This is a genomic window from Bernardetia sp. MNP-M8 (genome assembly GCF_037126285.1).
GTDB lineage: Bacteria > Bacteroidota > Bacteroidia > Cytophagales > Bernardetiaceae > Bernardetia.
Genome location: NZ_CP147012.1, coordinates 2,245,343 through 2,303,013 on the forward strand (window position 1 = coordinate 2,245,343; position 57,671 = coordinate 2,303,013).

The 57,671-nt window shown below is 31.4% G+C and carries 46 protein-coding genes and 8 tRNA genes (1 of these 54 cut by a window edge); 14 read left to right on the forward strand and 40 right to left on the reverse strand.

Features of this window, described 5'->3' with window-relative positions; genetic code table 11:
- Positions 1-223 precede the first annotated feature (223 nt).
- The 3 genes from V9L04_RS09300 to V9L04_RS09310 all read right to left on the reverse strand — a co-directional run bounded on the left by V9L04_RS09300 (position 224) and on the right by V9L04_RS09310 (position 4,651).
- Positions 224-1,138: a mechanosensitive ion channel family protein gene (locus tag V9L04_RS09300; protein ID WP_338793818.1), complete on the reverse strand. Its 915-nt coding sequence runs from the start codon at positions 1,136-1,138 to the stop codon at positions 224-226.
- A gap of 116 nt (positions 1,139-1,254) precedes the next feature.
- Positions 1,255-3,435 (reverse strand): TonB-dependent receptor, encoded by a 2,181-nt coding sequence (locus V9L04_RS09305; protein WP_338793819.1) that lies wholly within the window; start codon positions 3,433-3,435, stop codon positions 1,255-1,257.
- 271 nt (positions 3,436-3,706) lie between these two features.
- A complete protein-coding gene (locus tag V9L04_RS09310; protein ID WP_338793820.1) occupies positions 3,707-4,651 on the reverse strand; it encodes a glutamate--tRNA ligase family protein in 945 nt (314 codons plus the stop codon).
- Between the two features lie 156 nt (positions 4,652-4,807).
- Here V9L04_RS09310 and tsaD point away from each other — a divergent pair, with 156 nt between their 5' ends.
- A complete protein-coding gene (tsaD, locus tag V9L04_RS09315; protein WP_338793821.1) occupies positions 4,808-5,809 on the forward strand; it encodes a tRNA (adenosine(37)-N6)-threonylcarbamoyltransferase complex transferase subunit TsaD in 1,002 nt (333 codons plus the stop codon).
- A gap of 56 nt (positions 5,810-5,865) precedes the next feature.
- Here tsaD and V9L04_RS09320 read toward each other — a convergent pair.
- From V9L04_RS09320 to V9L04_RS09385, 14 genes are all read right to left on the reverse strand, one after another.
- A tRNA-Leu gene (locus V9L04_RS09320) sits at positions 5,866-5,939 on the reverse strand.
- Positions 5,940-6,025: 86 nt separating this feature from the next.
- Positions 6,026-6,097: transfer RNA gene (locus V9L04_RS09325), tRNA-Pro, on the reverse strand.
- A gap of 6 nt (positions 6,098-6,103) precedes the next feature.
- Positions 6,104-6,198 (reverse strand) — tRNA-Phe (locus tag V9L04_RS09330).
- An 8-nt stretch (positions 6,199-6,206) separates the two neighbouring features.
- Positions 6,207-6,277, reverse strand: a tRNA-Trp gene (locus tag V9L04_RS09335).
- A 6-nt stretch (positions 6,278-6,283) separates the two neighbouring features.
- A tRNA-Gln gene (locus V9L04_RS09340) sits at positions 6,284-6,355 on the reverse strand.
- A gap of 14 nt (positions 6,356-6,369) precedes the next feature.
- Positions 6,370-6,441: transfer RNA gene (locus V9L04_RS09345), tRNA-Asn, on the reverse strand.
- 121 nt (positions 6,442-6,562) lie between these two features.
- A tRNA-Glu gene (locus V9L04_RS09350) sits at positions 6,563-6,635 on the reverse strand.
- A gap of 6 nt (positions 6,636-6,641) precedes the next feature.
- Positions 6,642-6,715: transfer RNA gene (locus tag V9L04_RS09355), tRNA-Ile, on the reverse strand.
- Positions 6,716-6,862: 147 nt separating this feature from the next.
- Positions 6,863-7,651, reverse strand: coding sequence for a heavy metal-associated domain-containing protein (locus V9L04_RS09360; RefSeq protein ID WP_338793822.1), 789 nt, complete (start codon positions 7,649-7,651; stop codon positions 6,863-6,865).
- Positions 7,652-7,692: 41 nt separating this feature from the next.
- A complete protein-coding gene (locus tag V9L04_RS09365; protein WP_338793823.1) occupies positions 7,693-10,254 on the reverse strand; it encodes a multicopper oxidase domain-containing protein in 2,562 nt (853 codons plus the stop codon).
- Between the two features lie 77 nt (positions 10,255-10,331).
- The gene (locus tag V9L04_RS09370) at positions 10,332-10,652 is read right to left on the reverse strand and encodes a four-helix bundle copper-binding protein (protein ID WP_338793824.1); all 321 of its coding nucleotides are present in this window, start codon (positions 10,650-10,652) and stop codon (positions 10,332-10,334) included.
- Positions 10,653-10,724: 72 nt separating this feature from the next.
- A complete protein-coding gene (locus V9L04_RS09375; RefSeq protein WP_338793825.1) occupies positions 10,725-11,189 on the reverse strand; it encodes a DUF305 domain-containing protein in 465 nt (154 codons plus the stop codon).
- 107 nt (positions 11,190-11,296) lie between these two features.
- Entirely contained in the window at positions 11,297-11,875 is a 579-nt protein-coding gene (locus V9L04_RS09380) for an AraC family transcriptional regulator (protein WP_338793826.1), read from the reverse strand.
- A gap of 150 nt (positions 11,876-12,025) precedes the next feature.
- Entirely contained in the window at positions 12,026-12,652 is a 627-nt protein-coding gene (locus V9L04_RS09385) for a hypothetical protein (protein WP_338793827.1), read from the reverse strand.
- A 261-nt stretch (positions 12,653-12,913) separates the two neighbouring features.
- Between V9L04_RS09385 and V9L04_RS09390 the strand changes: the two genes are divergently transcribed.
- On the forward strand, positions 12,914-14,443 hold the full coding sequence (locus V9L04_RS09390; protein WP_338793828.1) for a TIGR00341 family protein: 1,530 nt from the start codon (positions 12,914-12,916) through the stop codon (positions 14,441-14,443).
- Between the two features lie 86 nt (positions 14,444-14,529).
- Here V9L04_RS09390 and V9L04_RS09395 read toward each other — a convergent pair whose 3' ends face one another.
- Positions 14,530-14,985 (reverse strand): hypothetical protein, encoded by a 456-nt coding sequence (locus V9L04_RS09395; RefSeq protein WP_338793829.1) that lies wholly within the window; start codon positions 14,983-14,985, stop codon positions 14,530-14,532.
- Positions 14,986-15,215: 230 nt separating this feature from the next.
- On the opposite strand from V9L04_RS09395, the gene V9L04_RS09400 reads away from it, so the two are divergent.
- Together V9L04_RS09400 and V9L04_RS09405 are read left to right on the forward strand one after the other, a co-directional pair.
- Positions 15,216-15,707, forward strand: coding sequence for a sigma-70 family RNA polymerase sigma factor (locus tag V9L04_RS09400; RefSeq protein WP_338793830.1), 492 nt, complete (start codon positions 15,216-15,218; stop codon positions 15,705-15,707).
- Between the two features lie 55 nt (positions 15,708-15,762).
- Positions 15,763-16,353, forward strand: coding sequence for a hypothetical protein (locus V9L04_RS09405; protein ID WP_338793831.1), 591 nt, complete (start codon positions 15,763-15,765; stop codon positions 16,351-16,353).
- A 67-nt stretch (positions 16,354-16,420) separates the two neighbouring features.
- Here V9L04_RS09405 and V9L04_RS09410 read toward each other — a convergent pair whose 3' ends face one another.
- The 3 genes from V9L04_RS09410 to V9L04_RS09420 all read right to left on the reverse strand — a co-directional run bounded on the left by V9L04_RS09410 (position 16,421) and on the right by V9L04_RS09420 (position 18,834).
- Entirely contained in the window at positions 16,421-17,242 is an 822-nt protein-coding gene (locus V9L04_RS09410) for a C4-type zinc ribbon domain-containing protein (protein ID WP_338794192.1), read from the reverse strand.
- A 252-nt stretch (positions 17,243-17,494) separates the two neighbouring features.
- Positions 17,495-18,310, reverse strand: a complete 816-nt coding sequence (locus tag V9L04_RS09415) for an SDR family oxidoreductase (RefSeq protein ID WP_338793832.1) — start codon at positions 18,308-18,310, stop codon at positions 17,495-17,497.
- Between the two features lie 44 nt (positions 18,311-18,354).
- On the reverse strand, positions 18,355-18,834 hold the full coding sequence (locus V9L04_RS09420) for a MarR family transcriptional regulator (protein WP_338793833.1): 480 nt from the start codon (positions 18,832-18,834) through the stop codon (positions 18,355-18,357).
- A gap of 385 nt (positions 18,835-19,219) precedes the next feature.
- Here V9L04_RS09420 and V9L04_RS09425 point away from each other — a divergent pair, with 385 nt between their 5' ends.
- Positions 19,220-22,264 carry a bifunctional acetate--CoA ligase family protein/GNAT family N-acetyltransferase gene (locus V9L04_RS09425; protein ID WP_338793834.1) on the forward strand — a complete coding sequence of 1,015 codons (3,045 nt, stop codon included), beginning with the start codon at positions 19,220-19,222 and terminating at the stop codon, positions 22,262-22,264.
- Positions 22,265-22,549: 285 nt separating this feature from the next.
- Here the strand turns inward: V9L04_RS09425 and V9L04_RS09430 are convergent, their stop codons facing one another.
- The gene (locus tag V9L04_RS09430; RefSeq protein WP_338793835.1) at positions 22,550-23,065 is read right to left on the reverse strand and encodes a hypothetical protein; all 516 of its coding nucleotides are present in this window, start codon (positions 23,063-23,065) and stop codon (positions 22,550-22,552) included.
- A 99-nt stretch (positions 23,066-23,164) separates the two neighbouring features.
- Positions 23,165-24,133, reverse strand: coding sequence for an acetyl-CoA carboxylase carboxyltransferase subunit alpha (locus tag V9L04_RS09435; protein WP_338793836.1), 969 nt, complete (start codon positions 24,131-24,133; stop codon positions 23,165-23,167).
- A gap of 881 nt (positions 24,134-25,014) precedes the next feature.
- On the opposite strand from V9L04_RS09435, the gene V9L04_RS09440 reads away from it, so the two are divergent.
- Both V9L04_RS09440 and V9L04_RS09445 read left to right on the forward strand, forming a co-directional pair.
- Positions 25,015-27,504 (forward strand): GEVED domain-containing protein, encoded by a 2,490-nt coding sequence (locus tag V9L04_RS09440; RefSeq protein ID WP_338793837.1) that lies wholly within the window; start codon positions 25,015-25,017, stop codon positions 27,502-27,504.
- Positions 27,505-27,690: 186 nt separating this feature from the next.
- A complete protein-coding gene (locus V9L04_RS09445) occupies positions 27,691-28,170 on the forward strand; it encodes a hypothetical protein (protein WP_338793838.1) in 480 nt (159 codons plus the stop codon).
- Positions 28,171-28,263: 93 nt separating this feature from the next.
- Here the strand turns inward: V9L04_RS09445 and V9L04_RS09450 are convergent, their stop codons facing one another.
- The 4 genes from V9L04_RS09450 to V9L04_RS09465 form a co-directional block, all read right to left on the reverse strand.
- Positions 28,264-28,563, reverse strand: a complete 300-nt coding sequence (locus V9L04_RS09450) for a type B 50S ribosomal protein L31 (protein WP_338793839.1) — start codon at positions 28,561-28,563, stop codon at positions 28,264-28,266.
- A gap of 189 nt (positions 28,564-28,752) precedes the next feature.
- A complete protein-coding gene (locus V9L04_RS09455) occupies positions 28,753-29,388 on the reverse strand; it encodes a hypothetical protein (RefSeq protein WP_338793840.1) in 636 nt (211 codons plus the stop codon).
- 481 nt (positions 29,389-29,869) lie between these two features.
- Positions 29,870-31,207, reverse strand: a complete 1,338-nt coding sequence (locus V9L04_RS09460) for a tetratricopeptide repeat protein (protein WP_338793841.1) — start codon at positions 31,205-31,207, stop codon at positions 29,870-29,872.
- Between the two features lie 407 nt (positions 31,208-31,614).
- On the reverse strand, positions 31,615-32,274 hold the full coding sequence (locus V9L04_RS09465; protein WP_338793842.1) for a hypothetical protein: 660 nt from the start codon (positions 32,272-32,274) through the stop codon (positions 31,615-31,617).
- Between the two features lie 167 nt (positions 32,275-32,441).
- On the opposite strand from V9L04_RS09465, the gene V9L04_RS09470 reads away from it, so the two are divergent.
- Complete coding sequence (locus V9L04_RS09470; RefSeq protein WP_338793843.1) at positions 32,442-33,614, forward strand: DUF1573 domain-containing protein; 1,173 nt, start codon at positions 32,442-32,444, stop codon at positions 33,612-33,614.
- A gap of 6 nt (positions 33,615-33,620) precedes the next feature.
- Here the strand turns inward: V9L04_RS09470 and V9L04_RS09475 are convergent, their stop codons facing one another.
- The 3 genes from V9L04_RS09475 to V9L04_RS09485 form a co-directional block, all read right to left on the reverse strand.
- Complete coding sequence (locus V9L04_RS09475) at positions 33,621-34,181, reverse strand: NUDIX hydrolase (protein WP_338793844.1); 561 nt, start codon at positions 34,179-34,181, stop codon at positions 33,621-33,623.
- 81 nt (positions 34,182-34,262) lie between these two features.
- Positions 34,263-34,724: an SsrA-binding protein SmpB gene (gene smpB, locus V9L04_RS09480; RefSeq protein WP_338793845.1), complete on the reverse strand. Its 462-nt coding sequence runs from the start codon at positions 34,722-34,724 to the stop codon at positions 34,263-34,265.
- Between the two features lie 117 nt (positions 34,725-34,841).
- The gene (locus tag V9L04_RS09485; RefSeq protein WP_338793846.1) at positions 34,842-34,982 is read right to left on the reverse strand and encodes a DUF2256 domain-containing protein; all 141 of its coding nucleotides are present in this window, start codon (positions 34,980-34,982) and stop codon (positions 34,842-34,844) included.
- A gap of 143 nt (positions 34,983-35,125) precedes the next feature.
- Between V9L04_RS09485 and V9L04_RS09490 the strand changes: the two genes are divergently transcribed.
- A complete protein-coding gene (locus V9L04_RS09490) occupies positions 35,126-36,019 on the forward strand; it encodes a dienelactone hydrolase family protein (protein ID WP_338793847.1) in 894 nt (297 codons plus the stop codon).
- A 47-nt stretch (positions 36,020-36,066) separates the two neighbouring features.
- Here V9L04_RS09490 and V9L04_RS09495 read toward each other — a convergent pair whose 3' ends face one another.
- From V9L04_RS09495 to V9L04_RS09505, 3 genes are all read right to left on the reverse strand, one after another.
- On the reverse strand, positions 36,067-37,530 hold the full coding sequence (locus V9L04_RS09495) for an outer membrane beta-barrel protein (RefSeq protein WP_338793848.1): 1,464 nt from the start codon (positions 37,528-37,530) through the stop codon (positions 36,067-36,069).
- Positions 37,511-38,176, reverse strand: coding sequence for an RNA polymerase sigma factor (locus V9L04_RS09500; protein WP_338793849.1), 666 nt, complete (start codon positions 38,174-38,176; stop codon positions 37,511-37,513). The genes V9L04_RS09495 and V9L04_RS09500 overlap by 20 nt, the downstream gene beginning before the upstream one ends.
- 530 nt (positions 38,177-38,706) lie before the next feature.
- Complete coding sequence (locus V9L04_RS09505) at positions 38,707-39,456, reverse strand: hypothetical protein (RefSeq protein ID WP_338793850.1); 750 nt, start codon at positions 39,454-39,456, stop codon at positions 38,707-38,709.
- A gap of 203 nt (positions 39,457-39,659) precedes the next feature.
- Here V9L04_RS09505 and V9L04_RS09510 point away from each other — a divergent pair, with 203 nt between their 5' ends.
- Complete coding sequence (locus V9L04_RS09510) at positions 39,660-42,764, forward strand: PD-(D/E)XK nuclease family protein (protein ID WP_338793851.1); 3,105 nt, start codon at positions 39,660-39,662, stop codon at positions 42,762-42,764.
- A gap of 107 nt (positions 42,765-42,871) precedes the next feature.
- Here the strand turns inward: V9L04_RS09510 and V9L04_RS09515 are convergent, their stop codons facing one another.
- Positions 42,872-43,096, reverse strand: coding sequence for a hypothetical protein (locus V9L04_RS09515; RefSeq protein ID WP_338793852.1), 225 nt, complete (start codon positions 43,094-43,096; stop codon positions 42,872-42,874).
- A 383-nt stretch (positions 43,097-43,479) separates the two neighbouring features.
- Between V9L04_RS09515 and V9L04_RS09520 the strand changes: the two genes are divergently transcribed.
- The gene (locus V9L04_RS09520) at positions 43,480-43,737 is read left to right on the forward strand and encodes a hypothetical protein (RefSeq protein WP_338793853.1); all 258 of its coding nucleotides are present in this window, start codon (positions 43,480-43,482) and stop codon (positions 43,735-43,737) included.
- Positions 43,738-43,848: 111 nt separating this feature from the next.
- Here the strand turns inward: V9L04_RS09520 and V9L04_RS09525 are convergent, their stop codons facing one another.
- The 3 genes from V9L04_RS09525 to V9L04_RS09535 all read right to left on the reverse strand — a co-directional run bounded on the left by V9L04_RS09525 (position 43,849) and on the right by V9L04_RS09535 (position 48,990).
- Positions 43,849-44,772 carry a hypothetical protein gene (locus tag V9L04_RS09525; protein ID WP_338793854.1) on the reverse strand — a complete coding sequence of 308 codons (924 nt, stop codon included), beginning with the start codon at positions 44,770-44,772 and terminating at the stop codon, positions 43,849-43,851.
- 122 nt (positions 44,773-44,894) lie between these two features.
- The gene (locus V9L04_RS09530) at positions 44,895-46,739 is read right to left on the reverse strand and encodes an AAA family ATPase (protein WP_338793855.1); all 1,845 of its coding nucleotides are present in this window, start codon (positions 46,737-46,739) and stop codon (positions 44,895-44,897) included.
- Positions 46,740-46,938: 199 nt separating this feature from the next.
- Positions 46,939-48,990, reverse strand: coding sequence for a DUF3857 domain-containing protein (locus V9L04_RS09535; RefSeq protein WP_338793856.1), 2,052 nt, complete (start codon positions 48,988-48,990; stop codon positions 46,939-46,941).
- A gap of 774 nt (positions 48,991-49,764) precedes the next feature.
- Between V9L04_RS09535 and V9L04_RS09540 the strand changes: the two genes are divergently transcribed.
- On the forward strand, positions 49,765-51,855 hold the full coding sequence (locus tag V9L04_RS09540) for a hypothetical protein (RefSeq protein ID WP_338793857.1): 2,091 nt from the start codon (positions 49,765-49,767) through the stop codon (positions 51,853-51,855).
- Positions 51,856-52,020: 165 nt separating this feature from the next.
- On the opposite strand, the gene V9L04_RS09545 is transcribed toward V9L04_RS09540, so the two are convergent.
- The gene (locus V9L04_RS09545; protein WP_338793858.1) at positions 52,021-52,773 is read right to left on the reverse strand and encodes a hypothetical protein; all 753 of its coding nucleotides are present in this window, start codon (positions 52,771-52,773) and stop codon (positions 52,021-52,023) included.
- 237 nt (positions 52,774-53,010) lie between these two features.
- Between V9L04_RS09545 and V9L04_RS09550 the strand changes: the two genes are divergently transcribed.
- Together V9L04_RS09550 and V9L04_RS09555 are read left to right on the forward strand one after the other, a co-directional pair.
- Positions 53,011-54,501: a UvrD-helicase domain-containing protein gene (locus tag V9L04_RS09550; RefSeq protein ID WP_338793859.1), complete on the forward strand. Its 1,491-nt coding sequence runs from the start codon at positions 53,011-53,013 to the stop codon at positions 54,499-54,501.
- A gap of 231 nt (positions 54,502-54,732) precedes the next feature.
- Positions 54,733-56,202, forward strand: a complete 1,470-nt coding sequence (locus V9L04_RS09555; protein WP_338793861.1) for a hypothetical protein — start codon at positions 54,733-54,735, stop codon at positions 56,200-56,202.
- A 53-nt stretch (positions 56,203-56,255) separates the two neighbouring features.
- Here the strand turns inward: V9L04_RS09555 and V9L04_RS09560 are convergent, their stop codons facing one another.
- Positions 56,256-57,125, reverse strand: a complete 870-nt coding sequence (locus tag V9L04_RS09560) for a lytic transglycosylase domain-containing protein (RefSeq protein ID WP_338793863.1) — start codon at positions 57,123-57,125, stop codon at positions 56,256-56,258.
- A 333-nt stretch (positions 57,126-57,458) separates the two neighbouring features.
- Positions 57,459-57,671, reverse strand: partial view of a peptidoglycan-binding protein LysM gene (gene lysM, locus V9L04_RS09565; RefSeq protein WP_338793864.1) — the end only. Its footprint extends 279 nt past the window's final position; the window shows 213 of its 492 coding nt (coding positions 280-492); its start codon lies beyond the right edge, outside the window — the gene reads right to left on this strand; the stop codon is at positions 57,459-57,461.

The following is a 57,671-nucleotide window of genomic DNA, read 5'->3' on the forward strand; positions in this document are numbered from 1 at the left end:
CAAAATGCTTTTAAGCTATTTTGTAATAAAAAAATGACAAATTGACATTTTTGATTGTTTTATCTGTGAAAAGTAGATTTTTAATATGTCAAAATGACTGTGTCTATTACGCAATCAATATGATATATGAAAATTTAATGCCAAAAAATCGATGTTACTTTTTTTAACTTCTCTTTTAGCTGTTTTCTAGACTATTAACAAGCTCTACTTCAAATTGTTTGATTTACTGCTTTTCTGAACTTTCTGACCCGTTTTGTTGAGATTTAGAAGGTTCTACTTCTGAATTGAAACTTTGGCTTAAATGACGATGAGGAACGCCTATTTTTATTCCTTCTTCATCAAAACGGTATTTTATATCTCTAATCAAGTCGCAATACATATCAAAAGAAGTTGAAAGATCTTTTGCCCAAACGCTTGCTCTTATTTTTATTCCTCTCTCATCCATTCCAGTAGTTCTTACCAAAACAACAGGTTCTCCCTTTATTTTTTCTTCTAATGTTCTTCCATCTATCATATCAGGGTGTTTCATAGATTCTTCTTCCATTATAGATATTGCTTTTCTCAAATCAGTATCATAGGTAATCCAAATTTCTACGAAACGTTGAATGGTGGGGTCTTCTATAGTAGAGTTAACAATTACATCACTACTAATATTGGAATTAGGAATAATAATACGTTTGTTTTCAAGTCCTTTTATGACAGTATGACGAAGTGTAATGTCTTCTACCACTCCAAAGTAAGTTCCCACAACTACAATATCTCCGACTCTAAAGGGTTTAAACCAAACAATGAAAATTCCACTCACAATATTACTAAATGCTTTTTGAGAAGCAAAAGCAATAAAAGCAGCAAAAATCCCAGCCCCAGCAAAAAGCGTAACAGCTAATGCACGTAATGAAGGAATAGTATAAGTGATAAATAAAATAGCCAAAATGACAATAATAAAATTTACGCCATTTTTGAAAAAACGAAGGCGAGTCGCATTATCATAGTCTTTTGATTCTTGAGAGTCTGCAATATTTCGCAAATGCTTATTGATAGCTGATTTTGCCAAACGAGAAGTAACCCCTGAAACAATGAGAATCAAAATAATGGTTAGTAATAATCCTGTATCGAAAGGAATAATTTTGTCTATCATGGAAAAAAGTCAGAGTTTATTAAATCAGAACCTAGAAGTAAATACAAAGGTAAAGTTTAGAATTTAAAGTTAGTATAGCTAAAAAAGAAAAATAATTCTACCTTCTAAATTTATTTTCAAAACTTCCAATTAATTCCAACATTCCATCTCAAAGGATCTTGTGGAACGCCTACAAAAGTAGTTACATTAGGAACAGACGTATTGTAATAACGAGTATCTAATAAATTTCTGAAACGAGTAAAAATAGTAAAGTTATCTTTGATGTGATAACCTGCATATAAAGAAGCCACCCAAAAAGGCTCATTTCCAAGCGCATTTCCTGCATCATCTTTAAAAGTTGTGTGATAACTTGTACTTCTATACAAAATAGATGGTGTAACATCAAAATTCTTATAAGAAAACTCACCTATCAACCTCAAGGTGTGCATAGCACTAAGAGGAAGTTGTCCTTCATTTAATTCTCCACCTGAATAGGAATAGGCTAGATTTGTATGTACTTTCCAATCTCCAAATGTTTGATGATAAATAGCTTGAAAAGTTCCTCCATAGGTTGTAGCATCTCCTTGATTTATGGATACTTCAGCAGCACTGACTTCAATTCCTTTAAATGTCTTACCTGATTGAATAACATCTGTAATCAAATCTGTAAGTGTATTGTAATAAATATCAGCACTAAAACGAAGAGTAGTCATTGGAGCATAAGACGCATTGACTTCAAAAGTTTGATTTCTTTCTGGGCGAAGCTCTGAGTTAGGAAGATGATAAAAAGGTAACGTAAAACCAGTAATTTGATTGTTATCATTTGTGGTAGGAATAAAATCACCAAATTGTTGAAATGTCTTTTGATTAGAAGGTGCTAAAAATGCTTGTCCATATAAAAGTTTGATATTGAATTTTGCATCAGGCGAAAAAACAAGACCTACACGAGGATTGAAAGCACCTTGATAGCGAGTATTATAGTCGTAACGAGTTCCTAAAGTCATGTACAAACGGTCTGCAAAGCTAGTTTTAAACTGTGCATAAACGCCATAATTTTGATATTGTGTCCAATAGAAATTTTGAAAAATCGTCAAATCTTTTCCTAAAGAATCTGTTACATTTGTTCCAATATAATATTGTTGTGTCGAAAACTCAGGTATATTTCCATCATAAGGCAAAGGCAAATCTCCTGTTTGTGGAAGTGCTTTCGAACTCTGAAAAAGAACGCCAACAGTAAGATTTGTTTTTTCTGTAAAATAATATTGAAATTGTTGGTCAAACTGAAAAGCTGCTTCTGAGGCATACTTATAACCTTTTTGATAACCAGAATATACATTTTCAAAATTAGAATCTTCATCTACTGTAAAAGAGTTAAAAGAGGCAATTGTTCGGAAATAAAACTTGTCTATTGTTCTTTGAAAGGAAGTATAAATGTTTGTCAGATTTGTACCATAGCGAATATCTTTTTTGAATAAAGTATATTCTGGACGATTAGCTACTGAAGTAGAATGAATTTGTTTGTGATGGGTAAAACCAACTGTAAAATTTTCTCCTACACTTATTTTTGCGCCCACATTATAGGCTTGTGTAGGCATTGCAAAAGGCTCTATCTCTACTGTTCGTGTTACATCTGACACAAACTGACTTGCCAAAACTTCTCCATTGGTTTGATAACGATTGATATACCAGTCAAAATCTTCTTGATAAAACTCTGGAAAATTTGGCTCAGCAGAATAATACTGTTTTCCATAAATCATAACTGAAATATCTTTGATAGCTGCACCTGCAACGAATGAATTATCAGCTGTATTGAATCTTCCAAACGAAGAGTTTATTTCAGCACCTTTTATTTCAGCTCCATTTTTGGTGATAATATTTATGATTCCTGAAAAGGCATCTGCACCATAAAGAGCTGACGCAGGTCCTAAAATAACCTCAATTTGTTTGGCATGATAAATTGCAAAATTATGTTGAACAGGATGCAAAACGCCAGTAATTGAACTAATTCGGATTCCATCTTGCAAAATAACAAAACGCTCGTTGCCACCAATTCCACGAATGGAATAATAACTATTGGTATAAGTATTTGCCTTTTGTTGGATTTCAATTTCTGGAATGTCTCCCAAAACATCTTCCAAAGATGTATAGCCTCGCTGTCTAATTTGATCTTCTGTAATTACATAAATTGTAGCTGGAGCAGTTCCAATACGCTCTACACTTCTACTAGCTGTCATTACTCGTGCGTTTGACCATAAATTTTCATAATCAACTTCTTCGTCTAAAAGCTCTTGCAGACTTGCCTCAAAAGAATGTCTCATAGTCGAATCTGGAGTCGCTTTTTTTATATTGTCTTGATTGTTATCCTGACTATAAGAAAAACTTATTTTTGTGAAAAAAAGAAAGACGCAAAAAGTAAGAAAGTAATAATTTTTAGTCATAATCAATGGCAATTTTTAGGAAAATAAAAGACAGAAAGCAATCACAAAGCAAAAGTAAAGTTTTTGCTTATCAAATTACTCATAACTAATCTTTTTTCAAAATTCTAATTCAGAAAATCAATTCTTTATATGGCTGTTTCTAAAGAGTCAGTTACAGTAAATCTAGAATTGTTTGTAAACTTTGTTTTGGTTCTATCTTTATCCATTCACAAAACTGTTTTAAAAATTGTTCTTTTGTTCCTCCATTTTCTCTAAAATACTTAACAGAAAAAGAATCATATCTACTTCCTGCTGATTTAGAAATTTTATTTCCTGCTGTATCTTCAATCAAATCATGATGCAAAAATATAATTTCTAAAAAAGAATTTTTTTCTAAAATTTCTGCTAAAAAAAGCTGTGCTGCTGTTGAGTTTATCAAATCTGAACCTCTGACTACAAAATTTATATTCATTCTAACATCATCTATCAAAGAAGTGATTTGATAAGCTGGTAGTTTTATATCTCTCTGAACTTTTTTCTGTACAATAAAGAAAGGTATTTTCTTTTCTAAATTAATTTCAAAATTACCTCTATTACAATCATTGATTAGAATATTTTTTTTATCAAAATAGTTTGTATTTATTCGAAGAGCAGACTTTTTTTGATTTTCTGTATGTAGTGAGTTTAAGCAAAAGCCATCATAAATATTTTTGTTATATAAGTTCCTTTGTTGAATTTCTGAACGAGAACAGAAACACTCAAAAACAGCATTTTTGTGTTTAAGAATTTCAATTTCTTTTTGATAAATTTCTAAAAAATGATGCTGTGAATAATTAGATTCGAAGTCAGTTGGGGTCTTTGCTCCTTTATCCCAATCTATTCCCAAAAAATCAAGTGTTTCGAAAATATCCTGTAAATACTCTGGTCGTTTTCTAGTCTTATCAATATCATCAATACGCAAAGTAAGTGTTCCACCTGTTTTTCTTACCAAAATCCACGTCAAAAGGAAAGAAAAAGCATTACCTTTGTGTAAAAATCCAGAAGGTGTGGGCGCAATTCTTGAATGAATCGGTTTTTGAATAGAATTTAATACTGATTTGATTTTTGAATGGTTCATATTGATTTGTGTGTTCAGTTTAGCTTCTCTGAGGACTACGTCGTTCTCAGAACTGAATAAAACGCTTCCTCAGAAGCGTGTTTTTTTATTTGTTTATCACGCTTTTGAGAAAGCGTAAAGTTCGTTTCTGAGGAAACGAACACACTTTACAAAAATATGACAAAAATATTAGCTATTGAGTCAAGTTGTGATGAAACTTCGGCTTCTGTAATTATAGATGGACAAGTAAAAAGTAATTTGATTGCTACACAGGCAATTCATCGTGCTTATGGTGGTGTTGTGCCTGAACTAGCATCAAGAGCGCATCAACAAAATATAGTTCCTGTTGTGATGGAATCCTTAAAAGAAGCTCAAATTACGACAAAAGATTTAGATGCAATTGCTTTTACTCGTGGACCAGGTCTTTTGGGTGCACTAATTGTTGGGACAGCTTTTGCAAAATCGTTGGCTCTTAGTTTAGAGATTCCATTGATTGAAGTCAATCACATGCAAGCACATGTTTTGGCACATTTTATTGATGAACCAAAGCCAAAATTTCCGTTTTTATGTCTGACGGTTTCGGGTGGACATACACAGATTGTTTTGGTAAAAGATTATTTAGAAATGGAAGTTATTGGAACTACACAAGATGATGCCGTAGGAGAAGCATTTGATAAAACAGCTAAAATGTTGAGTTTGCCTTATCCAGGGGGAGTAGAAATTGATAAATTAGCTCAAAAAGGGAAAGTTCAAGATTATGGTTTGCCAAAAGTAGATTTACCAAATCTTGATTTTTCATTTTCTGGACTCAAAACGGCAATTCTTTATTTTATAAGAAAACAAGAACAGAAAAATCCGAATTTTATAAAAGAAAATATAAATGATATTTGTGCTACCATTCAACATACACTTATCGAAACGCTTTTGAGAAAAATTATTCAAGCTGCTGAACAGAAAGGGATAAATCAAATTGCAATTGCTGGAGGAGTTTCTGCCAATTCCGAACTTAGAAAAAGAATGACAGAGTTAGGAGAAGAAAGAAACTGGGATATTTTTATTCCCAAAATGGAATACTGTACTGATAATGCTGCTATGATTGCGATGGCTGCTCACTATAAATTTTTGAAAAAGGAATTTAGTAATCAAACTGTTGCTCCACTTTCAAGAATGAGTTTTTAATGGTGTACCTGAATGCTTGTAGGAATATAAAATATGGATTATGTTATTTAATTTTGTAGCGATAAAGGGATTCGAACCCTTAAAACTTAGTTTCTAAAACTAATACGTATGCCAGTTCCGTCATATCGCTATTTAATTAAAAAACTAACTCTTCTTACCCTAAGGATTTTCTCACTCCATTGAATGAAGATTTCAAATAAGACCAAATTAGTTTAGTATAACAGGCAAGATTCGAACTTGCGACCTCTTCATTCCAAATGAAGTAAACTACCACCGTTATCCTGCTATATGTTGTGGAAAAGATTGGATTAGCTTCGCTGAATACTTATTTCGAACCAATGCCCAACAGATTTTTAGTCTGTCACTCTACCTGTCTGGGTTACTTCTCCATTTTTTGCACGTTCTAGAGGAATCGAACCTCTCTTTTCGGTTTTGGAGACCGAAACATTACCACTATGATAAGAACGTAGTTTGTTACCTCGTCAAGATTCGAACTTGAAAAATCAGACTCAAAATCTGATGTGTTACCAATTACACCACAAGGCAATAGTTATTTTTTGCGAGAATGGTAGGTTTCGAACCTACGACCAATTGATTAACAGTCAATTGCTCTACCACTGAGCTACACTCTCGTTTTTTGTGGGAATGCTAGGATTAGCTTCGCCAGATACTTATTTCGAATCTGGAAAGTTTCACAACTCCAGATTTACAGTCTGGTGCAGATTGCCATATCTACAAAGTTCCCTTTTTTTGTACTCCATAAGAGATTCGAACTCTTTTTATATCTTAGAAAGAGATATGTGATAACCAATTACACTAATGGAGCAAATTGTAAGATTAATAGGATTCGAACCTATGACCTTCTGCTTATCAGACAAACGCTCTAACCGACTGAGCTATAATCTTATATACTACTACAAACCTCTCTTCAGTTTTTATAGTTCCTGACAGTTTAAAAATTTCAAAAAAACACCTTACTAGGCTTTGCTAATAAGGTGTTTAATTATTGTCTCACTAATTTGAATCAAATGTACTTCGAAGTTCTCTTCAATTTTAAACCACAAAAAGCATCACTACAGCCATTGCTACCATTGATAAATCTTCAATAATCGTAACGGTACTCATTGGCAAATTAAAAACATCTCCCAAACAAGCACATTTGATTTTTTTCTTATCCAAATTACTTTTTATAACACCAATACTACTAATTCCCAAAACAAAAATTGTAATTAGATTGACATAGAAAGGAAAAATATTGATTAAATAAGCAATACCTAAAGTAAGTTCGACAAACGGATAAATCAATCCCCATCCTTTCCATTTTGCTGCTACGATGTCATACATTTGGTAAGAGTTTGCAAAACCTTCCAAGTTAAGGAGCTTGAAAAATGCAAAGACAATAAAGAATCCAGCCATAAAATGACGCATTAAAAGCATTCCTGAAAAATCAGTAAACGGATATTGAACCAAAATACTTGTTCCCAAAATAAAAGCAACAATCAAGAAGAGAGGTTTGTAAGTAGAAAATGATTTGTTTGGTAAATCTATTTCTTCACTAACAACAGCATTCGGATTTCCTTTTATTTCTTCAAAGATTATCCCATCAGTGTTATTTTTTTCTATAATTCTATAATTTCCTATTTCAGAGAGTTTTTCTTGTAAAATATTTGTCAGAATATCATCTTCAAAATAAATTTTTCCATCAGCATTTTCTACGCTAATTTCTGCTTTTTCTATTTCAGGGAATGCCTCTAAAGTCTTTTTTACTTTGGCTTCACAGCCTTTACAGGTCATTCCTGTAATTTGATATTCTTTTATTTGAGTTTTTTCTAAAGTATTCATAGTGGTTTCGTGTTTAGACCCAAAGGGCTTTAATAAATTATTTAATACATAATCTGCAAACCTGCTCCCCATTTATAACGGTTGTCATAATTAGCAGAAAGCGCAAAATATTGTCCTAAGATATAACTCGTTCCTATTGTATATCTAAATTCATCTTGATTGATAAGATACTCTACACTTGCATTTGCTCTCCAACGTTTGGTAAGAGGAAAATCTTCTCGTTCTAGTTCTACTTGAAAATTTCCTTCGTGATCGGCTCTAAAATCTGACCATACGTGCATCGGTAAAAAATATCGAATACCAACTAATCCTTTCATTTTTGCATCTGTAATAGGTTGGTCGTCGCTTGTTCTGTTAATTTCTTCTTGTTCAATTTCTGTCCCTAGATAAGCCGTAAAAAATTGTTTTGCTCCAAAATAATGCATTGCTTTTGCTTCTACTTCAAACTCTTCGGTATAATTTGTATTTCCTTCTATACTTATTTCATTTCTGAAATTAAAAATACTTGCATCTGCCCAAAGTCCGTTTGTTTGTCCTGTTAGGTTTGCCATTGCATACCATTTTTTATCTTCTCTAGCAAAACGTCTATAACCTGCTTTTGTAGTAATCATTGGTGTAGTATTTTGATAATTTACTACTCTAGCCATTCCAGACATCATGTGATACAACAAATGACAATGAAAAAACCAATCTTTTTCCTCAATTGCATCAAATTCTATAATTGTCGTTTCCATAGGAGCAACATTGACAGTATGTTTGAGAGGAGCAAAATCGCCTTGTCCATTTATAATTCTAAAAAAATGTCCGTGCAAGTGCATTGGATGGCTCATCATGGTTGTATTGTGCATCACAAAACGAACCGTTTCACCTTTCGTTATTTTTATTTTATCAGCTTCTGAAAGTGGCGTATTATTTATCATCCAGACATAACGCAACATATTTCCTCCTAAATACAAATGAACAATTCTGACAGGTTTTTCTTCATTTTGTTCACTTATTTTGGTAGAATTTGGAGATTTTAGCATTGTATAATCAAAAATAGTTTCGTCAGGATTCTGTTCTTTGAGTTGTTTGTAACCTGTCATCATTACACCAATTGGTTTGAGTATAGATTTCATCATATTTGCTTTAGGGTCATCTTTGCTCATCATCATTCCTTCTTTTTCTGCCTCATGAATTTTTCCTTCTTGCATTTTCATGTTGTCATGATTCATTCCGTCATGATTTTGATGATTCATTTTTGAAGTGTCCATTTCCATTTTATCATGCTTCATTTCATTATGGTTCATCTTGTCATGATTCATTTTCTCACTTTCGTTATTCATTTTCATTCCTCCATGTTCCATTTCCTTATTCCCATTTCCCATTTGCATTCCCATTCTATTCATATCTTCCATCAAAATATCGTGGTTGGTAGGAGCTTTTCCATTTGCATAAAATCCATTTTCCATTCTGTTTTTGGGAGCTTTACCCATCTTCATTTTGGGCATCATTTTCATCATGTCTTTCATTTCGTTTACCAAAGCAAAATAATCTAATGGTGGTAAATCAGTTGCAGCTTTTTGAGTTGCATTTTTGTCGCCTAACCAAACCGAAGTGTATTTATATCTATCCCACGAAGTAGCACGAAATTCATATTTTTTTGTGTCAGAATCAGCATTTTGAGGAATTGTAACTTCAATATCATAGGTTTCAGCCGTTGCAATGAGTAATTTATCTACTAGGGTAGGCTCAACATCAATTCCATCGGCAGCCACAATTTTCATTTTACCACCTGCGTAATGCAGCCAAAAATGAGAAGACGAAGAACCATTTATTATTCTAAGACGAATCGTTTCTCCTGCTTTGAGATTTTCTACTTCTTCTTTTATTTTTCCATTTGCCAAAAAAGCATCATAATATACATCTGCTAAATCCATATCAGGCATTCTTTTCCATTCTAACCACGCTTTTGCAGCCAAATTTCCTGTTGCAATCGCTTTTCCATAACTCTGAATAGCATTTCTTTTGATGGCATACCAATCCGTATGACGCTTTAAAAGGCGAATTACATTATGTGGATTTTGGTCTGTAAAATCTGAAAGAACAATTACTTTTTCCTTCGTTTTTATAGGTTCTTTGGGCGCAATAGAAATTCCTCCATACAATCCTTTTTGTTCTTGATACATGGTGTGAGAATGATACCAATATGTTCCGTTTTGAATAATTGGAAATTTGAAAATATGCGTTTCTCCTGCTTTTATAAGTTCGGTTGTCAAGAGTGGAACTCCATCATATTGATTAGGTAAAATTAATCCATGCCAATGAAAAGAAGTTGTTCCTTTTGTATTATTTTTGACATAAATAAGTGCAGTGTCTCCTTCTACAAATTCTAAAGTAGGCGCAGGAATTTGTCCGTTTGTAGTAAGCATTTTAGCTTTTTTTCCTGCAATTTCCATAACAGTATCATTTACATTGAGATGATAAATGACTGTTTTGTTTTGAATTTTACTATCCTTTTTTTTGGTAGAATGATTTGAATGTTGAGAATGTTCGTGCTGTGCTTCTGCATTTTGAGTAAAAAGAAAAGTAAGAAATAAAAAGAGTAGTATTTGATTTTTCATAATTGTTTTTTAGTTTAAAAAATGGTGGAAAAAACCCTAAGGGACTCTGAAGACCCTTAGGGTTTGGGAACTAAAAATTAAGCTGCCATTTTACGACATTCTTCGGCACATTTGCGACACGATTCTGCACATTTTTTACAATGTTCGTGGTTGTGTTGTCCACATTGTTCGGCACACCAATCACAAATTTCTGCACAGATTTTACAATACTCTTTTGCCCACTTGCTATTGTTTATCATTGCTTTAATAGCAACTTGACACGAATCAACACATTCTATGCAACAGCGAGGACAGTCATTCATACTTTCTTTGGTTGCCATTTGATACAAACAACTTTGGCAATCGATAAGACATTGTTGGCAGGCTTCGATACATGATTGAAAATTTGAATTATTCATAATTTTGGGGTTTTGTGAGTTAAAAATTTAGATTAAAAAATCGTAAAGGGGATTTTATTTTTTTAATGAAAATTATTCTACTACTTCAAGCAATTTTTTCATTTCGGCAATTTCTTTTTCTTGTGCCTTTATAATTTCTATTGAAAGCTCTTTTACTTCTGAATTTTTGAAAGTAGCATTTTCACTAACTAAAATAGCTGAAGAATGATGAGGAATCATAGCTTTCATATATTGCTCATTAGAAATAAAGGTTTGAGTTCTCAAAAAAAGCAAAGCTGTTATGAAAATAGAAACACTCAAAAAGACAATTCCAATATTGAGTATTTTGTCTTTGTACATGTCATTCATAAAAAACAGTTTCAAAATTGCCATTGGAGAAACCATCAGCAAAGTCATATACAAACGAGTATTGCTTAAATAAATATGATTTAGCTGAGCTACATTCAGAAACATTACGCCATACATAATCACAAATGAAGCAGTCAGCATCAAAACAAATTTGATATAAGGTTGGTAAGAAGAAGAATGCTTTTGCATAAAAATGAAGTTTAAAAAGTAGAATAATTGGTTTCTACTTTATTAAACGCTACTAAAGCCACTCAGTTTTTCAGAATTTTGACAAAAATTTATACTATTTTGACTTATTATTGTAAAGCATCTATTGTTTTACGTTTCTCTGAAATATTTTTTTGATAATAAGAAGGAGTTTTTCCTGTTACTTGCTTGAATTGTGTAGAAAAATGAGAGGTGTTTTTATAATATAAAAAGCTCGCTATTTCATTTATTCTATACTTTTTGAGAGATAAAAGTTCTTTGGCTTTTTCTATTTTTTGTAACACAATATATTTTTCTATAGTCATATTTTCAGAGGTAGAAAAAAGACGACTCAAATACGAATATTCGTGATACAGTTTTTGAGAAAGATATTCAGAGAAATTGATATTTAATGGTTTTTCTGAATAATGAATTTGATTGATAATAGCTGTTTTGATAGAGTTGATAAGGCTTTTTTTATCTGACTCTATCAATCGTAATCCTATTTTTTGTAATTCTTGCTTTAATTTTTCTTGTTTTTCTGCTGAAATTTCTGTGTTTTCAATAAGGTAAATTTTACCTAACTCTACCTTTTCAAAATCAATATTTAGCTCTTGACATAGATTTTCTACTGCCAGTACACAACGTGGGCAAACCATATTTTCTATATCTAAGACAAATTTGTTCATTCTTTTTCTAAAAAAAAGTAATCTATAGGAAAGAAGTAAAAGAGAGCTTTTTGTGTGAAAAATATCTTCATTCAGACTAAGAAATCTGAACTACTTATAATCTACAACTTAAATTAGATATACACTCTCAGTACTATAAATGTTTTTATTCTAAAAACTAAGCGCAGAAAGAGCAAGTATAAGAAAACCAATAGCAAGAAGCGATAAAAAAGCCAAAATACCTCCAATTAATGCTAAAGTAATGGTGTGTGATTTATGATAAAGTGTTGTATCATTACTTGCCACAACTGAAATACCAATAATACTTGCAATAAGAGAAACAACTAATAACCCTATTGCAAAAGGGACTAAAAAACTAAAAATAGCATACATAGTTGCAAAGAAAAAAGCTGCTACAAAAATACCTAAAGCAAGTAAAGTGGCAAAAAAAGACAAATAAGCAGCCCAATGTATTTTTGGTTTTGTATTTTTGATTCCTACTTTTTTATTTGCTTTATTTATTTTGCGTTGTTCTTTAAGAGCTTTCCAAACTGTTTTTCTCAATTGCTTTTTTTGTGTTTTGGCTATTTTGCGTTGCTGTTTTTTCTTTATTTTTGAGTTTGGCTTATAAGTCTGCTTTTCAGTGTTTACTGTTTTTTCTGTAGCAGAATTATGTTTCTTTACAGTTGATTTAGGTTTTTCAGAATAAGAACTAGAAGAGTATTCAGATAAAAAGTGAGCTTTCGTAGTAGTAGTGAAACTCAAGAATAGAAATAGAAAAACAAAAAAATGGTGCATAATTGAAATAGTTTAAAAAATGAAATAACGAAAAGGCAAAAAATGAATCATCAGAAAATAAAAATAATTGTTTTTTCTGAGATTATTCAAATTTATGTTCTCAAAAAAACAGAAAAAATCTTTATTAGAAAAATAATACTTGTTAGAAGCCTAAAAACCAACTAAATTTCGGTTCTTAATTAGAAAATAGTATTTTAGAATCTCAAAATAGCAAGAACTCATTATAACACAACGATTTATAAATTAGTAAGTTATTTTATTATGAATGAAGAACAAAATTCTACTCCTAAAAGTGATTACGATTCAGAAAGTATAAATCATGGTTATCCTGAATGGCAACATGGTTTTCGTGATTCGTGGAACTTTATTAAAGATTTTTTCTTTCGTCTGACTCACTTGGCTTCTGACACAGATTATGTTGGAACAGTAAAGAGCATTAAATCAGGTGTTGTTTTGGAAGGTTCAAACCTTTGGGTGTTGATTTGTTCGGTCATGATTGCCTCTATTGGTCTTGATTTGGATTCAGCTGCTGTTATTATTGGAGCGATGCTTATCTCTCCCTTGATGTCGCCTATCTTGGGAATTGGTTTGGGTGCTGCAATTAATGATAGAGAAACATTAATAAAATCGGTTCGAAATTTTTTAAGTGCTATTATTCTGACTTTAGTAACAAGTGTTGTTTATTTCAAAATTACTCCTCTAGGACTTCTGACAGACCAAATGCTTTCTCGTACAGAACCTAATTTATTAGATGTTTTGGTTGCCTTTTTTGGTGGTTTGGCGGGTATTATTGCAGGCTCTCGCACAGAAAAAACCAATGCCATACCAGGGGTGGCAATTGCAACTGCTTTAATGCCTCCTTTGTGTACTGCAGGTTTTGGATTAGCAACAGGAAAATGGGATGTTTTTGCAGGAGCATTTTATTTGTTTTTCATTAATGCTGTCTTTATTAGTCTGTCTACCTACATGATTGTGCGTTTTTTGAAGTTTCCGTATGTGGAGGTTTTAAATCCTGTTTTGGCAAGACGAGCAAGACTTACAGCGTATGTTGTTCTGACAATTTTACTTATTCCGAGTGTGATGTTTTTATTCAGAAAACTGACAGAAAACTTCCGTAATCAGCGTATCGCTACTTTTATTACTCAGAATATAAATCCAAATTATGATTTGAATTCGGTACAATGGAAAGTAAAACTAGATTCTACCAATATTTATAGGCTTCGTGTGATTAGTTTTGGAGCAGGAAGTTATATCAATTATGATTCTTTGCTTAGCCTAGAAAAGACATTTAATGATGAAGTAAAAAATTCTTGGAAACTTACAGGTTTTGATGCAGAAGATAGCATTCATATTGAACTTGTTCAGTCAGAAGAACCTGCCGATTCTGAAACTCGTGTCGAACGTACTGTGATGAACAATGCAAAGCGTTATATTGAGATAAAATTTAGAGAAGAAATGGGAACGTATAAACAAAAAGATGAAATCATAACAGGAAAAGACAAAGAAATAGAAGACCTAAAACAAGAGCTTTTATATGCGAGAGGAGATACATTGCCTTTTGAAACTATAAAAAATGAACTCAAAGCTATCTACCCAGAACTAAAAGAAATTGGTGTGGCTAGAGTAAGACAAACTAATTTTGAAAATGATTCTTTGGCATTTATGTTATTGGTAAAATGGGAAGGCGAACCAGCAAGAAATAAATATACACGCAAAAAATATGAAGACCGTTTGAAGAATTTTATTAATGTAAAACTCAAAGACAAGAAAATTGGAATTATTAATTATTGATAAGAGAAGTTGTTTAAGAATGGATTTATAGGTGTGTTTGTTGGTGTCGCTACGCTCAAACACCAACAAAGGCTGATTATTAATTATTAATAATACAATCTTCGCTCAACTATTTTTTGAGTTCTATTTTCTAAAATAGTAATATAAACATAACCAATTGCAAAAAAATGACTAACTCCATAGATATAAAAATAACCCACAACACCCAGTAACCACATCATATTAAAAGTAAGGGCAACTAAATATCCTAAAATACCAATAGCTAAATAGGCTAGAATAGCAAAGGTGTAATTTTTACGAAGTGCATGAGTTTCATCAGAATAGTTTCCCAAAATTAAATGCAAAATATTCATTATTGGATTTGTCAAACCCAAAACTGCTAAAGCTAAAAGAGGAAAAAGAAAAGCAAAACTAAATTCTGATAAAGCAGAGATTTGCGAACCCAAAAAAGTCAGTCCATAGCCACCAAAAAGAATTACTAAAAAAAATAATTGAATAACTAAGTCTATTCGTAATAAAGGTTTTTTGTAAGGAGAGACCATAATTATACTATTTGAGATTAATTTTAAATTGTTTTATAGTTTTACTAAACGAAGAGAAGATATAGAAGTTTCACTTCTTTCAAAAAAAAATGAAAGTTTGTAAAAATAGTTATTTCTTTAACTTTAATTACTAAACTGATTTTATAAATTTGTACTTTAGACGTTCTATTTTGAATGAATTTTATTTTATCTATTCTCATTCTCACCAAAAATAAACCTTCTTACTCATTTTGGAAAAAGATTTTGTAACATTTATTCAGAAACATCAAGGTATCATACATAAAGTATGTCGCATGTATTGTGATTCTGAAGATGATAGGCAAGATTTGTTTCAAGAAGTTTTGTTCCAACTTTGGAAATCCTATCCAAAGTTTAGAGGTGATTCCAAAATTTCTACGTGGATGTATCGTATCGCTCTTAATACAGCAATTGCACGTCTACGTAAAGTCAAACGTAAACCTTCTGAATTTTCTATTTCAGATTCTACACTACAATTTCCTGATACTCCGACAGATACTGAAAAAGAAGAACAACTCAAAAATCTTCAACTCGCTATTCAGAAATTATCAAAAGTAGAAAAAGGAATCATCATGCTTTACCTAGAGGAGAAAAGCTATGATGAAATTGCCGAAATTATAGGTATTACCAAAACAAATGTAGGTGTGAAAATCAATCGAATAAAGAAAAAACTCAAAGAAACATTGGAAAAATTGCCTCAATAGACAAAAAATCACAACTATAAAAAAATCATTTTATAAAAGATAAGTACAATCTAAAATGGATATAGACAACCTAAAATCTACTTGGCAAGCTCTTCAAACACAGCCAGAACCTGTTCTTGAAAATGAGCAAATTAGAAAACTGCTGAGAGGAAAAGCAAATGATAGCATTTCTAAAATCAAACGCAGTATTTTGATAGAAGCAGCATTTGTAGTTGTATTAAGTGTTTTTTTAATGTTTAATCAACAATGGTTTTATTCGCCTTTTGTTATTCCTTATTTGGGCTTTGTAATGGTGCTTTCCCTAATTTGGTACACTTTCAAATATCTCAAAATCAGAAAGATAAATTTACAAGAAAATCTCAAACAAACTCTAAATCAACTCATTTCTACACTAGATTTGTACCTAAAGGTATATTTATATGGCTCATTAGTATTAGGTGTTTTTGCTGCCATGTTGCCCTTGCTTTGGAAAAATGTATCTTTTGAAGATTTTACTTTGACTAGAGTGCTTTTGATTGTGATAATTGCTTTAGTTGCTGTTCCTGCATATTACTTTGTGATAAAATGGTATATCAAAAATTTATACGGAAACTATGTGGAAGAGCTAAAAGAAGAATTAAAGGAACTTGAAGACTTAAAAAACTAAATAAAAAAACTCCTATTCTGTCAAATAAACAAAATAGGAGTTTTTGCTACAAAAAATAATACTAGAATTATTTTTCTTTGCTTGCAGCTTTTTCTTCTGCTTCTTTTTCTTTCTTAGTAACACGTTTACGGCGAGTAGTACGTTTTTTCTCTACTACTTCAACAGCTTCCACATCAGCGAAAACACGTCCACAGTGTTCACAAACTACTAATTTCTTTCTTTCTTTAATATCAACTTGACGTTGTGGAGGAACAATATTAAAACAACCACCACAAGCATTACGCTTTACATTAACAACAGCAAGACCATTGCGAGCATTTTCACGAATACGCTCGTAAGATAAGTATAAGTTATCAGCAACATTTTTTCTACGTTTTTCACGCTCTTTCATTAATTTTGCTTCTTCTTCTTCACTTTCTTTTACGATACCTTCTAGCTCATTTTTCTTGTTCTCTAAATCTTTTTTACGCTCTTCTAAGGTAGCCGTTGTTTCTTCGACTTGCTTTTGTTTGCGTTCTATTTTGTATTGTGTATCTCTAACAGCTTTTTCAGCAAGACGAATATCAAGTTGTTGATTTTCTATTTCACGAGCAATGGCTTGAAATTCACGGTCATTGCGAACGTCCATTTGCTGTTCTTCGTATTTTACGATTAATTTTTTATGATCTTTAATAGAATTATCTTGTGTTGCTTCAAGGTCGTCTAATGATTTCTTTTCAGATTCGAATTTTGCAATTCGTGTCTGATACCCTTCTATTTCGTCCTCCAAATCTTGGACTTCTTCGGGCAAATCGCCTTTTATCTTACGTAATTCATCTAATTTAGAATCAACTTCTTGAAGTTTTACTAGGGCATCTATTCGTTTGGCTACTGGAGTAGGTTGTTCCATAAAATCGGTTTGGGACTCAGGTGATTGTAGAATGAGTTTTGGAATATCTTTCATTCAAATCTAATTTTAGAATCAGAATTGAATGAAAGACAATGATTTGCAAAGGTACGTTTTTTTGTTTAATAAATGAAATTGATAAAGATGCTTTATTTTTCTAAAAATGATATTAAACACAGAGAGATGGCAAAGAATGCAGAAGAATAAAAATATTGTTTATTGTGTTTTATTTTCGCAGATGCTTATTTCCTAACTTTACTTAGGTATTTCGCCTTCTTTTGCAATAGCATTCAAAACTAATTTATCCATAAAAGAAGGAAATAATTTATTCAAAAAAACTGTCATTTTACCTTGTAGGGTCAGTATTAAAATGTTTTTACGTTTTTTAGTAGCTTTCAAAATATGGTTGGCACACTCTTCAGAAGTCATCATTTTACCTTCATCTTTGGGCGAATCACCTTGTGCTCTGCCATCTTGTAAAAGAGCTGTATTTCTGATATTAGAAGAGGTGTAACCAGGGCAGGCAATCAAAACATGTACGTTTTCAGCCTTCATTTCTGTTCTTAATGCTTCCAAAAATCCCTGCATTGCAAATTTAGAAGCTGAGTAACCCGTACGAGCTGGCAAACCTCTAAATCCTGCAATAGATGAAATTCCTACTATTGAACCTTTTGTTTTGATAATATGAGGAATACAGTATTTAGTAGCATAAACAGTTCCCCAAAAGTTAATATCCATTAAGCTTTTCAAAACTGATAAATCTAAATCTTTGAATAAAGCACGCATCGAAATACCTGCATTATTTATCAAAATATCTATTTTTCCAAATTTTTCAACTGTCTTTTCTGCTAATTCTTTATTATCACTTTCCTTACTGACATCTAGCTGAAGAGGCAAAACTTCTATATGCTGATTTTCTAAAAAATCTTGTGCTTCTTTTAGTTTTTTACTATTTCTACCTGTAATAACTATTTTAGCACCTTCTTTTCCAAAGGCTTCTGCACAAGCTCTACCAATTCCAGAAGTTCCTCCTGTAATAATAACAACTTTATTATCGAATGTTTTGCTCATATTTGTATTTAGAATTTTTTGCAAAATTAAGAACTTTATAAATATTATATTCTTCCGTGCAAACGGTCAAGACAGTGCATAAGTTTGGCAAGCAAATCGTCTTTTTCTTCCTCTGTAAAATCATTCAATAATCTCATATTTGCATTTTCTCTCAATGGAGCAACTTTTCCAATAGCATCCTTGCCTTTTCTTGTCAATACCAATACTTTTCGACGTTTGTCTTTTGGGTCTTTGTCTTGTTTGATTAGTCCTTTATCTGCTAAAACTTGTATTAGATTTGTAATATTAGGACGAGAAACATTCAATGCTTCAGCAATGTCAGAAGCCAAAATTCCTCCTTGTTGAAGGCGTTCTTCAGCATAAGGAATATTTTGATCTCCTTGTACATACAAGAGAACCATCCACTGCTGAGTAGTTAAACCAATGATGTTAGTGAGGTTTGAGCCTTTTTTGAGCATTTGCGCAGCTATTTCAATTATAGCAAGCACAATCGATTCATTGTTTGTTTTCTGAATTGTAGTCATTTTTTTGGTAGTAATTTGTTAATAATTAATTTACACGTTTTTTGTACGGCAAACAAAACTTATTTGCAAAAATAGCGTTTCTAACTTTATAAGTAGTAAAAGCAGTCAAAAAATTCAAAAAAATATAACTTTAATTGAATAAAATCTGAGAGTAACTATATTTACCTATAAAAAATGAGCGTAAGGTTTTTTCTATTTGATTTAAAAAAAAAGTCTTAATATGACTAAGGGTCATTTTTTAACAACTTTTTATAAAAAAAAGGAGCAAGTACACAGTGGCAACCAATTAGATTTGGTTTCTTGATAGGAATACAAAACATACACAAAACACTCACAAATAGCAATTTTCATTAATTTTTATCTGTTTACATTACATTTTTTACAGATGCCTGTTGTATATTTGAGTAATAAAGATTCGAAAAGGAAAGAAGTTAAATCATCACAATCATCTCAAAATAAAATAAATATTTTTGAGATAAATAATACTAAAAAATCAAATTCTTTTCTACCTTTAAAAAGAAATTATAATTACCTAGCCAATCAATTGGCTATCGGAATCCAAACTGTCATGCAGCATTCTTTTCAACGTATTTTAGAACGAGTTTTGGAAGGTATTCGCTCTTGGGGCGAAGGCGTTTCGGCGCATCATTTTCATCCTTCTTACGATAAAAGTAAAATGGAAGCTCTTTTTCATCCCAAAACTATTGCAGTTATTGGAGCAAGTAAAAGAGAGAGCTCTTTAGGAAAAAGATTATTCGAAAACTTAACTTTATTAGATTATAAAGGAGAGGTGTTTCCTGTTAATCCAAAGTACGAAGAAATTAATGGTTCTGTTTGTTATAAAAGAATTGAAGATATAGATGAGTTTATAGATTTAGCAATTATCATTACACCTGCCAAAACAGTTGCCGAAATAATCAGAGAGTGTGGACAAGCCAATGTAAAAAATGCACTTGTTCTTTCAGCAGGGTTTAGAGAAACAGGGGAAAAAGGAGAAGAGTTTGAAGCCGAAGTATTATTAGAAGCAAGAAAATCTGGTGTTCGTGTTATTGGTACAAACTCTATCGGTTTTATACGTCCCCATCTCAATTTGTTTGCTACTTTTTCCAATCAAAGACCAAAAGAAGGAAGTATTGGTTTTGTTTCTCAAAGTGGAGCAATGGGAGAAGGTGTTTTAGATTGGGGCAATAGTCAGAATGTAGGCTTTAGTGCTTTTGTTTCGATTGGTGGAATGATTGATATAAGTTGGGGAGATGTAATTCATTATCTAGGGGATGACACAAGAACAAAGGCAATTGTTTTATATATGGAAACAATTAATTATGCTCGTTCTTTTTTATCAGCAGCTAAAGAAGTTTCTTATTCAAAGCCCATTATTGTACTCAAAACAGGTAAAAGACAACAGATAGAAAATGATAGTTCTAGTCAAGCAGTTTCTCCTATTCGTTTTGAAATAGATGAAGACTTAATTTTTAATGCTGCTTTTCGTCGTTCGGGAATGCTTCGTGTTGATACAATGGCAGAAGTATTTTTTATGGTAGAAGTAATTTCTAAACAACCTCGCCCAAAAGGAAAGAATTTAGCCATTCTAACCAATGCAAATGCGCCAGCACAGCTTGCAACAGCCATGCTCACAAAAGGTGGTGGGCAGTTGGGAAAACTTTCAGAAAAAACAATTGAATCACTTTCTGAATTCCTACCTAAAGGCTGGGTGTATGAAAACCCATTAGATTTACATCAGTTTGCTACTCCTGAACTCTATGAAAAAGCTACTGAAGTTTTATTAGAAGATACAGCTATTGATGGACTTTTGGTAATTCTTGCTCCTCAAGCAGTCAGTAAACCTACTGAAACAGCCAAAAACTTATTGCGTTTTGCTTCTCTCAAAAAGAAACCTTTGTTAGTTAGTTGGATGGGAGGAGACACAACAAAAGAAGGACGAAAATTACTTTCGAAAGCAGGAATTCCTAATTTTCAATATCCTGATGCAGCAGCACATATTTTCAATTATTTGTGGAAATATGCCTATAATTTGAAAGGAATTTATCAAACACCTCGTATTTCGGATTCAATGAAAAAAAATCCACCAAATAGAGTGGCAGTAACTCAAATTATAGCAAATGCAAGATTAGAAGGACGTACAATTTTGACAGAATGGGAAGCAAAGTTGATTTTGGCAGCCTATAATTTACCTATTGTTGATACTCGTTTGGCTCTTTCAGAAGATGAAGCATGGCAACAAGCAAAAGCAATAGGAAAGCCTGTTGTTTTGAAAGTTCACTCTCACTCTATTATTAATAAGAGTGAAGTGGGTGGAGTGCGTCTGTATCTTAAAGAGGAACAAGCAGTTAGAAGTGCCTATCAAGAAATTAAGAAAAATATAGAAGAGCGTGTAAGTCCTAATGAATTTTTGGGGGTAACTGTTCAAGAAATGAACACACATGATTCTATTGAAATGCTAATGGGAAGCAAAGTAGATGTACAATTTGGATCTATTATTTTCTTTGGAAATGGTGGAAAATCATTGCAATATTATCAAGATAGAGCTGTTGCTTTGCCTCCTCTCAATGCTACTTTAGCAAGAAGAGCAATAGAACAAACAACAATTTTCAAAAACCTTGTAAAAACAGAAGATTTACATGAACCTACTTTGATACTTTTAGAGCAATCAATGGTTCGTTTTAGCCAGTTAATTATTGAGCAACCTTTTATAAAAGAAATTTATCTTAATCCAATTTCAGTTTCTCGTACAGAGGGCGTTTCGATTCTTGATGCTGTCATGATTTTACAACCTAATGAAGTAAAAGGAGAAGAACTTATTCGTTTGGCAATTCGTCCTTATCCTTCAGAATATGAAGAAAAATGGATTTTACCAAAAAGTAAACAGCAAGTTTTGATTCGTCCTATTCGCCCAGAAGACGAACCTTCAATGGCAGAGTTTCATAAAAAACTCTCTCCTCAAAGTGTTTATTTTAGATTCTTTCATGCTGTTAGTCTTGACCAAAGAACATCTCATGAAAGACTTTCAAGAATTTGTTTTGCTGATTATGACCGACAAATTACACTTATTATAGAAAAAGAGAAAGAAGAGCTACTAAATACAAATACTACTCAAAACGAAATTATAGGAGCAATCCGAATAATAAAGGTGCATGGAACAAAAGAAGCTGAATTTGGAATGACTATCGTCGATGGTTATCAAGGCGAAGGACTAGGTTTTGAGCTTTTGAATAGAGCTGTCGAAGTGTGTCGTAGTGAAGGAATAGAACTATTAACAGCCGATATTTTGTCAGAAAATAGAGCTATGAAAAGAATTTGTGAAAAATTAGGTTTTGTAATGGAATATAATTCTGACGAAGGAACAGTAAAGGCTTCACTCTATATTCAAAATGTTTTTGATAGTGAAGATATAAATGATGAAGAAGAGTAAGTTGAATATTTATTTCTATTTCGGTCTAGAAATATACTACTGTACTCTACTTTTTAAAAATGCTTTTTAGTTGCAGAGCAACGTTATATAATTTATAATATTCAGACAAAAAGAATATCAATATTGTGTTGCGCTGCAACTTTTATAACTTTACACTTTTACTTTTTTCTACAAATATTTCGTTGCTCTGCAACTTGAATGTCAAAGCAAAAAAAAGTAGAGTACAGTAAAAATATACCACTATAGGGAAGTTTAAATGACGTCTTTTTTTTGAAAGATTGAAAGTCAATTCAAAAACTCATTATATGAATTGAATACTTCATCAAAAATATCTTCTAGTATTTTTTTTTGTCTTTGGATACTCAAAATACAGACAGCTGTATGAGCCAACGTAAAAATACCTGCTAAAATGCCGTAGAGAACATTTATTTTATACAAACTAAAATATAAAGTCATGCAAAGACCCAAAACTCCCCAAAACCAAATAAGTATTCTAGTGAATTTGAATGTTTTGTATTTGATTTGAATAAAACAACCCTTCGAAGTTGATTCAATTGTTCCTTCTGCAATACTCAAAAAATTATTGGGTTCTAGAACTGTTCTTGAGAGGCGAAATTTGTTTTTTTCTATTTTACCTGTAAAACGGTAACGCTCATAATCTTTTTTGCGTTTGGGTTTATCTCCATAAGGTTTTGTTAGCTGTTTTAGATAAGTAAGCAAACGGCTTTTTTCAAAGGGCAAGACATACGTTCGTTGGTTAAGATTCCAATTATGAGAATGAAAATTTTGCAACTTTTTCATTTCGTTTGTATTTGGCGTTAGTTTTAATCCTAATTTATTAGAAACTGGATAAAATCATATACTCATTATTGATATATCTTCCTTTTTTAGACTTCTGTTTTAGCTCGCCTTACTGATTTGTGCTTCTTCAAACTCACCCATTTTAGAGAATTTCTCTGTGCGTTGTTGTTTTAATGTCTTGCTATCTAGTTTTGAAAGCTCCTCTATCATTTCTAAAACGGCTTTTTTTACAATGTGCATTGTTTCTTCTTGATGACGATGTGCTCCACCTAAAGGTTCTTCAATTATTCTATCAATCAAACCAAATTTGTGCATATCTAAAGAAGTAAGTCGTAATGCACTTGCAGCTTGTTCTTTGTAATCCCAACTACGCCACAAAATAGACGAACAAGATTCAGGAGAAATAACCGAATACCATGTATTTTCAAGCATACAAACTCTGTCTCCAATCGCAATACCAAGCGCACCACCCGAAGCTCCTTCACCAATAACAATACAAATAACAGGAACATCTAATAAAAACATTTCCTTCAAGTTTCTAGCAATTGCCTCTCCTTGTCCTCGCTCTTCGGCTTCTATACCAGGATAAGCACCTGGAGTATCTATAAGTGTAAGGATGGGCATTCCAAATTTATTTGCAAGTTGCATCAAACGCAATGCTTTACGATATCCTTCTGGGTTTGCCATTCCAAAATTACGATATTGTCTTTGTTTGGTATTTCGTCCCTTTTGTTGTCCAATAATCATTACAGACTGTCCATCAATTTGGGCAATACCTCCAATCATAGCTTTATCATCACCAAAACCTCTATCTCCGTGTAATTCCACAAAGTCATCAGTTAAGTGAGCAATATAATCAAGTGTATAAGGACGGTCTGGATGACGAGAAAGTTGTACACGTTGCCAACGAGTAAGATTTTTGAAAGTTTCTTTTTTTAAATGAACTATACGGTCTTCTAATAATTTTACAGCCTGACTCACATCCATATTATTTTTGGCAGCAAGACTCTTTGTTTCCTGTAGTTTTTCTTCTAATTCAAAAATGGGCTTTTCAAAATCTAACAACATAGCAATAAAAATAAACGGATTGACAATTAATATAACAAAAGACAATAAGTAAAAAAGGATTAGATCAAAATCTGATAAAATCAACTGCAAATATACTAAAAAAAGAATGAGAATAAATTACTGATATTACGTAGTTATGTCAATCGAATCTAAATTTGAGCATTTTTTTTATTTATGAATGAATTTAACATTGATTTTTTGAAAAAGTAAGTAGAAATTCCACAATACTGTTGCTGATGTTAGCGAAGTGACACCAACAACCAAATAATTTTGTACAACAGACCAACAAGTGAAGTAAAAAATAGAACTCATGTTTACCAATAATTGAGCAAGCTCTTAGCAACTATTTTTAGAGTAAGATGTATTTTTATAAAGTTTAGCTGAGAAGCATTGTTTTTTGTGGTTGCAGCTATCTGTATAATGTCATTCAGTGAGTTATAGAAATTGCTTTACGAGATTAACTAAAAAAAGTTGCGTTTTTATTGCAACCTTGTTGCATTTAGAGGTGTTTTTTGAGAGTAACTCTACCAATTTGAGTACGTTTTTTATCTAAAAAGTTTAAAATTTTGATTTTTTTCAAAAAAATGAAATTTATTTTGGTTAAATTTAGATTATTCAATATAAAATATTATTTGGAATGTTGAGCTATATACGTATAATTAAGAATATTATTTGGTTTAAATGGTTGTTTTTGTTTTAAATATTTGGTTTGTTGTGTTTTTGATGTGTTTTGTGTTGTTAAAAAATGATTTGACAGAATTTTGTTTTTCTAAAAAAGCGTCGTATGTTTGCAACACCTTTCAAGAGTAAGGTTTAATTAAGGATTTAACACAATCTAATTAATAAATTCATTTCCCCTTTAACACTTTTATAGATATACAATGACTTTTACAAAAACAATCAAACACACACTTTTTAGCTTTGGACTCGGCATAGGAATGCTTGCAAGTTCAACATCATTTGCTCAAGATTCACATGGTCACAAAGATGGTCGTTCTTGTACTACAGACCACAACTTAGAGCGTTTGCTTTCTATCAACCCAGAAGCAAAACAAAAAATGCGTAACATCGAAACATTTACGCAAAATTATATTCAAAATCAAAAAAATCAGCGTACAGAAGCTACAGTTTATACAATTCCTGTTGTAGTTCACGTAATTTATAATACTTCAGCTCAGAATGTGAGTCAAGCACAAATTCAATCTCAAATTGATGTATTGAATCAAGATTTTAGAAGAACAAATAGTGATTATACACTTACACCTTCTGAATTTGCTGGTTCAGTAGCTGATACAGAAATAGAGTTTGTTTTAGCATCTACTGACCCTAATGGAAATCCTACAACAGGTGTTACACGTACTCAAACTAGCAAAACATCTTTCTCTACAAATGATGCAATGAAATTTACTTCTCAAGGTGGTAAAGATGCTTGGAATACTCAAAAATACTTAAATATTTGGGTATGTAATATGAGTGGTGGAATCTTGGGTTATGCTCAGTTTCCAGGTAGTGGTGCTGCAAACACTGATGGTGTTGTAATCCTTACTACTGGTTTTGGTTCTACTGGAAATGTAGGTGCTCCTTTTAATTTAGGTCGTACTACAACTCACGAAGTAGGTCACTGGTTAAATCTTCGTCATATTTGGGGAGATGGTGCTTGTGGAGCTGATGACTTTGTAAGTGACACTCCTATTGCAGCAGCTTCAAATGGTGGTTGCCCTTCTTATCCTTCAAAATCTTGTTCTAACAACGGAGGTTTTTCAAGTGATATGTTTATGAACTATATGGATTATACAAACGATGCTTGTATGTATATGTTCACAGAAGGTCAAAAATCTCGTATGCGTGCTGTTCTTACAGGTTTTCGTTCTGATTTAGTTTCAGGTGGTACAACAAATCCTCCAACAACTTCTTACTGTGCATCTAAAGGAAATAGTGTTTCTGATGAGTGGATTGCTGGTGTAAAAGTTGGTTCTTTAAACAAAACAAGTGGTGCTAATGGTGGATATGCAGATTTTACTTCTAATTCTGTAACTCTGTCTCAAGGAAGCTCTAATGCTCTTACTCTTACTCCTGGTTTTTCTGGAACTTCATACAATGAATACTGGAAAGTATGGGTTGATTTTAATAAAGATAATGATTTTGATGATGCAGGTGAGTTAGTTTATGATGCTGGTTCTGCTTCAAGTGCTGTTCGTACAGGAACATTAGCTATTCCTTCAAATGCTCCAACTGGTTCTACTCGTATGCGTGTATCTATGAAATATAATGGCGCACAAACTTCTTGTGAAACATTCTCGTATGGTGAAGTTGAAGATTATACTATAAATATCACTAGTGGTTCTACTCCTTCTTGTGGTGTTCCTGCTGGTTTATCGTCTTCTTCTGTAACAAGTTCTTCATTTACAGCTTCTTGGTCTTCTGTATCAGGTGCAACTTCGTATGATGTTCGTGTTCGTACAGGTGGTGGTTCTTGGAATGTGCTTAATTCTACTTCTACTTCTCTTGGTCTTACTGGTGCAAGTGCTTCTACTCAGTATGAATTCCAAGTTCGTGCAAACTGTTCGGTAAGTAGTGCATACTCTTCTAGTGCTTTTGTAACTACTTCTTCTGCTCCAGTTGTTTCTTACTGTGCATCTAAAGGAAATAGTGTTTCTGATGAGTGGATTCAAAGAGTACAAGTTGGTTCTATCAACAACAACTCGGGTGCAAATGGTGGATATGCTGACTTTACAAATCTTTCTACAACATTTGCTAAAGGAACTGCTTATACAATCACAATCACTCCAGCGTGGGCAAGTCGTACTTATAGCGAAGCATATGATGTTTGGGTAGATTATAATCAAGATGGCGATTTTGATGACTCTGGCGAGAAAGTTTATACTCGTACAAGAAGTACAAGCTCTTCTGTAAGTGGCTCATTCACAATTCCTTCTTCTGCTGCAAACGGTTCTACTCGTATGCGTGTATCTATGAAATATAATGGAAATGCAACTCCTTGTGAAACATTCTCTTATGGTGAAGTTGAAGATTATACAGTAGTAATTGGTAATACAAACAGAATCAATCCTTCTCCAATGGCTTATCATAATGATAAAGCTCAAGATGCTAGAGTGGATGGAACTAAAGATGGAGATGTTGCTTTTGTAGCATTCCCTAATCCTGCAAGCCAAACATTGAATATTCGCTTAGGATACTTTAGCTTAGACTCAGAAGTTGTTATCTACAGTGTAACAGGTGCACGAGTTTTAAATACTACACTTACTTCTCAAGAAACTTCTATCAACGTTTCAAAACTTCCTAAAGGAATGTATATCTTGAGCGTTAATAATGGTCGTGAGATAGAAACAATGAAATTTATCAAAGAGTAACTCAAACTATAATTCAAGTATAAATAAGTAAAATTATTTATCTTTGTATAAAATAAAAAACGCCTAACCTAGTTTATTCTAGTAGTTAGGTGTTTTTTTGCTATAACTTTTGAGTAATACTATTCTGAACATTATTATTTAATATGTTATTCCCTTATTTTCAATCCCCCAATATTTAAAACAAAAATGAAAAAATCAATAAATTATTCCGTTTCTTTTATACTACTATTTTTTATATTTCTTTCTGTTGTAGCGTGTAAAGATGATAAAGAAGAGGTAGCACCTATAATTAGTTGTGAAAACTCAGTTAGTCAAGTTGCAGAAGCAAATGCTATTCTTACTGAAAGTAGCTGGGAATGGGTAGAATCTCGTCGTCAAACAAGAAATGGTGAAATAGTAAGTACGCCAGAGACAGACCAAAAAACGATGTCTTTAGTCTTTAACTTAGGTGCAACAGTAGAAGAACTTGAAAATGGTCAAGCAACAGGAATTTGGGAGTATAGAATAACTGCTTCTTCAGATACTACCTTAGGGGCATTTAGTTTTGTTTGGTTAGATGCAGGAAATACTGATCGTAGTTATTTTGTAGATGTTTGTCCAGAGCTTCTAAAACTGACAGATACCTCTAATAGTTTAATGACAGTATCTACTTATAAGAAGAAATAAAAAAATGAAAATTTTCTAAAAATAAAAAGCCTTCAAAAATCTAAATAATACTTAGAATTTGAAGGCTTTTTTAGTGCTAAAGAACAATAAAGATTACTTTTCAGTAGACTCTTCTGTTGTTTCTGCTTGAGCTTCTGCATTTTTATCAGTACGCTTATAACGACGATTGAAACGCTCAACACGTCCAGTAGTACGTCCAAAGTTTCCTTTTCCACCTGTATAGAATGGGTGAGATGCAGAACTAACCTCTACTTTAACTAATGGATACTCTTTTCCATCTTCCCAAGTGATAGTCTCTTTTGTAAGGATAGTAGAACGAGTCAAAAATTTGTAGTCGCTTGAAGTATCTAAAAATACTACTTCACGATAATCTGGGTGAATTTCTTTTTTCATTTTATAAACAGTTTAATGTAAGAGGATTGCGCCACTTACCCTATAAATTTAATTTAAATTTTTCTAATTAGAGCGTGTAAAACTACAAAACTCTAAAAAACGAACTGCAAAATTAAACATTTTATTCCAAATTACAAGAATCAAAAAGCCTTTAATTCAGTAAATTATCAAAAAATAAGTCTAAAATTACTATTTATAAACCTCATTATAATAACGAATCATCTGTAATAAATCTTCTCTATTACGCAGTTTGTTGTTGTGGTCTATTAAATAAAGTTCCATTACGTCTTTTTTCTTTCCAAAAAGATTCATAATTGCTTCTCTATCTTCCTCTACATCAACAACATTTCCTTCATTATTTAATAAAAAATAATCATCTTCTTGAACTACATAACTTCCTCCATTTGTCCAACCTCCCCACATATAAGGCGAATAGTAACCTACTTGTTTTACTACAAAGTTTTCTCTACAAAGAAGTGTAATTTTGCCTTCAGTCAATAATTCAAAGAAATAAAGGACTCTATAATCATCTTTAGTAATCTGAGGAAGAGAATAAAAATAACGAACCCGTTTTTGAAGTTCGTCCTCAATCCAAAATTGTTCTACTTGTGAAGCATTATAAGAACGCAATTTGTTATCAGGCGTTCGGATAGTAATATTATTTTGGTCTAGGTCATATCTAATACTTCCTTTTATACTTTCTTCTGTAAATAAATAGACTTCTCCTTTGTGCCAATATTCTTTTGAGAAATTTTGTGCAATGACTGTACTTAGAGTCATTTGAAAAATTAGGATAAAAACGGATATATAAAATCGCTTTTTCATAAGGGTTTTATCAAATTAAAAAATAAAAGTGTGCTATTTGCAATATAAACACTTTTTAGTTTAGACAAATTGAGATAAACTAACTATTTTATGCAAGTAGTTTTACCAAATTCTATTTTATGCAGTTATTAACTGATTATACCTTTCTTAATCAAGTTACTACTTTATATTTAGAAGCAAAAAAATAAATAAAATCAGTTTCAGACTACTGCTAAAAAAAGACAACAATTCATCCAAAATACGACTATTAAAATGGATTCATCCAAAAATATCTTACAAAATATAAAATGTTATGTTGATTTAAAACCTGATGACCAAGAAATGTTTTTCTATAATTCGCAGAAGTAGAATAAAAAAAAGGCAGAATTTTTTTATAGCACAAATAAAAAAGCCATTTTTATATATTTAAAATCTGAATGATTTAATTATATAAAATGGCTTTAGATAGTAATAGTAGTAAGTGAAATTTATCTTTAAAATCTTATAGTTCTTCTTCGCCTTCTGTAGCTTGCTGTATTAGTTTTACTTCGTTAGTAGCTGCCATTTTGAAAGGCTGCGCTTGTACATTTGCAAATGCTCTACGAGCAATATCTAATTTGTCTCCATTGCGATAAACTAATCCTAATAAAAACATACAACGAGAATGTTCAATAGGGTCTCTCATCTGAGCAAGAGCTTTCTGAAGTGCTTCAGCAGCTTCTTGATGTTTGTGTAGATGAAAAAGAGTAAGTCCATTTAAGTAAAGCAAATTTTTATTTGCTGAATTAAATGTTAAACCATTTTGTGATGCTTTAAGTGCATTATCGTAATTATCTTTAGAAAGTTCTAGTCGTGCTATTTGCTCATAAATCTGTGTACTGCGTTTCAAATCTTTCTCAAACTTAGCTGATTTATAATAGAGTTCTAGCGTTTTGTCTACATTTGCTGTTGCTTTGTTATCTTGTAAATTAGCTAGAGTAAAATAAGCACTTGCATTATTTGGGTCTATTTTTAGAGCTTGTTGAGCATAGGCTTGCGCTTCATTAAACTGACGAACTTCTACATAAGCCTCTGCTAGATACGCATAACGAGCAGGAGAAAATTCTTCTATCTTATTTTTAAAGTTACCATAGCTTGCCTTTGACCACGTTTTGAAAGCCTCTTCAAAATTATCTAAATGATAGTAAGCATATCCTTTTTGATAATAATAACGAGCATTTTCGCTAGGATGTAAGGTTGTAATTTTGGGTTCAATAGTTTCGATAGCTTCAATAGCTTCTCTATATTTTCCTAAATAATTAGCTACCTGAGATTCTAAATAATAAAGTTCAAGATTTTCAGGAAATTCAGTTTTGGTAATTTTGATTTTTTCATAAGCGGTTGCCCAATTTTTTTTAGCTAAACTTTCTTTAATCACAAAGAAACGATAGAATTGTTTTTTGTCTTTTTCTTGCTCATAACGTGCTGCAATATCATAGAGTTGAGCAGCTTTTTCATTGTCATTCTGATCTGCATAAATTTTGGCAAGCAAAGCATAAGCAGGAGAGTAATTACTGTTTAAGCGAATAACATAACTTAATGATTGCGCTGCTTCTTTTGGCTTTTTGAGTTGGTATTCACATTGTGCTTTTGAGTAAATATAAAGATGATTACGTGGCTCTCTCTGAACAGCTTTGTCATATTCTTGTAAGGCTAAGTCATAACGAGCTTGTTGTTTATGACGCTCTCCATTAGCAAACCAATCTAAACCTTCATGTTGGGCATAAGCGAAGTTAGTAAAAGTAGTAAAACTAAAGACGCTACCTAGTAAAATAAGTGTAAAGTAAATCGTCTTTTTCATAATTTTTTAGTTATTTATTGAATTGATGAGTAGTAGTATTTTATATAGATATTTTTTTTGTTAAAGTGATAATTACAAATAGTTGTTGTGTCTACTTTGTTAAACGAGTAAATCAGGTTAAAAGGTTACCTAAAAATCGGTTTTTATGCTAAAGCACTAAACATTTTTGCTAATAGTTTGATACTTCAAATTATTGTCTGAATATTGTATCATAAAAACTTTAAATATTTCAATTCAAGCCAAGCGTTTTTCATTTTGAAACTTTAAAAAAGCTCTTTAACTTATTGGAAAATAGAGTTTTATATTTTAGTGATATACAAAAATTGACAAAAAAAACATGCACTATTTATAGATAATGCATGTTTTTTAGAAGGTACTCTTATTAAAGCTTGCTTGATTATTTCATCTTATAAACTATCTAATTCCTCTCTAATATTTTCTCGTGCTTGTTTTTCTAATTGCTCTTTAAAAAATGTAGTTTGATAAATAGTAGGTCTATCTAAAAAGTTTTTTAAAACTAGCTTTCGACCTCTTTTGTATAAAAAATTAGGAACATAACCAAACTCTTCTCTTACTTGCTTAGAGTAGTTCTGATATACCGTTGGTGATTGCCCTAAAATCGCTAAATCTAAATCTAAAAGCACTTGTAAATCTCTATCTGTTGTTTTAGAATGATTTTTGGTAGCTTCAATATAATTCATCACTTTTCGCACTCTTTCCATAGGTAAGTATAGAGATAATTGTTCGTGAAAAAATTTTGCGCTCCTGCTTTCGTTATCTTTACGAAGTGGGACGTAAATAGCATCGTGAAACCAAATAGCTAACTCAATAGAAAGTATGTCATTTATTTCTTCTGGATAATCATACAAGCCTTTAATCATCGTTTTGATATGTGTCCAGTTGTGATAATAACGAGTATTTTCTTTGTATTGAGAACCTAGAAGTGTAAAGATTTCTATGTTTTTATCTTCAGGAAGTGAAAAATTAGCTACCATATCTACCCAACTTACTAATAAAAAATTAGCACCTTCAAAGTTGTTTTTTGTTACTTTTGTATTCAAATCCATAATTTTGCTTTAGAAGAAAACTAGTTGTGTCAGCTTTTATAGGATACATTCTAATAAAAGTTTTACAATTATTTAAAAATATTTTTCCCAGTTCTATTTCTATTCTTTTTCTGAAAAAATAATAATTTATACTCATTTTATAAAGACAAGTTAATAAGTAATCAGCTATGTACAAAATCCAATTTGCATTAAAAGAAGCATTTCTATCTTCTATGTTTTCTAAATTCCCTTTTAAAGTTTTCTCTATTTCTGTTTTTAGTTTAGCTTTTATTCTATTTTCAACAGAGCTTTTGGCTCAAAATTCTACCTTAGATTTTGAAGAAACAGAATTTGATTTTGGAAAAATAGAATTTCAAGACACACTTACTCATCGTTTTTACTTTACAAACAATTCAGAAAATGAAATTAAAATATTAGATATTTCAACGGATTGTGCTTGTAGTTTTTCGAATCAAAACTCAGATAGAAGTATAGAAAAAGACGAGCGTAGTTTTATAGAATTAGTTTTTTTACCTTATAATTACGGCAATTTTGTTAAAGTGTTTACAGTAAAGACAGACAATGCAGGGACACAAACACTAATGTTGAAAGGAGAACTACAACCTGTTTTGGATAAGGATAGAGATTTTAAATATAAGTTAGAAAAAACACCACAAATTCGTACACGAACTAAATATCTTCATTTTGGGAATATGTTGAATAAAGTTCCGATGACTAAAAAGTTTGAGTTTTATAATTCAAGTAAAGAGGACTTTGTATTTACAGGAAAGATGGAAATGCCAAAACATTTGCAAGTGCGTTTTGATTCTACACATATTTTAAAGGCAGGAGAAACTAGTGCTATCTATGTTATTTATGATCCACTTTTAAAGAATGATTTTGGTTATTTAGAAGATATGGTATTGCTTTTCGGGGAACAAAATAAAAAAACAATTAAGTTAGAGTTTAAAGTAACAGCCAATGTAGAAGAATACTTTCCTAGCTTAAATATTGAAATGTTAGAAGCCTATCCAGAGCTTAAAATAGAAGACGATTACATAAACTTAGGCAGTCATTATCTAAAAAATTTAGAAGGAAAGGATTCTTTAGAAGCTACTTTTGTACTCAAAAATGAAAGTAATATGCCTTTGAGAATTCATAAAATAATAGAAGGATATGGGTGCAAACTACTTACAGAAAAATCAGAATGGAACGAGGTTGCACCTCATAGTAATGCCATTGTAAAAATTATCTTTCAAACACCAGAAGACAGAGGAACATATATTCGTTCTCTGACTGTAATTTGCAATGACCCTAGAAAACCTATCAGAACAATGAAAATACAAGCTATTTTGAAGTAAACTAGCTTACAAAGCTATCATCTTATCAACCATTCTTTTCATAGATTGATTTATAGAAGTATTTGATTCTGCTAAGTTTTGAACTTCATGTAAATTATACCATTTAATATCCAAGATTTCGTCATTTTGAGGAGTCAAATCTTCATTTTCATCTGCTTCTACAATTAGGCGAATGTCAAAATGTAAATGCTCTGTAACTTCCTTTTTTGGAGGAATAGTATGAATGTCAATATCATAAATAGAAGAAGAAAGTAGTTTTAAATCTTTAAGACCACTTTCTTCTTTTACTTCTCTCAAAATAGTTTCTTCAATAGTCTGATCAGTATCTTCTATATGTCCACCAATTTGTAGCCATTTATTTAGTTTCTTATGATGAATCAAAAGAACTTTTGTACGCTCTTTATTGACAATCCAAGCCGAACCTGTAATCTGTCCAATTAGATTAGAACGTAAGGCAAAATCATCATTCTCTTCTAAAAATTTAATTATCTGTTTTTGAAATTCTATTTCTTCATCAAATGAAGTTTGATGTTTTTTTATTAAATCTAAAATGGATTTTTTGTTCATAAACATATAAGAAAACCAGAGTTAAAACCCTGCTCAATTGGAAAAAAAAGTATTTGAAATTAATTGGTAACTGATTACTTACTAAAAACGGTCAAGTTCTCTTTTTGCATCTTTTGCTTTTAGGTCTTGGCGTTTATCATATAGTTTTTTACCTTTTGCAAGCGCAATTTCTATTTTTGCAAGCCCTCTATCATTAACATATACTTTTGTCGGAATGATTGTCAGACCAACATCTTGAGCATCATATTGAAGTTTTTTTAGTTCTTTTCGCTTCAAAAGTAATTTTCTATCTGCTTTTTCTTCGTGATTATGTACATTTCCCATATCGTATTGCGAAATATGTAGATTACGGAGAAACAATTCATTTCCAATAAACAAGCAAAAGGCATCACTTATCGTAACTTTTCCCATTCGGATAGATTTGATTTCTGTTCCCTGCAAAACTACTCCAGCTTGATAAATATCTATAAAATGATATTCATGGGAAGCCTTACGATTTTTGATACTGACTGACTTTTGTATTTCTTTCTTTTTACCTGACATATTTATTTGATTTAATTATTAGTGAGTATTTCTCTTCAACTTATTTTGACGACTATAAGTTCGCTTTATTTTTTACTTATGATTTAACAAAATTACAAATTTAAACACAGAGTTAATTTATTTTGCTCTTCTACATCTTTCACTACAATATTTTACATCCTCCCAAACTTTTTCCCATTTTTTTCTCCAAGTAAATGGTTTTTGACACACAAGACATATTTTTTGAGGTAAATCTGATTTTTTGATATGCTTACTCATCTGTATTGCTTTTATAAAAGATAACTGTTTTAGATTCTGTTTCAAAACAACTTGCTATTACTTTTTGTTCGCACTACGTATTTCTAAAAAATACACTATTTTTCAATTATCTTTTTTGCATCTATAATCTAAACTACTACAAAATGTTCTTCTCAAAAAATTATCTCTTTCTATCACTTATTGCTGTTTTTACAGGGATAGGTTCTTATTTTTTATTATTCAATGATTCTGAATCAGAAAATAAAGCATGTTGTGCTGTTGATGAGTTTGCTAAATTCACAACAGATAAAGAATTTGTAAACAAACATCCAAATCCTATTGCATTTGATTTTACTCCTCAATATGGCAAAATGTCAGAAATAGCAGTAGAAGGTGGCGAAGCTGCCAATGTCTTTATGGTACAAGCCAAAAAACCAACAGGAAAATATCTATTTGTTTTTCACGAATGGTGGGGGCTTAATGATTATGTGAAAAAAGAAGTCGAAAAATACTATGAAAATTTTGGAAAAAAAGTAAACGTAATTGCTATTGATTTGTATGATGGAAAGGTTGCCACAACACGAGAAGATGCTCAAAAATACATGCAAGGAATGGACAATGCTCGTGCAACTTCAATTATTGAAGCTGTGACAAAACATGCTAAAGAAAAAGCTATTGAAGATGCAAGCGCACCTTTAGAAATTGCTACAATTGGTTGGTGTTTTGGTGGTGGTTGGTCATTACAAGGTTCTATTATCTCAAATGAATATACAAAAGCAACCGTTATGTATTACGGAATGCCTGAAAAAGATATGGAAAGAATCAAGACAATCAAGTCACCTGTTTTGGGAATTTATGCTAATAAAGACAAATGGATTACACCAGAAGTAATGAAGGAATTTGAAAAATCAATGAAAGAAGCAGGTAAAACAATTACTATTTTAGGATATGAAGCAGACCATGCTTTTGCAAATCCAAGTTCACCAGCTTATAATGAAACGGCAGCTAAAGAGGCTCGCAAACAAACCATTAAATTTTTGAAAAAGAATTGGTATTAAAAAAAATAACTGGTTCAAGAGTCGACGCTTGAACCAGTTATTTTCTTTTATTTTCCACTCTTAAAAATTGTAAAACGAGTTCCTACTTGCCAGCCGTAAGCCTGTGAAGAAAAAGTAACTCCATTTTCATTGATGAGTGAAGAAAGTGAAGATTTATAAGTTCCTCCTCCCCAAAGTGTCCAACGGTTTGTAATGTGGTAATTAATTCCTGCTTGAGTCCAAACCTGTGTGTTTGTAGTTCTATGATTTCCTAATGCATAGGTAAAAATAACATCTGGGTTGAGACTTGTATAAGAATAACGACTCAAAAACTCTATTGCTGTTCCGAGTTGTGCAAAACCACTAAATTTTTTGGCTCTACTTTCTCCAAATTGATAGCCAATAGCTATAGGAAGTTGCAACCATTCATATTTCGCTTCAACTTGATTATTTGGATATTCTCTCAAGTTTAATGGATCTGTTAAATCTACATATATACGCACATAATTTGTAGAACTAAAAGAATAATTTGCCTTTCCCATTCCAAGTCCTGTATTGATACTCCAACGTTTATCTTTTCCAAACTGTAAGGCGACATCAAAACCTGTTTGTTGATAAGTTCCACTAATGTTTGTTTTTGGAAGCGTATCAGCAAGATTTGAGCTATATGCTTCAATTACTGTTAGACCAGAGTGAAGAGAATCAGTTCTGAAAGTAGGTTTATAAACTCCTTGTGTATGATTAATACCAAAAGTAATGGCTACTCCAGATGATTTTTTTATATTTTCTGGGTTTTTATTCTCTTGATTACTTGTAATAGCTTCATTTGTGCTATCTATTTTTAGAATAACTTCTTTTTCAAAGTAAGGATTTCCAACAGGTAAATATTTTGACCAATCAATTTCTTTTAAGACCACAAGTTCTAGGGTATTATTTGCTTCTGCAATTACTTCATCCAAATTACTATTTTTATCTAAATCCTCATTTTTATTCTTGTCTTTGTCATTTAAGGAAATAGAAATAGCTACATCAGTATTTTCTTTACTTGTGTTTGTAGAAGTGTTTTGTGAGAAAGTAGAGTTTTTATCAGAATTGTTTTTGTTAGAAGAATTGGAATGTATTTTTTTTGTATCAGAGTTACTAATCCATTCAGTTTTTTGAGTTGGATTATTTGTTTCTACATTACCAAAAGCTGTATCATTAGGTGTTTGAATAGTGCGAATTCCTTCATTCTTTGAAGAAGAATTTTCAATATTTTCTATTTTATTTTTATCAGAATTAACGATTTCGTTAGTTGAAGGAGTATTTGAATTATCATAAACTAGCGTAAACCAAAACATAACCACCAACAAGAGTGCTGCCACTAGCCCAGAAGTCCAATAAAATAAAGGACGTTTGTACCAAGGCTTTGCATCTAAAGCTGCATCTATTTGTTCCCATAAGTGAGCAGGTGGACTAAACTGAGCATTTTCGAACTTATTCTTAAATTGCTCCTCCAACTGCTTTCGGTTATTAGTTCCGAAGTTGTTCATAGCTTTCATCTTCTTTCAAGAGCATTTCTTGTAATTGTGCTCTTGCTCGTGCGTACTGTGATTTCGATGTTCCTACACTGATTCCTAATAGTTCTGCAATTTCTTTGTGTTTGTATCCTTCAATAGCATACAAGTTGAAAATTTGCTGAAAACCATCAGGCAGTCTACGAATGATTTGTAAAAGTTCCTCTAAGTCAAATTGATCCAAAATTATATTTTCTTCTGAATTATAATTTACATCTGTTACTTCTTCTTTGAAGGCTTTATCATATTTGTTTCTACCTGTTTTGAGTGCTTGATTGACAACAATCCTACGAATCCAAAATTCTATTGGACAATCTTGTGCAAAACTATCTATATGTTTGAAAACATTGATAAAAGATTCTTGCAAAATATCATCAGCTTCTAGTGTCGTTTTGGCATAACGCATTGCGATAGCATACATCTTTGGAGCAAATTGTTCGTACAGAGTACGTTGCGCCTGACGTTTGCCCTTGATGCAATCATTGATAAGTTGAGATTCTTCAGAAGAAGGAATATGAGCAGTACGAGTAGTCGTATTCTCATTATCTAGTTCCTGATTTTCTTGTTGATTTTCAACATTTTCAATGGATTGACTTCCGTTATGTTCAGAAATGTTTGACATAAAAGGAAATTCACTCATATAAAAGACCCACAGTGAGTATAAAATGGTTGCACGAAAAATTAAAATAGCCAAAATAAATTAGCTCACTTAATCGATACTATTACTTTTCTTTAAATAATTATATTTATTTGCCTAAGGAAAACTAATTAGTATAACTTTATTCTAATACAAAATCTATACTAAATCAACTTATCATCAGTATAAATTGTTGAAAATGAAGGGGATAGATTTTTAGTCGTATTTTTTTTTCTCTAAAAAATTAATTTTGATTATAAATTGAATCATATTTGGTACGAAGATAGAAACAAAAGTGCAGCACAAATTCATAAAAAAATGAAATAAGTCTGTCAATAATCTAAAAAGAATTTAATTTTAGATTCGTTAAGAATAAGATAAAAATAGTAATTGGGTAGTAGTAGAACGCAAAAATACAAAAAAAAATCTTGTTTTGTAAGTTTTTATAAAAAAAACAACATTTTTCCTCAAAGGCTAAAAATGTTGTTTTTCTATTTATTAATAAGATGAATGCATTATTGAGCGACTTCAAAAGAAATAGAAGTAATTTCTACTCCATTATTATCACTAGAGTGCATTCTGAAATCATATTTTCCTTCTTTTGTAGGTGACATAAATTCTATAACTCCATTCTCTTGATTATCAAAATATTGGTAAGAAACATCATGCATATCGTTTCTAGATTCATCGCCATGTTCTATTTCAGAGGGAATAATACCAATCCAAGGGCGTTTGTCTAGCTTCTGACTGACCTTAAAAGTAAGCATAATTTTTTCCCCAGGTGTGAACATAGTTCTTTCCAAACTCAGTTCGCCAGTTACATCAGAAGTATTTGTATCTTCTACTTCAAAAGAAATAGAGGTAATTTCTACTCCATTATTATCACTAGAGTGCATTCTGAAATCATATTTTCCTGCTTTTTTAGGTGTATAAAATTCCAATGTTCCACTTTCTTGGTTATCAAAATATTTATAAGAGACATCGTGTTGGTCATTTTTAGATTCATCACCGTGAGGTATTTCAGACGGAATAATTCCAATCCAAGGACGTTTATCTAATTTCTGATTTACTTTGAAAGTAACATTAATTGGTTCTCCTGTCTTAAATTTTGTCTGTGTCAGACTCAATTCTCCTGTAACTTCGCCAGCTACGTTTGTTTCTACAGTTTCTTCTTGAGTTTCTGCTTTCTTTTCGCCTCCACATGAAGCAAGCGTTCCTACTAAAAAAGCACTAATCAAAATTGATTTGAATGAAATAATACTCATAGTTTTTCTAAGTTAAAATGATAAAATAAATTTGGTAATAATGAAGTTCAATTAAAAACTTGATTAAAAATAAGAATTTTTTTTGAAAAAACATATTTTGCTAATTTCTATCAGTGAATCTAAAATAATTAGAACTCAATTAAAAAATATGCGTAATTTGTAATTCCAAATCAACAAAAAGTAGTTTTTTATAAAATAAATATATGTCTTTATCTTCTCCTTCTTTCCTCCACAAAGTAGCAACCGAATTATACCAAGAATGGAAAACAGAAATTTCTGATTTGCATATTGTTCTTCCAACTAGAAGAGCATGTTTGTATTTCAAGACTTTCCTTTCTGAAATAGCAGAGGAAACTATTTTTTCTCCAAAAGTAATTTCTTTAGAAGATTTTATTGTGGGTTCTTCGGGTTTGGAAATTGAAGATACAAGCGCACTTGTTTTTGAATTGTATGATTCTTACCAAAATTTTGATAAAGGTGTAGCAGGTTCTTTAGAGCGTTTTGCACCAATGGCAATTACGATGCTATCAGACTTTAATTTGATTGATAGAAATTTGATAAAATCACATGAGCTTTTTGAGTATTTGGACGAAGTAAAAACGCTAGAACGTTGGGGAGATATGTTTGGAGAAGAAGGACAAGAAGAAGCCATAAGTTCGCTAAGTAGAATTACAGAATATTATCTTTTTTGGCAAAATGTTGAAAAGACCTACAATCATTTTAGAGAAAAATTAGAAAGTTCTAATCGTGCATATAGTGGTTTGGCTTTTCGTTGGGTTTATGAAAATTTGGAACAAGTAATTGAAGACCAAAATATAAAATGTGCTGTTTTTATAGGCTTCAATCAACTTTATAAAGCTGAAGAACTAATTATTCGAAAACTAGAAAAGCTAGGAAAAGCAAAAACGTTTTGGGATATGGATTCTTTTTATATTGATGCTAAATGGCATGAAGCAGGAAATTATTTTCGAAAATTTACTCAAAACGGATTTATAAAAGGTAGAAGAGAAGAAGTTAGTTTTGTAGAAAATTTGATACAAACTCAGAAAAAGGAAATTGAGGTAATTAGCGTAGTCAATACAATTACACAAGCCAAAACAGCAGGACATCTTCTTAATGAAATGATTGAGAGAATGATTTATAAAAATGAATTTTTCAAATTTTCAGAAGCAAGAAATCATACAGCCGTTTTATTGCCAGATGAAACAATGCTTTTACCGATGCTTTATTCTCTCCCAAAAAGTAGTGAAGGCGTAAATATTCAAAAGCTAGTTAATATTACGATGGGTGTTTCGCTCAGAAATACGCCACTTTTTTCGCTTATCAAAAATCTTTTTCAAGCACAGGAAAATATGTTGCGTGATGAAGACCAACCTCTTAGTGTTTATCACAAAGACTTACAAAGAATATTGCAACATCCTTATATTCGTCCGATTGATGAAGATGAAAATCCACCCTTGAAGCGAATGCACGACGAAAATATCATTTATTTTTCTGTAAAAGAATTATCTGATTATAAGAAAAATGGTTGGTTGTACGGACAACTCTTCGAAGATTGGGGGAAAAATGAACGAAATCCGAAAGAAAAAGATACCAATAATTCGGGAAATATCCATAAGGCTTTACGTTCTTTTTTCAAGATTATTGAGGCTTTGGCACACCGTTTTACACAAGAAGAACATTCTTTGGAAAGTGAATATTTGTTTGAGTTTTATAAGCTCTTAAAACAGATTGAAAGAATGATAATTACTTATGCACCAAATAAAGAAACACATATCGGAAATTCTATTTTTGGAGAAATTGATGAAGAATTAGATAGAAAATTAAATAAAGATAAGTTTAAAAATGAATCTGAAAATCAAAGTGAAAATAAAAAAGGAAAGCTAAAAATTCCTTTAAAAATAGAATCTTTTGAAAGACTGCTTTTGGAACTTATGAGAGATAGAAAAATTCCGTTTACTGGAGAACCTATTGCCCCTATTCAGATTATGGGAATGTTGGAAAGTAGAGCCTTAGATTTTGAAAATGTGATTATTATTTCGGCAAATGAAGGGATTTTTCCTCGTGGAAAAGTGCTGACTTCTAGCATTCCGTTTGATATTCGTTTGCAGTTTAATCTTCCTACCCACACCGAAGATGATGCTGCTTACTCGTATAATTTTTACAGACTTTTACAGCGAAGCAAAAAAATAACGCTTATTTATGCTTCTGATATGGAGGGAATGCGTGGAGGAGAACCGAGCCGTTATGTCAATCAAATAAAGAGCGAACTGGCTCATTTAGAGAATATTAGTTTTTATGAGTCTCGTTTAGAATTGCCTTTACCAACTTTCGAAAATAGCACTAGAATTGTAGAAAAAACACCTGCAATTATTCAACGACTAGAAAAATATTTGACTCAAGAAGGATTGTCGCCAAGTTATATTAGTCGTTATTTGGAAGAACCGATGCGTTTTTATGAGCAGAAAGTTTTGAAACTAAATGAACCTCCAATGATGGAAGAAGATTTGTTTCAACATACGTATGGACAGGTTATGCATGAGGCTTTAGAGGAACTTTTTGCGCCCTTGGTAGGAAAAGAAATAAATTTGGAATGGCTAGACAAAACACGAAAAGACAAAGAAAACCTAAAACTTTTAGTAGAAAAGCTCATCACAAAACTAGCTGGTGGCGTAATGCACGACACAGGAAAGAATTTTTTATTGAAAGAAGTTACACAGTCTTTGATTCCTGAATTTATGCGTTTGCAGAAAGAAGAAGCTCCTATTCGTCTGATTGCACTAGAACAACAACTTAAAAATACTATTACTTTTGATATAAAAATCAATGGACAAATCAGAAAAATTCCTCTAAAACTCATCGGAACGGCTGATAGAATTGATATAATTACGACAAAAGAAGGAATAAAAAGGCTACAAGTCATCGATTATAAAACTGGAAAAATGGATGCCGCAGCACTAAAAGCCGATACTTTCGAACAGCTTTTGAGTGATGAAAAAGCCAAAATTATTCAACTCGTTTTGTATAAATATTTGTTTATCAAAACCTATCAAGCAGGACAAATAAATCATTTGCCAACAGACTTTAGCTTAGAAGAATATCAAATTGTTTCGGGTTTTTGGTTTTTCAGAAAGCTAAGTTCTAATTTTACGCCTTATACTCTAAAAGCTGAAAAAGATTTGACTTTAGATGGATTTTTGGCAGAAGTAGAAACATTTTTACAAAAAGTAGTAGAAAACATGCTAGATGCAGCCATTCCGTTTTCTGATGTGATTGATGTGGATATTTGGGAGGAGGAAACAGAGTAGGTCAAAGCTCGCCTTTGACTTTTGATAAATTGTGATTAATAAATACTTTAAAAGGCAAGCCTTTAACCTACAAATACCATTTTCATTAATCCAACAAACCCAGTTCCTTAGCAATATAGTAGGTAAATGTGGAAAGTGGGTGCAGAATAAGGTTGATTTGTTGTTCCGTATTGACTTAATGATTTTAAGGAAATACTACCATACCAATCCTGTAATTTTTCAATTTTAGAAGGGTATTTTTCTTCTTTTAATTTAACAACATATTTTTCTAGTTCTCGTGGCTTTGCTTTCACAATAGTTTCAAATTCTATATTTCTACCATTTGAAAACATTTTTAATAATCCGTTTTAGAGAATTCAGTAATATCTCTTTTTAATCTTAACTCCCAATGCCTTTGTACCATTTTCTCTACACCTTGATATTGTATTGGGATCATCTTATCGGTGTTTGTAAACTATTGAGAGACTTCTGAAAGAAACTGTTAAAGGAATAAAAAATAAATAACTTATTTATAATTTTAAAACACAGCTAATAATTTTCCTAAATAGTGAAAATAATATTTGCATTATTCAAATAAATACTTACCTTGTGATTAGTTTGTTAGAAGTTAAAATTTGTTTTAAATTCATTTATATTACATGATAGCTAAATTAGCTTTTTTAAAACTAACAGAACTAATATTAATTAATCATTATTCAATCTAATTATCATTTTTATGAAAAGTCTAAAAGATTTTAAAAAGTTTGCTGTATCTCAAAAAATAGCTTCAAGTGTATCTGGTGGAGCTGTTGCTCCTATCGATGGAGATGATGATAATCCTGGTGGTGGTGGTGGTGGCAATGCTGGTGGTGGCACAAGAACACTCTATTGTTGTAAAAACTGTAATACTGCTCTTTGTGGCTACAATGCTTGGACAGTTAAAATGGCTTGTTTAAACTCAACAAATCCTGGACCTGTAGTAGTATGTAACTAAACATCACGATAATGTTTAGTATCAAAAGCATTTGGTTTTTAATGAAATCAAATGCTTTTTTTTATCATTTTTTAATAAAAAAAATTATAATGTACTATTACTCCAACATACTCAATTCTTTGCGATGTCGTGAGTAAGTTTGGAAAGTGGGCGCAGATGAAAATTTTCTTCTTCCATAATTCCGTTGGAAAGATGCCGAATTACGTCTTCTTTATTCCTGAAAAAAGTGCCTTCATATTTTTGAAATAATTCATCGATATAGGAATCTGGATAAGTAATTTGTTTTTGGATAAGTTCTAAAATTTGGTCTTTGTGTTGGTCGTAAAGTTCGTTTATACGAAAAACTTCAAAATTTTTGCCTAATACTTTTTTAGCTTTTTCATAATCAATACAAAATCCATCTTTATCATAATAGAATGTTGAATTTTTGATTTTTAGACTAAAACTAAACTCTTCTATTTTAGAATATGGATTTACTGAAACTAATTTTGTTCCTTTAAAAGTCTGATTACAAGTTTTGCAGCTTGGAATGAGATTATAAAATGATACAGCTAAAAAAGGATATTCTGATTTTGGATAAAAATGGTCTAGTTCGTCAATTCGTATTACTGTATCTTCTATTTTCTCTTTTTCTTGTCTTTCTATTTCAACAAGTTTGATATAATTTCGATTGCAGTACGGACAAACTGAAATATTTAAACTTTCTATAAGGTCTTTAGAACTATACTTGATTTCTTTATCATTTTCTTCTTTCTTAATAAAACCAGTTGTCAAGTAACCATAATAAGTTTCAAAACCCTTAAAATCACTTTTATCTTTACATTGATGAGCATTCCAAATTTCTACTAAAGCATCTATTTCACTAGGAGAAGCAAAGACAATTTTCTCAAAATCAAATTCTGCAAAATACTTTTTTATAGCATCATTGAAGTATTTTAAATCAAACTTTTTATTTCTACTATCAGCATAATTCTTTATCGCTTCCCAATGCCTTTGCACCAGTTTCTCTAAATCTCTATGTTGTATTGGAATCATGTTATTGGGGTTTGTAAACGAGATAAATGTCTTAAACCGTCGTTGAGACTTCGCCGTCAACGAGGAGTAATCTAAATTCCTCAACGACGGCAACGCCTCGTTGACGGTTAAAAGCAAAAGAACTATACTGGATTATCGTTTTTCAAAATACTTTCTAAACTATGTATTCTAGCTTTTAATTCTTCAATTTCTGTACTATGTTTATCTACTTTTCGAAGGCGTTTGCTATCCAAAAGTTTTTGCAACATCGTTTTTACTATCGGCTCTCCAATCATTGAAATAATCATTTCACATTTATCTAATTCTTTTGGTTTAGGTTCGCTTTCATTCAAAATATCAATCGCTTCATCAATCTTACTTTGAGCAAACTCTCCCACCAAACCACCTTTCATAAAAAACGAATCGGTCAGAAGTGTATGAATATTTGCACCAAAAGTATGTTTCATACTCTCTAGTTTGGACACTTTACACAAACCTGTATCTTTTTCTTTCTCCAAAAAAATAACATTCTCTTTCGGTAAATCAGAAACCAAAAAAGGAGAGTGAGAAGTAAGAATAAGCTGGATTTCTTTGTCTGGGAATATTTTTGGTAAAGTTTCAAGCAAGATTTTTAAATACTGCTTTTGCCATTGGGGATGTAAACCTAGTTCGCCTTCGTCTATGAGAATACAAATATTAGTTCCTCTAGAAGAATTAGCTTTTCTTGCTTGCCAAAGTCCTGAGAAGAGATTCAAAAGTGTTTTTTCGCCATAACTAAAATAACAAATATTATTTTTATAAGTGAATTGTAAAGAGTGAAATCTAAAAAGTATTTTGGAGTCAATATCAACAAATCTATTAAATAATTCACTTTGAATATTTATTATAAAATAACGATTGTCCTTAAAATTTGCTTTTTTCAATATATCTAGTAATTTTTCACTTTGAGAGATACTTTCTAGGAAATGGAAATCCTGTTTTACTCTTAGGTTTTGAACCTTATATTTTTGATAAATACTCCTTATTAATTTTTTGTAGGTATTATCAGATTTAGTTATTTCATTAAACAAAATTTGTAGGAATAAAATATTATCAGATAATTTATTTTTTTCTACTATATTTTTTTGCCAAGGTTCTAGTAAATCTCCAAAGAATATTTCTAAACTGGTAATAATTTCAATATATAGCCTTCTATAAAAGTGTTCTTCTATTTCTTCCTCCTGTGAATATGAAACTACTTCTCTAATTGGTAATGACTTTGTAATTTCATACCTAAAATCAATGCTGTTATTTCCCTTAAACAAAATGGCTATTCCATTGAAATTTATATGAGTTTGATTAGCAAATTCTGAAATATACCAAAACCAAAAGTGATTTTGTACATCAATATAGTGCTGTAATGAAACTTTTCTGTGCTTATCGAAAATATTTATATTATGAAATAGGTTATTAATAGAAGTATCAGTATAAGCAAAAGGTCTTTTATCTCTGATATCTTCTTCAAACTTATAGAAATCATCTAGTGAATAAGAGTAATTTATTATATGTAAACCGTCTAATAGTTTATTATTGACGATACCACTAACTTCAATATTTGTGAGGATTTTATAAACTTTATTTCCGTCATTTACTATTACAATACAATCTTTTAGATCTTTTGGAGACATAGCTCCAAGTTTTTTTACACCATCCAAAACCGAACTCTTCCCAGCTCCATTTTCTCCCACAATAGCCGTAACATTTGTAATTTTTCCTTTTTGGGTTTCTTCTTTGTCTTTTTCGTTTTTTACATTGAAAAAATCCTCATAAAAAGCTGCTTTTTTCTTTCTGTCTTTATCTTTTATATTATCTGTCAGCGTTCCACTAACAATTTTTCCATTTTCATCTGGCTTGTCTGGCTCAAAATGAAAATCATACAAAGGACTAAAATTAAATCCTTGTTGTTTGATATTTTTATAATCTTCAATCCAAAGGTAGAGGAGTTGCATAGGTGGAAGGTAAAAAAGAGTGTTGATAGAATAGAAACAAGATACAAGTTATCTCATTAAAAGCCTAAATCATTGCACCAAAAAAACAAGAACTAAAACAAAGAAAAATCCTATGAAAAATGAATCTCATAGGATGGTTTTATAAGTTTTATAATAAAATTAAAAGGGGAGTTTACCTTTATGTTTTCCTGTTTTTATTTTATTTCATTTTTTGAAGCATCACAACAGCATTGCTAAAATTTACTGATGCAGAGTTAATACGTTCGAAGGCTGCTAATTGTTCTTTTGTTTGTATTGCATCTCTATAAAATTCTGTTATTTCTACTGTCAAAGTCCCATTTTTGATATTTGCTTCTGTTTTGAAGTGCATAAGCATCTGCCCCATTTCGGCATTCCAAACCTGCTTTTTGAGTGATTCGAAATTTCTAATATAATAGCCTTCTGGAATTTCTATTTCAATGATAGTTTTGAATTCTTCTGGGTAACCTTTTTCTACATTTCCTTTTTGTAAATATGATTTTGGATGTGCATCTAAAAGACTTCCTAATTTGAATAAGTAGGTTTCGTTGGCTTGTTCTACAAGTGTATTTGAAGATATTTTTCCTTCTACTTTAAATAAATCCATACGAACTGTTTCAGTATCATAATAATTATTTTCTATAGTTGTAATATCTACACGTTCTGGAATAGCGTGTTCTCCTGCACGAATATCAAAACGACTAGCAACAGCTTTTTCAGGCTCATCAGATAAATAGTAATAAGCGTGGTAATCTATGGCAGAATATCCAGTGAGTTCTCTCTTTAAATTAATTTTTGTAGTATTTAATTCGTCTTCAAAACTCACTTTATAGTATGTATTAGTATGGCTTTGAGAAGGATTAAAATTGATAGTACGAATATCTGAATAGGCAATAATATCTTCTCCCAAAATTACAGGTGGCTTTACAAAAATACCTTTGTTATTAATGAGCGAATACGGAATATATCCATAACGATAACTAATTTCAGTAGGCATCAAATAGCTTTTCATAGAAGGGAAATAGAACAAGTAGGCGTGGATAAAATCCCACGAAGGAAAATTCTCATCAAAGGCAAAATATTTTTTATCAGAAGTTCCTACCAAACGATGGTCTATTCCTGCATTTTGAAAAAAAGCTCCAAACAAACGCAAAACACCATAACTATCACTCATTCCATTTTCTAAAGAAGCCAAAAGAGAATACGAATCGTGGCTAACATTTTCATCTATACGAATATGATTTTTGATATAATCTTCAATTGCTTTTATTTTTTGTTCCTGTGGAAGTAAAGACGTTTTTTGAGCATTTAATTCTTCTAAAATAGAATTAATTCGTCTGTTTTCATCTTTCAAACTCAATGGATAAACTACTGAAGCAAGTTGGTTTGCAATAGTTTCCCAGCTATTATCAGCATATTTTTCATCAGCCAAAACGTGTGAAAAACGATAGTGCAAGCGCATCAAATTTCCTTCTCCTAAAATAGATTTTGAAGAAACTGTATTTATTTTATCAGTTGAGATAGAAAGTAAATTTCTTCCCATTGCATCACTCTGTTGTTTTGCTTGTGGAAGTCCGTTATAGCTTTTGCTTGTAAAAAGAATATTTGCAGGAGTAATAAGTTCGAAGCTCACATTTTTCAAGACTACATTAGCAGGATACATATAATGTCCAGAAAGAGATGCCGAACGCTCTATCACATAAAAATATTCAATATTACTTCCTACTTGCGCTCCCTCAATAGGAAAACGAGTAGAAGAAGTAAAAAATCCATTTTCTTCTATTTTACGAATCTGAGAAAGGTCTATCTCTATTGTCTTTCCATCAGTTTGAATACTTCTAGCTTTCAAGCTCACCAATCTTTCGCCCTCTTGAAGAGGAACAAATACTTTATTATACTGCTTGAGTGCGTTCTCTGAATTGATTTTTATGATATGATGTGTCAGTTCCCACATTTTAAAATCACCTTTTTCATCATAAAAATACTCTAAACCATAATGATATTTTTCAAAAGTAGTTGGTTCGTTATTTTTCTCTGTACTTGCTTTTGCAGCACTAGGAGAAATATCCCAATCATAATTAAGAAGTTGGAAAGGTTCTGTATAAGGAAAGATTTCATTATTTTCATTTTCAGAAAATTCAGTCGCTACTTCTTGAGCTTTTACATAATATGAAAAAGTTGTAATCAAGAATAGAGAAGAGAAGAGAAAAAAGAACCGTAAGTATTTATTCATAAAAATATATAGGAAAGGAAATATCTGTGACTTATTTGATTGTGAAATATAAAATAATGTTTGAAAACACTATTTAATTATCACTTGTCTTGAAGAACAGTTGTTGAAAATAAAATTCTAAAAAAGAAGCTAAAAATCTGCTAATCAACTAACTACCCAGTCTAATAACTGCAAAAACTAACCCTAAAGTTTGTAAACTGCAAATAAGCGAAAGAATAAAAAATAGAGTTTGATGTGTGTTTTCTACTAAAAACGCAGTGTTTTTTAGTTAAAAAAATAGAATCAACATAACAGTTTTCTAATTTTTCTGAAAAAATGGCTTATTTGTTAAGTATAACGCAGAAACAGCCAATAAAGTTAGGCAAAATTCCGTATTGCAAACTATAAAGGGCTTTTTTTTACGCTAGTAGGTTTATAAGATGTTTTTATCCTAAAATAAGAATTATAGAAAACAAAAATCATATAATCTAGAAATTATTAGAATAAACTCCTGAAAATAATGATAGCTTGACTTTTTCACGTGAAAGGTTGTTTTTTATAATTTAATAGCAAATATTTGAAGTAGAAATGAGAATACTTTAATTGGATAATGAATTTATTTGTCTGCTATTTTTGATAAACCCAATACTATTTTTTCAACAAAAACATGTTGAAAAAAAACATTCACCTCATAAATGACGTTGATTATAAAGACAGAGTTACGTAGTTTTTGATAAACTACATTCCTCCATTTTTTGAGTTGTGTATTATAATTCGCTTATTATTCCCAAGTTTATGAATAAGCAACTGGTTTCTGACCAATCTAACAGCAACTTAGAGGAAAACAGAATTTCATTTTTTAGACTAGATTTAGATTTACTAAATTCTCTTTTTTTCAGTTGTATTGCTTCTTTTAGGTACTTTTTAAATTCTATTTGTAATGTTTTTTTTAATAAAAATATAGGAATAGGCTGTTTTACTGTACTTTCCTGTTTGTTTTTTTGCCAAAAAAGTAAAGCTCAAAAAGCTCCTTATACACCTTCTTATTCTGTTACAATTACACAAGATAGCATTGAGAGAATAGTTGATAATTATTATAAAGAAACAAATGATACCACCACTACGGATAAAATTAGATATTGGGCAGCCAAGAGAAAATGGACAAAAGAAGTAGTTAGTTGGATTATAAGCTCAAAGAAAGAACCTAGTTTTTGCCCTCCTGCTGATGTTCTGCATTATCCAGATTGGAAGGCACAAGAAGGAAAAATAATAGGAAAAATTGATGTTCTTACTTTAGATGTTTTTGGAGCAAAAGCAACTGATACTTTACACGAAACAAGAAATTGGTTAGAAAGAGCTGCAAATACCATTCATATCAAAACACAAAGTAGTGTAGTAAAAAGGCGTTATTTGTTTTTCAAAGAGGGAGAAGAATTGAATCCTGATTTGATAAAAGATACAGAGCGAGTTTTGAGGCAATTAAGAGCTATTGGAGATGCTCGTATTTATGTAAAAGAAAGGCTACGAGTAGATGGAACAGTAAGTGATACCGTTGATATTGAAGTAATTACTCACGATATTTGGTCGCTTGTTCCAAGTGCAGGTGCATCAGGAATAAATAGTGGTTGGATTCAGTTACAGGAGCGAAATTTACTAGGTTTTGGACACAATGTAGAAGGAGAATTGATGTATTCGCCAGATTCTCAACAACCTTTTGGACACCGAGCAAAATTTGAATCTGCTTATTTAGGAAATTCATTTTCAGTTTTGAGTGCCGAATATTGGAACACTTATGAGCGAAAAAGTTATAATGCAGCTTTAGAACGTCGTTTTCTTTCACCTGATATGCGTTGGGCAGGTGGTCTAGAAGTTGGTTATAGACGTTGGTTAGCTCTTCCTTTATCTGAAAATGACACAATTACACCTACTTTTTTTTATAGTTATTTACTTACTGATGGTTGGGGAGCTTATTCTTTTCCCATCAAAAATAAAAAAATAAATAAGGGAGGAAGAACATCAATTATCACAGCTGCTCGTTTTACAAATTATTATTATACAGACAGACCAGAAATAAGTGCAGACACTAATCTTTTATATCAAAATCAAACTCAACTGCTTTTGAGTGTCGGACTTTCTACTCGTAAATATGAAAGAGATTATATGATTTATGGTTTTGGAAGAACAGAAGATATTCCTATTGGTAGACGTGCCGTTCTTACCTTTGGAAAGTCAAATACAGACCTTGAAACAAGATATTATACAAGTTTAGAACTTAGCAAAGGTATAAGAACTAAAAAAATAGGTTATGTGCGAGCTTCTTTGGCTTTAGGTTCTTATATGACTACTGAAAAAGAATTGGAACAAGGCATATTTGAATCAAAATTTACTTACTTTACCCCTTTATTGTGTTTGGGAAGGTGGCGTTTAAGGCAATTTGTTAGGGGACGTTATACTAAAGGATTTAATAGATTTGAGAGAGAGTTTAATGACATCAATAGCAGTGAAGGCATTTGGGGAATAAGCGATGACCAACTAAAAGGAACAGAAGTAGGGTTTATTGGAACAGAGAGTGTTTTTTTTACGCCTTGGCGATTTTTAGATTTTCAGTGGGCATTTTTTCTTCGGGCAGATATTGGTGTCGCTACTTTTGGAGGTTCTGTGTCGCAAAGTCCTATTTTTCAGGGCTATAATGTTGGATTTAGAATGTATAATGAACGTTTTTCATTTCGTACTCTTCAAATACGTTTTGGTGTCTATACAGGTTTTAATGATGCACCTTATTATCTTCAAACTGTTATTGATAATGTCCCACGACTACGAATTGAAGATTTTGATATAGAAAAACCTGATGTCATTTATTTTCATAAAGGTAACGAAGGAAGATAAATCAAGTCTGAAGTCAGATTTTAGAAGTCAGAAGTAAAACTAATTTAATTTCTTTTTTTTGTGTTTGACAAATTTAGAATTAAAAAAGGTTTTGAAAAATATTGTTTTCAAAACCTTTTATTATTTTTAAAATCTAGTTTAAGCGTCGACTCTTGAACTAGGAAATTATTTCAAAATTCCTTTGTGGATAAATTCAAAAATATCCTTTCCTACTTTTGTATTCTTTACTTCTGCATTATTTGCCTTCGAACGAGCAATTTTAACAGCTTCTAAAAGCTCATCAATACGTGCAATCATATCGTTTTTTTGAGAAGAAGTAACTTTTCCAGAGATATAAACTGTTTCGTATTTACCTACTTGAAAATCAAGATTCAAAAGTTCAGTTTGTGCTGGATGTTCTTTTGTAGCCTCATATTTCACAATAACCTTTGGACGCTTAACAGTACGAAATTTTACTTCTTCTGGTGTGCGATAAACATTTGTTTTGGTATCAAATTCCCACTTACGAGTTTGATCTAGTGTAGGAATAGCATTATACAAATCTTTCAAACGGTTAATATTGCTTTCCAATGCCAAAAGCGAAGTAGCCGAAAATGTACCAAATTTTTTGTTTCCAATTGTTAGTTCAGCTTTGGCAACATCAGCAGAGTTGGTTTCTTCTTTCGAAATATTAGCATCAATTCCTGCAATGATAAGTTCCATTGCCTCCTCCAATTTTTTCTTAACTGTCGTTACCATTTCCTTTGTTTCGTCAGGAATTTCATCAGAGTTTTCTTCTAAAGAAACATAGTGTTTTACCATTCCATCAAAATAAGGGTCATTTTTAGTAAAAGTCTTTTTTGCTTCACCAATTGCTTGATTGGCTTTATTTTTTCTTTCTTGTTCGACAGCTAAAAGCTCGTGTAATTTGTTTGACATAAGTTGTGTGTGTTTAATTTTTTGATAAATAAATTGGATATTTGTTATATGAATTTCTAAACGCCATTATTTTTAGAAAAGTTTCTTTATCTTTCAATTTATGAAAAAAAATCGCTTTTGTTATCTTTTGAAATATTTTTTTAGAATCAATTTTTAGCTTCAATAAAATTTGATTTATAAAACAAACTACTTTAATTTAGAATAAAATTAATAGCTAATAGATTATTTGTTAGATAAATGCCTTTAGAAATCAATTCCAATTTTACTTCTCAACAAGAATCAATCATCGAATCAGAAGGTGATTTGAAAGTCGAAGCTGTGGCTGGTTCTGGAAAAACTACAGCTCTTTTAGAATATGCCAAAAAACGAGAAGGTGAAGGCTTTATGTTGTATCTAGCTTTTAATAGAGCTATAAAAGAAGAGATTTTAAGAAAATTACGACTAAATAATCAAAATCATATTCCGACACTTTGGGTAGAGACAGCGCATTCGTTGGCGTATAGAAGTCTTTTTAAGAAAAAAACATCGCCTTTGATTTTGGATTTATCACTTTCTTCTATCAAAAATTATTTTCATTTATCAGATACTGACACTACAAATAGCTATCTTTTGGCTCGTCATACCAAAGATTTTTTTGATACCTTTTGTCAGAGTACGCACAAAACAATTTCAGCATTTGATTATACTGAAAAGCTCACACCACGAAAAGGACTTTCTTATGCTCAGAAAAATTATGACCAATTAGAAAAACAAGTAAAATGGCTTTTTGATAAAATGAGTGATACCAAAATTCCGATTACACACGATTTTTATCTCAAAAAATATCAACTTTCAAACCCTAAACTTTCCTTTGATTGGATTTTGTTCGATGAAGGACAAGACGCTTCGCCTGTTATGCTAGATATTTTCATGAATCAAGAAGCTACAAAACTGATTGTAGGCGATGAACATCAACAGATTTATGGATGGAGAAGTGCTATTAATTCGCTTTCAAATACAGATTTTCCAAAATTAAATTTACAAAAAAGTTTTCGTTGTCCTGTTGCTGTAACTGATTATGCAAAGGAAGTTGTAGCATGGAAAAAACACATCTTTCCAGATTTTAATAGTAATGACTTTGAAATGATTCCTCGTTCTGTTTTATCAAATCAAGAAACAAATAATCAGAAGAGAACTCATGCAGTCATCGCAAGAACGCATCTAGGACTTATTCAGACAGCAATAGAATGGCTCTTTGAATCTAAAAAGGTAAGTTCAGTAGCCTTTGAAGGAAATTTTGAACAATATCTTCAATTAGATGATGGTTCTTCTATTTCTCAATTAGTAAATCTGAATAACAAAGCGAATCGAAAAAAAGCCTTTTGGCATGATTGGAAACAGATTGAGGAAACAGCAGCAGCCTCTCAAGACCGTTCACTAAAAAGATTAGTAGAGCTTGTCAAAAAATATGGAAATGAACTTCCAAATCTTTTAGAACGACTTCAAAACCGAATTACAGAACCTCACAAGGCTGACATTACTTTTACGACAGCACATAAAGGAAAAGGGTTAGAATGGGATAATGTTTACCTTCAAAATGATTTTGTAAGTGAAAAACAAATCTTGAAAGCGATACAAACAAAAACAGGAAAGCCAATTTCGGAAGCTAGAAAACAAGCCATTAATGAAGAAATAAATATTCTTTATGTTGCGCTGACACGAGCTAGAGAAGAAGTTAGGAAGATTTGAGAGTAATTTTTATTAGAAACTGCAAGAGTAATTTAGCTTAGAACTTTTTAAAGTATTATTTCATTATACTATCATTATTTTCAATAAAACTGAAACAGATAGTTGTATTAAATCGTACCTAATTTACTACGTTTTGTTTTTATTAACTATTTGTCTATAACCTAATTAAGAGATTAAAGTTAATGTTTTAGTCAGAGCTAGTAGAAAAGGAATTGAAAAAATATCCCCATTATGAAAAAATCTACGTCAAAAATTTATTCTCATTTTATAGATAAACACAAACATGCTCATTTTCTTGCTCAAAAAAGACAAGATTCTATCACCCATGAGATTATAGAAGAAGGTGATGAAGTTGTATTCTGTAGTGTTTGTAAGTCAGCTTTTATGGTAGATTCGTGGGAATATATTGGTCGTTCGCACTGTCATCAGTCTCAAACCCTCAAAAAAGTTCCTGCTTTGCGTGCACTTTCGTTAGACAGAAAGAAAATTGAGAAAAGGAAAAAAGTAGCCTTTTACAAAAAACATTCGGGAGGAGTTTTGATAGCTATTTTTGTTTTGGGTAGTGTTTTTGGAATAATGGGAATGGCAATCAATGCACTTACTTCGCCAGCAAAATCAATGAGTGTTCAGGGAATTACAATTACAGAAAAGCACTATATAAATAATGGAAAAGCATATTATAAGGCACAAGATTACACAAAAGCTGAAAGTTTTTATATAAAAGCTCTAAATATAAACCCAAGTAATACAGAAGCATTGCATCTTTTAGAGCAACTTGAAAATGAGTATTTATTAGCTTTGGAAGAAGCAGACCGTTTTTTCAAAATACAGAATTATAAAGATGCAAAATATTGGTATAAAAAAGCTGTAAAGTACAAACCCAATTCAGATTATCCAACAAAACAGCTTTCTCTTATCACACAAGCACAAGCTGAACCACCAACGTCATTTATAAACAAAGAAGATTTAGAAACAGAATTATCAAATTCCATTTTGAAAGAATATCCAAAAGAGTGGGAAGAGTTTATAAATAAAGATGAAAAACTCTATTTTTGGATAGAGAATTTACAAAAAACAGAGGTTCTTTTGAGTTATGAAAGTGGACTTGTGGAGCTTAGAAGTTTGCGAGAAAAAGGATTAAAAAATGATAAAGAACCAAAATGGCTTACAGAATCAACTCATAAAAACCTAGACAACAAAGAACTTAAAAGAGTGTCTGATGAAATACAAGAAGGTAGTAAAGGAAAACTTCTCAATACTTTTCAAGGTGCAAAAATGCCACAAGCAGTTTTTGTTTATGGAGAATTATTTTTGAGGGAATTTGAAAAACTAAATGATGATGAAAAGGAAAAAATAGATGAAAAAATGTTTAGATATGAATCTATTTCTGTAATCAGTAAAGGAAATAAAATCTACTATTATACATTAGATACACGAGGAGCAAGACAGGTAAATGAGTTTTCTACATTCCACTTTAAAGAGAAGGAAAAAGTAATTTTGAGTGATGATGGAAGGTATTTCCTAACTCAAAGCGAAGATAAAATACTTCACTTGTATGATACTAGAAGTAAAGTAGTAATCAAATCTCTACGAACAAATGAACATCAAGATTTTCTAAACAATGCCTATTTTGATTTAGAAAATAATGAAATAGTTGCACATACAGAAAGAGGGGAGAGTAGGTGGAAAATTACAGATTAGAAAGTTGAGAATATAATTCCTCTTATCAATATTCTATAAATGAGGGTAAAAAACTACTTTTTCTTCACACGAAAGACATAACCACCTTTAGGAACTACAAAATTATATTCATTGTCATTAATTGCAATGGCAGGATTGTACAAACGAAATTCTTTGTAAGTCATTCCATGTTTTTTTGCCCATTCTGGAACACTCTCAATATTCTCTGTAATTTTTATTTCATCAAACTCAAAAGTATCATAATATTCATACTCTTCTATACAATAACCATATTTTTTAGGATTTTCTAAGACCATTTTTAAGGCTGCAATTCGAAGTACATAACGAGAGGTTTCTGCATTGAGGAATAAATCGTAATAATTTCGTGTTCCCTGATTATCCATTGCTTTTTCTAAACCTGCCATTCCTCTATTATACGAAGCTGCAACGGCTGCCCATGTTCCAAATTTTTTGTAGGCTTGATTAAAATATTTGGTTGCTGCTACACAAGATTTCAATGGGTCTTGCCTTTCATCGATATTATCATTTACAATTAGTCCAAACTGCTTTCCTGTTTCTTCCAAAAACTGCCATGTTCCTAAAGCATCTCTATTCGATTTTATCATTGGTTCAAGGCTACTTTCTGCAATTGCTAAATAGAAAAAATCTTTATGAATTCCGTATTTTGTAAGGCTGTCTTCCAACGGTTTGCGCCACTTACCCGAACGCTTCAATAAAAGCATCGTATAAGCATGTCCATATACAATAGAAATAAGTTCTCTATCTAATCGTTCTTTTATGTCTTCATCTTCTAAAGGAATTCTTTCCCCTGCAAACATAACTGTATCAGGTATTCTGATGGGCACAACAGTTTGAATATCGCTAACTTGTTGAGCAACACAAGAAGAAGAAGAAGTGAAAATTATAGCAATTATGATCAACAAAGTAAAATAAGTAGTTTTCAAAGTAGAATAGTATAAATGAGTGAGCTATATAGAAATTTAGTAAGATAAATATAAGAGAAAAATGACTTAAATAGTGTTTTTGGAACACTTTTATTTTTAGTTTAGTATTAAAGTTTCTAAATATAAGACGAGGTATTATTAAAACACAAGAATCAATCTATACTAATAATTTTATAAAATAAAACAGGCTGACCTTTTAAGTCAACCTGTTTTATGATAGTGTCTTTTTGATATCAACAAAATATTAGTTTTGCACTTTAAATATTTTTTGTAATTATACTACTAACTATTTTCAATAGAAAACTTCAAAAATTATTGTGCAGGAATACGCAATACTTGACCTGGATAAATCAAACTAGGGTCTTTAAGCATTGGCTGATTTGCTTCAAAAATTATAGGATATGCTTTTACATTATCATAAAATTCTCCTGCAATTTTGGATAAGCTATCCCCTTTTTTGACAGTATAAAATTGAGCTTCTTGCTCTGCTTGTACAACTTCAATTTTATCTTCTACAATAGAAAC

What these genes read in the sequence shown, in the direction of transcription:
- V9L04_RS09545 (WP_338793858.1), bottom strand. Translation starts at nt 52,773, where the DNA reads ATGTCAAACAAATTACACGAGCTTTTAGCTGTCGAACAAGAAAGAAAA.
- V9L04_RS09525 (WP_338793854.1), bottom strand. Translation starts at nt 44,772, where the DNA reads ATGATTCCAATACAACATAGAGATTTAGAGAAACTGGTGCAAAGGCAT.
- V9L04_RS09310 (WP_338793820.1), bottom strand. Translation starts at nt 4,651, where the DNA reads ATGAACCATTCAAAAATCAAATCAGTATTAAATTCTATTCAAAAACCG.
- V9L04_RS09485 (WP_338793846.1), bottom strand. Translation starts at nt 34,982, where the DNA reads ATGAGTAAGCATATCAAAAAATCAGATTTACCTCAAAAAATATGTCTT.
- tsaD (WP_338793821.1), top strand. Translation starts at nt 4,808, where the DNA reads ATGACAAAAATATTAGCTATTGAGTCAAGTTGTGATGAAACTTCGGCT.
- V9L04_RS09460 (WP_338793841.1), bottom strand. Translation starts at nt 31,207, where the DNA reads ATGAAAAAGACGATTTACTTTACACTTATTTTACTAGGTAGCGTCTTT.
- V9L04_RS09405 (WP_338793831.1), top strand. Translation starts at nt 15,763, where the DNA reads ATGGATATAGACAACCTAAAATCTACTTGGCAAGCTCTTCAAACACAG.
- V9L04_RS09500 (WP_338793849.1), bottom strand. Translation starts at nt 38,176, where the DNA reads ATGTCAAACATTTCTGAACATAACGGAAGTCAATCCATTGAAAATGTT.
- V9L04_RS09490 (WP_338793847.1), top strand. Translation starts at nt 35,126, where the DNA reads ATGTTCTTCTCAAAAAATTATCTCTTTCTATCACTTATTGCTGTTTTT.
- V9L04_RS09415 (WP_338793832.1), bottom strand. Translation starts at nt 18,310, where the DNA reads ATGAGCAAAACATTCGATAATAAAGTTGTTATTATTACAGGAGGAACT.
- V9L04_RS09420 (WP_338793833.1), bottom strand. Translation starts at nt 18,834, where the DNA reads ATGACTACAATTCAGAAAACAAACAATGAATCGATTGTGCTTGCTATA.
- V9L04_RS09370 (WP_338793824.1), bottom strand. Translation starts at nt 10,652, where the DNA reads ATGAATAATTCAAATTTTCAATCATGTATCGAAGCCTGCCAACAATGT.
- V9L04_RS09445 (WP_338793838.1), top strand. Translation starts at nt 27,691, where the DNA reads ATGAAAAAATCAATAAATTATTCCGTTTCTTTTATACTACTATTTTTT.
- V9L04_RS09300 (WP_338793818.1), bottom strand. Translation starts at nt 1,138, where the DNA reads ATGATAGACAAAATTATTCCTTTCGATACAGGATTATTACTAACCATT.
- V9L04_RS09540 (WP_338793857.1), top strand. Translation starts at nt 49,765, where the DNA reads ATGAATAAGCAACTGGTTTCTGACCAATCTAACAGCAACTTAGAGGAA.
- V9L04_RS09550 (WP_338793859.1), top strand. Translation starts at nt 53,011, where the DNA reads ATGCCTTTAGAAATCAATTCCAATTTTACTTCTCAACAAGAATCAATC.
- V9L04_RS09520 (WP_338793853.1), top strand. Translation starts at nt 43,480, where the DNA reads ATGAAAAGTCTAAAAGATTTTAAAAAGTTTGCTGTATCTCAAAAAATA.
- V9L04_RS09515 (WP_338793852.1), bottom strand. Translation starts at nt 43,096, where the DNA reads ATGTTTTCAAATGGTAGAAATATAGAATTTGAAACTATTGTGAAAGCA.
- V9L04_RS09535 (WP_338793856.1), bottom strand. Translation starts at nt 48,990, where the DNA reads ATGAATAAATACTTACGGTTCTTTTTTCTCTTCTCTTCTCTATTCTTG.
- V9L04_RS09465 (WP_338793842.1), bottom strand. Translation starts at nt 32,274, where the DNA reads ATGGATTTGAATACAAAAGTAACAAAAAACAACTTTGAAGGTGCTAAT.
- V9L04_RS09475 (WP_338793844.1), bottom strand. Translation starts at nt 34,181, where the DNA reads ATGAACAAAAAATCCATTTTAGATTTAATAAAAAAACATCAAACTTCA.
- V9L04_RS09380 (WP_338793826.1), bottom strand. Translation starts at nt 11,875, where the DNA reads ATGAACAAATTTGTCTTAGATATAGAAAATATGGTTTGCCCACGTTGT.
- V9L04_RS09455 (WP_338793840.1), bottom strand. Translation starts at nt 29,388, where the DNA reads ATGAAAAAGCGATTTTATATATCCGTTTTTATCCTAATTTTTCAAATG.
- smpB (WP_338793845.1), bottom strand. Translation starts at nt 34,724, where the DNA reads ATGTCAGGTAAAAAGAAAGAAATACAAAAGTCAGTCAGTATCAAAAAT.
- V9L04_RS09495 (WP_338793848.1), bottom strand. Translation starts at nt 37,530, where the DNA reads ATGAACAACTTCGGAACTAATAACCGAAAGCAGTTGGAGGAGCAATTT.
- V9L04_RS09530 (WP_338793855.1), bottom strand. Translation starts at nt 46,739, where the DNA reads ATGCAACTCCTCTACCTTTGGATTGAAGATTATAAAAATATCAAACAA.
- V9L04_RS09470 (WP_338793843.1), top strand. Translation starts at nt 32,442, where the DNA reads ATGTACAAAATCCAATTTGCATTAAAAGAAGCATTTCTATCTTCTATG.
- V9L04_RS09385 (WP_338793827.1), bottom strand. Translation starts at nt 12,652, where the DNA reads ATGCACCATTTTTTTGTTTTTCTATTTCTATTCTTGAGTTTCACTACT.
- V9L04_RS09510 (WP_338793851.1), top strand. Translation starts at nt 39,660, where the DNA reads ATGTCTTTATCTTCTCCTTCTTTCCTCCACAAAGTAGCAACCGAATTA.
- V9L04_RS09375 (WP_338793825.1), bottom strand. Translation starts at nt 11,189, where the DNA reads ATGCAAAAGCATTCTTCTTCTTACCAACCTTATATCAAATTTGTTTTG.
- V9L04_RS09425 (WP_338793834.1), top strand. Translation starts at nt 19,220, where the DNA reads ATGCCTGTTGTATATTTGAGTAATAAAGATTCGAAAAGGAAAGAAGTT.
- V9L04_RS09450 (WP_338793839.1), bottom strand. Translation starts at nt 28,563, where the DNA reads ATGAAAAAAGAAATTCACCCAGATTATCGTGAAGTAGTATTTTTAGAT.
- V9L04_RS09360 (WP_338793822.1), bottom strand. Translation starts at nt 7,651, where the DNA reads ATGAATACTTTAGAAAAAACTCAAATAAAAGAATATCAAATTACAGGA.
- V9L04_RS09505 (WP_338793850.1), bottom strand. Translation starts at nt 39,456, where the DNA reads ATGAGTATTATTTCATTCAAATCAATTTTGATTAGTGCTTTTTTAGTA.
- V9L04_RS09365 (WP_338793823.1), bottom strand. Translation starts at nt 10,254, where the DNA reads ATGAAAAATCAAATACTACTCTTTTTATTTCTTACTTTTCTTTTTACT.
- V9L04_RS09410 (WP_338794192.1), bottom strand. Translation starts at nt 17,242, where the DNA reads ATGGAACAACCTACTCCAGTAGCCAAACGAATAGATGCCCTAGTAAAA.
- V9L04_RS09435 (WP_338793836.1), bottom strand. Translation starts at nt 24,133, where the DNA reads ATGTTGTTAGATTTTGAAAAGCCCATTTTTGAATTAGAAGAAAAACTA.
- V9L04_RS09395 (WP_338793829.1), bottom strand. Translation starts at nt 14,985, where the DNA reads ATGGTCTCTCCTTACAAAAAACCTTTATTACGAATAGACTTAGTTATT.
- V9L04_RS09390 (WP_338793828.1), top strand. Translation starts at nt 12,914, where the DNA reads ATGAATGAAGAACAAAATTCTACTCCTAAAAGTGATTACGATTCAGAA.
- V9L04_RS09440 (WP_338793837.1), top strand. Translation starts at nt 25,015, where the DNA reads ATGACTTTTACAAAAACAATCAAACACACACTTTTTAGCTTTGGACTC.
- V9L04_RS09555 (WP_338793861.1), top strand. Translation starts at nt 54,733, where the DNA reads ATGAAAAAATCTACGTCAAAAATTTATTCTCATTTTATAGATAAACAC.
- V9L04_RS09305 (WP_338793819.1), bottom strand. Translation starts at nt 3,435, where the DNA reads ATGAGACATTCTTTTGAGGCAAGTCTGCAAGAGCTTTTAGACGAAGAA.
- V9L04_RS09430 (WP_338793835.1), bottom strand. Translation starts at nt 23,065, where the DNA reads ATGAAAAAGTTGCAAAATTTTCATTCTCATAATTGGAATCTTAACCAA.